Annotated in this window: 49 protein-coding genes, 1 tRNA gene and 1 other RNA gene (1 of these 51 running past the window's edge); 21 read left to right on the top strand and 30 right to left on the bottom strand. The window is 42.4% G+C overall.

Annotation, left to right across the window (positions count from 1 at the left end):
* The 12 genes from IH598_01305 to IH598_01360 all read right to left on the bottom strand — a co-directional run.
* A partial coding sequence (locus tag IH598_01305) for a (2Fe-2S)-binding protein (GenBank protein MBE0637141.1) occupies nt 1–1,693 on the bottom strand: 1,693 nt, incomplete at its 3' end.
* Nucleotides 1,694–1,711: 18 nt separating this feature from the next.
* Nucleotides 1,712–2,878: an NADH-quinone oxidoreductase subunit E gene (locus tag IH598_01310; protein ID MBE0637142.1), complete on the bottom strand. Its 1,167-nt coding sequence runs from the start codon at nt 2,876–2,878 to the stop codon at nt 1,712–1,714.
* A gap of 36 nt (nt 2,879–2,914) precedes the next feature.
* A complete protein-coding gene (locus tag IH598_01315) occupies nt 2,915–3,379 on the bottom strand; it encodes an NAD(P)H-dependent oxidoreductase subunit E (GenBank protein ID MBE0637143.1) in 465 nt (154 codons plus the stop codon).
* A 480-nt stretch (nt 3,380–3,859) separates the two neighbouring features.
* Nucleotides 3,860–4,726, bottom strand: a complete 867-nt coding sequence (locus IH598_01320) for a hypothetical protein (GenBank protein MBE0637144.1) — start codon at nt 4,724–4,726, stop codon at nt 3,860–3,862.
* Nucleotides 4,727–4,737: 11 nt separating this feature from the next.
* On the bottom strand, nt 4,738–5,850 hold the full coding sequence (locus tag IH598_01325; protein ID MBE0637145.1) for a DUF1624 domain-containing protein: 1,113 nt from the start codon (nt 5,848–5,850) through the stop codon (nt 4,738–4,740).
* 75 nt (nt 5,851–5,925) lie between these two features.
* A complete protein-coding gene (locus IH598_01330) occupies nt 5,926–6,951 on the bottom strand; it encodes a hypothetical protein (GenBank protein ID MBE0637146.1) in 1,026 nt (341 codons plus the stop codon).
* A 30-nt stretch (nt 6,952–6,981) separates the two neighbouring features.
* Entirely contained in the window at nt 6,982–8,169 is a 1,188-nt protein-coding gene (locus tag IH598_01335; protein MBE0637147.1) for a hypothetical protein, read from the bottom strand.
* Between the two features lie 38 nt (nt 8,170–8,207).
* The gene (locus tag IH598_01340; protein MBE0637148.1) at nt 8,208–9,119 is read right to left on the bottom strand and encodes a hypothetical protein; all 912 of its coding nucleotides are present in this window, start codon (nt 9,117–9,119) and stop codon (nt 8,208–8,210) included.
* A 39-nt stretch (nt 9,120–9,158) separates the two neighbouring features.
* Entirely contained in the window at nt 9,159–10,310 is a 1,152-nt protein-coding gene (gene pgsW, locus IH598_01345; GenBank protein MBE0637149.1) for a poly-gamma-glutamate system protein, read from the bottom strand.
* 19 nt (nt 10,311–10,329) lie between these two features.
* Complete coding sequence (pgsC, locus tag IH598_01350) at nt 10,330–10,779, bottom strand: poly-gamma-glutamate biosynthesis protein PgsC (GenBank protein ID MBE0637150.1); 450 nt, start codon at nt 10,777–10,779, stop codon at nt 10,330–10,332.
* Nucleotides 10,780–10,782: 3 nt separating this feature from the next.
* Nucleotides 10,783–11,961, bottom strand: a complete 1,179-nt coding sequence (pgsB, locus tag IH598_01355; GenBank protein ID MBE0637151.1) for a poly-gamma-glutamate synthase PgsB — start codon at nt 11,959–11,961, stop codon at nt 10,783–10,785.
* A gap of 19 nt (nt 11,962–11,980) precedes the next feature.
* A complete protein-coding gene (locus tag IH598_01360) occupies nt 11,981–15,742 on the bottom strand; it encodes a T9SS type A sorting domain-containing protein (GenBank protein MBE0637152.1) in 3,762 nt (1,253 codons plus the stop codon).
* Nucleotides 15,743–16,018: 276 nt separating this feature from the next.
* Here IH598_01360 and IH598_01365 point away from each other — a divergent pair, with 276 nt between their 5' ends.
* Together IH598_01365 and IH598_01370 are read left to right on the top strand one after the other, a co-directional pair.
* Nucleotides 16,019–16,780 carry an endonuclease/exonuclease/phosphatase family protein gene (locus IH598_01365; GenBank protein MBE0637153.1) on the top strand — a complete coding sequence of 254 codons (762 nt, stop codon included), beginning with the start codon at nt 16,019–16,021 and terminating at the stop codon, nt 16,778–16,780.
* Between the two features lie 141 nt (nt 16,781–16,921).
* The gene (locus IH598_01370) at nt 16,922–17,389 is read left to right on the top strand and encodes a phosphoribosyl-AMP cyclohydrolase (GenBank protein MBE0637154.1); all 468 of its coding nucleotides are present in this window, start codon (nt 16,922–16,924) and stop codon (nt 17,387–17,389) included.
* A gap of 63 nt (nt 17,390–17,452) precedes the next feature.
* Here IH598_01370 and ffs read toward each other — a convergent pair.
* Nucleotides 17,453–17,552, bottom strand: an RNA gene (gene ffs / locus IH598_01375) — signal recognition particle sRNA small type.
* 109 nt (nt 17,553–17,661) lie between these two features.
* On the opposite strand from ffs, the gene IH598_01380 reads away from it, so the two are divergent.
* From IH598_01380 to IH598_01395, 4 genes are read left to right on the top strand one after another with little or no spacing between them, the layout of a single operon-like run.
* Nucleotides 17,662–18,192: a DUF4199 domain-containing protein gene (locus tag IH598_01380; protein ID MBE0637155.1), complete on the top strand. Its 531-nt coding sequence runs from the start codon at nt 17,662–17,664 to the stop codon at nt 18,190–18,192.
* A gap of 12 nt (nt 18,193–18,204) precedes the next feature.
* Nucleotides 18,205–19,164, top strand: a complete 960-nt coding sequence (locus IH598_01385; GenBank protein MBE0637156.1) for a glycosyltransferase family 2 protein — start codon at nt 18,205–18,207, stop codon at nt 19,162–19,164.
* On the top strand, nt 19,157–20,323 hold the full coding sequence (locus IH598_01390) for a glycosyltransferase (protein ID MBE0637157.1): 1,167 nt from the start codon (nt 19,157–19,159) through the stop codon (nt 20,321–20,323). Before IH598_01385 ends, IH598_01390 begins: the two co-directional genes overlap by 8 nt.
* The gene (locus IH598_01395) at nt 20,320–21,342 is read left to right on the top strand and encodes a dehydrogenase (GenBank protein ID MBE0637158.1); all 1,023 of its coding nucleotides are present in this window, start codon (nt 20,320–20,322) and stop codon (nt 21,340–21,342) included. The genes IH598_01390 and IH598_01395 overlap by 4 nt, the downstream gene beginning before the upstream one ends.
* A 116-nt stretch (nt 21,343–21,458) precedes the next feature.
* On the opposite strand, the gene IH598_01400 is transcribed toward IH598_01395, so the two are convergent.
* The 4 genes from IH598_01400 to IH598_01415 all read right to left on the bottom strand — a co-directional run bounded on the left by IH598_01400 (nt 21,459) and on the right by IH598_01415 (nt 25,673).
* The gene (locus IH598_01400) at nt 21,459–22,658 is read right to left on the bottom strand and encodes a pyridoxal phosphate-dependent aminotransferase (protein ID MBE0637159.1); all 1,200 of its coding nucleotides are present in this window, start codon (nt 22,656–22,658) and stop codon (nt 21,459–21,461) included.
* A gap of 87 nt (nt 22,659–22,745) precedes the next feature.
* Nucleotides 22,746–23,204, bottom strand: coding sequence for a DUF1573 domain-containing protein (locus IH598_01405; GenBank protein MBE0637160.1), 459 nt, complete (start codon nt 23,202–23,204; stop codon nt 22,746–22,748).
* Nucleotides 23,205–23,463: 259 nt separating this feature from the next.
* On the bottom strand, nt 23,464–25,047 hold the full coding sequence (locus tag IH598_01410; GenBank protein ID MBE0637161.1) for a hypothetical protein: 1,584 nt from the start codon (nt 25,045–25,047) through the stop codon (nt 23,464–23,466).
* Between the two features lie 167 nt (nt 25,048–25,214).
* A complete protein-coding gene (locus IH598_01415; protein ID MBE0637162.1) occupies nt 25,215–25,673 on the bottom strand; it encodes a hypothetical protein in 459 nt (152 codons plus the stop codon).
* A gap of 147 nt (nt 25,674–25,820) precedes the next feature.
* Between IH598_01415 and IH598_01420 the strand changes: the two genes are divergently transcribed.
* The 3 genes from IH598_01420 to IH598_01430 all read left to right on the top strand — a co-directional run bounded on the left by IH598_01420 (nt 25,821) and on the right by IH598_01430 (nt 28,794).
* A complete protein-coding gene (locus IH598_01420) occupies nt 25,821–26,354 on the top strand; it encodes a hypothetical protein (protein MBE0637163.1) in 534 nt (177 codons plus the stop codon).
* A 29-nt stretch (nt 26,355–26,383) separates the two neighbouring features.
* On the top strand, nt 26,384–27,757 hold the full coding sequence (locus IH598_01425; protein MBE0637164.1) for a BamA/TamA family outer membrane protein: 1,374 nt from the start codon (nt 26,384–26,386) through the stop codon (nt 27,755–27,757).
* Between the two features lie 161 nt (nt 27,758–27,918).
* The gene (locus IH598_01430; protein ID MBE0637165.1) at nt 27,919–28,794 is read left to right on the top strand and encodes an MBL fold metallo-hydrolase; all 876 of its coding nucleotides are present in this window, start codon (nt 27,919–27,921) and stop codon (nt 28,792–28,794) included.
* Between the two features lie 59 nt (nt 28,795–28,853).
* On the opposite strand, the gene IH598_01435 is transcribed toward IH598_01430, so the two are convergent.
* On the bottom strand, nt 28,854–29,873 hold the full coding sequence (locus tag IH598_01435; GenBank protein ID MBE0637166.1) for a branched-chain amino acid aminotransferase: 1,020 nt from the start codon (nt 29,871–29,873) through the stop codon (nt 28,854–28,856).
* Nucleotides 29,874–30,159: 286 nt separating this feature from the next.
* Between IH598_01435 and IH598_01440 the strand changes: the two genes are divergently transcribed.
* Together IH598_01440 and IH598_01445 are read left to right on the top strand one after the other, a co-directional pair.
* Entirely contained in the window at nt 30,160–30,504 is a 345-nt protein-coding gene (locus IH598_01440) for a hypothetical protein (protein MBE0637167.1), read from the top strand.
* Nucleotides 30,505–30,509: 5 nt separating this feature from the next.
* Nucleotides 30,510–30,926, top strand: a complete 417-nt coding sequence (locus tag IH598_01445) for an anti-sigma regulatory factor (protein MBE0637168.1) — start codon at nt 30,510–30,512, stop codon at nt 30,924–30,926.
* A gap of 93 nt (nt 30,927–31,019) precedes the next feature.
* Here IH598_01445 and ftcD read toward each other — a convergent pair whose 3' ends face one another.
* Nucleotides 31,020–32,717: a glutamate formimidoyltransferase gene (gene ftcD, locus IH598_01450; protein MBE0637169.1), complete on the bottom strand. Its 1,698-nt coding sequence runs from the start codon at nt 32,715–32,717 to the stop codon at nt 31,020–31,022.
* Nucleotides 32,718–32,977: 260 nt separating this feature from the next.
* Nucleotides 32,978–34,234: an imidazolonepropionase gene (locus tag IH598_01455; protein ID MBE0637170.1), complete on the bottom strand. Its 1,257-nt coding sequence runs from the start codon at nt 34,232–34,234 to the stop codon at nt 32,978–32,980.
* A gap of 270 nt (nt 34,235–34,504) precedes the next feature.
* On the opposite strand from IH598_01455, the gene IH598_01460 reads away from it, so the two are divergent.
* From IH598_01460 to IH598_01470, 3 genes are all read left to right on the top strand, one after another.
* Nucleotides 34,505–36,625 (top strand): C10 family peptidase, encoded by a 2,121-nt coding sequence (locus IH598_01460; GenBank protein MBE0637171.1) that lies wholly within the window; start codon nt 34,505–34,507, stop codon nt 36,623–36,625.
* Between the two features lie 132 nt (nt 36,626–36,757).
* The gene (locus IH598_01465) at nt 36,758–38,887 is read left to right on the top strand and encodes a C10 family peptidase (protein ID MBE0637172.1); all 2,130 of its coding nucleotides are present in this window, start codon (nt 36,758–36,760) and stop codon (nt 38,885–38,887) included.
* Nucleotides 38,888–38,997: 110 nt separating this feature from the next.
* A tRNA-Glu gene (locus IH598_01470) sits at nt 38,998–39,069 on the top strand.
* Between the two features lie 76 nt (nt 39,070–39,145).
* On the opposite strand, the gene IH598_01475 is transcribed toward IH598_01470, so the two are convergent.
* The 8 genes from IH598_01475 to IH598_01510 form a co-directional block, all read right to left on the bottom strand.
* The gene (locus IH598_01475) at nt 39,146–39,841 is read right to left on the bottom strand and encodes a YjbH domain-containing protein (GenBank protein ID MBE0637173.1); all 696 of its coding nucleotides are present in this window, start codon (nt 39,839–39,841) and stop codon (nt 39,146–39,148) included.
* Nucleotides 39,842–39,947: 106 nt separating this feature from the next.
* Nucleotides 39,948–41,486 (bottom strand): sugar transferase, encoded by a 1,539-nt coding sequence (locus IH598_01480; protein MBE0637174.1) that lies wholly within the window; start codon nt 41,484–41,486, stop codon nt 39,948–39,950.
* Between the two features lie 58 nt (nt 41,487–41,544).
* Complete coding sequence (locus IH598_01485; protein MBE0637175.1) at nt 41,545–42,621, bottom strand: GNAT family N-acetyltransferase; 1,077 nt, start codon at nt 42,619–42,621, stop codon at nt 41,545–41,547.
* Nucleotides 42,622–42,845: 224 nt separating this feature from the next.
* Nucleotides 42,846–43,871 (bottom strand): recombinase RecA, encoded by a 1,026-nt coding sequence (recA, locus tag IH598_01490; GenBank protein MBE0637176.1) that lies wholly within the window; start codon nt 43,869–43,871, stop codon nt 42,846–42,848.
* A 24-nt stretch (nt 43,872–43,895) separates the two neighbouring features.
* Nucleotides 43,896–44,360, bottom strand: coding sequence for a thioredoxin-dependent thiol peroxidase (gene bcp, locus IH598_01495; protein ID MBE0637177.1), 465 nt, complete (start codon nt 44,358–44,360; stop codon nt 43,896–43,898).
* A gap of 62 nt (nt 44,361–44,422) precedes the next feature.
* Nucleotides 44,423–45,091, bottom strand: a complete 669-nt coding sequence (nth, locus tag IH598_01500) for an endonuclease III (GenBank protein MBE0637178.1) — start codon at nt 45,089–45,091, stop codon at nt 44,423–44,425.
* A gap of 86 nt (nt 45,092–45,177) precedes the next feature.
* The gene (locus IH598_01505) at nt 45,178–45,444 is read right to left on the bottom strand and encodes a hypothetical protein (protein ID MBE0637179.1); all 267 of its coding nucleotides are present in this window, start codon (nt 45,442–45,444) and stop codon (nt 45,178–45,180) included.
* 90 nt (nt 45,445–45,534) lie between these two features.
* On the bottom strand, nt 45,535–46,122 hold the full coding sequence (locus IH598_01510; GenBank protein ID MBE0637180.1) for a sigma-70 family RNA polymerase sigma factor: 588 nt from the start codon (nt 46,120–46,122) through the stop codon (nt 45,535–45,537).
* Between the two features lie 217 nt (nt 46,123–46,339).
* Between IH598_01510 and uvrA the strand changes: the two genes are divergently transcribed.
* Entirely contained in the window at nt 46,340–49,171 is a 2,832-nt protein-coding gene (uvrA, locus tag IH598_01515; GenBank protein MBE0637181.1) for an excinuclease ABC subunit UvrA, read from the top strand.
* Nucleotides 49,172–49,232: 61 nt separating this feature from the next.
* On the opposite strand, the gene IH598_01520 is transcribed toward uvrA, so the two are convergent.
* Entirely contained in the window at nt 49,233–50,528 is a 1,296-nt protein-coding gene (locus IH598_01520; GenBank protein ID MBE0637182.1) for a DUF5103 domain-containing protein, read from the bottom strand.
* Nucleotides 50,529–50,869: 341 nt separating this feature from the next.
* Here IH598_01520 and IH598_01525 point away from each other — a divergent pair, with 341 nt between their 5' ends.
* The 6 genes from IH598_01525 (at nt 50,870) to IH598_01550 (ending at nt 56,881) form a co-directional block, all read left to right on the top strand.
* Complete coding sequence (locus tag IH598_01525) at nt 50,870–52,222, top strand: Na(+)-translocating NADH-quinone reductase subunit A (GenBank protein MBE0637183.1); 1,353 nt, start codon at nt 50,870–50,872, stop codon at nt 52,220–52,222.
* 24 nt (nt 52,223–52,246) lie between these two features.
* A complete protein-coding gene (locus tag IH598_01530; GenBank protein ID MBE0637184.1) occupies nt 52,247–53,419 on the top strand; it encodes an NADH:ubiquinone reductase (Na(+)-transporting) subunit B in 1,173 nt (390 codons plus the stop codon).
* Nucleotides 53,420–53,431: 12 nt separating this feature from the next.
* Entirely contained in the window at nt 53,432–54,199 is a 768-nt protein-coding gene (nqrC, locus tag IH598_01535) for an NADH:ubiquinone reductase (Na(+)-transporting) subunit C (GenBank protein MBE0637185.1), read from the top strand.
* Nucleotides 54,192–54,836 carry an NADH:ubiquinone reductase (Na(+)-transporting) subunit D gene (locus tag IH598_01540; protein MBE0637186.1) on the top strand — a complete coding sequence of 215 codons (645 nt, stop codon included), beginning with the start codon at nt 54,192–54,194 and terminating at the stop codon, nt 54,834–54,836. Before nqrC ends, IH598_01540 begins: the two co-directional genes overlap by 8 nt.
* A gap of 139 nt (nt 54,837–54,975) precedes the next feature.
* Nucleotides 54,976–55,593: an NADH:ubiquinone reductase (Na(+)-transporting) subunit E gene (gene nqrE / locus IH598_01545; GenBank protein ID MBE0637187.1), complete on the top strand. Its 618-nt coding sequence runs from the start codon at nt 54,976–54,978 to the stop codon at nt 55,591–55,593.
* A gap of 28 nt (nt 55,594–55,621) precedes the next feature.
* Nucleotides 55,622–56,881, top strand: coding sequence for an NADH:ubiquinone reductase (Na(+)-transporting) subunit F (locus IH598_01550; protein MBE0637188.1), 1,260 nt, complete (start codon nt 55,622–55,624; stop codon nt 56,879–56,881).
* A gap of 251 nt (nt 56,882–57,132) precedes the next feature.
* On the opposite strand, the gene IH598_01555 is transcribed toward IH598_01550, so the two are convergent.
* Nucleotides 57,133–57,671, bottom strand: partial view of a T9SS type A sorting domain-containing protein gene (locus IH598_01555; protein ID MBE0637189.1) — the 3' portion only. The gene runs 292 nt beyond the window's last position; the window shows 539 of its 831 coding nt (coding positions 293–831); its start codon lies beyond the right edge, outside the window; it ends in the stop codon at nt 57,133–57,135.

Below are 57,671 nucleotides of genomic sequence, written 5' to 3' on the forward strand. Positions count from 1 at the left end.
GATTTTCATGTGATTTTCGCAGGATCATGCTTTCATCTTCTGCATAAATGGCCTGAGCACGTTTCTCGCGAATTGCAGGCGAGGTGGGTATTGGTTGACCACCACCTCCAAGGCATCCGCCCGGACATCCCATGACTTCAATGAAATGATACTCAGCCTGCCCTTTCTCTACTTTTTCCATCAGCTCTTTTGCATTTGCAAGGCCGTGAGCAACCGCAACTTTCAGATTTGCCCCTTCAAGGAAGGACCACTCCGGTTTCACATTGCTGATGGGAATAGTCGCTTCTTTCACCCCTTCCATTCCACGTACAGCTGTAATGTTCAGGTTCTTGAAGGGTACAGGCCTTCCGGTTACAATTTCATAGGCAGTGCGCAATGCCGCTTCCATTACCCCACCGGTGGCGCCAAAGATCACTGCAGCACCGGTTGATTCACCAAGGATACTGTCGTAGTGATCATCTTCCAGTTTCTCAAAATCAATCCCGGCTTGTCTGATCATCATGGCCAGTTCGCGGGTAGTGAGCACATAATCCACATCCTGATAGCCGCTGTCTCTCATTTCTGGACGGGCAGCTTCATATTTTTTGGCAGTACAAGGCATAATGGAGACCACGATCATATCCTGTGCCTTGATGTTAACTTTTTGGGCATAATAAGTTTTTGCCAGTGCACCAAACATCTGCTGCGGCGATTTACAGGTGGAAAGGTTATCGAGCATGTTGGGGAAAATGTGCTCCTGGAACTTGATCCAACCCGGAGAGCAGGAGGTCATCATAGGTAAAACGACTTTTTCATCTTTATCAACCAGCGCCTTTTTCAATCTTGTGAGCAACTCGGTACCCTCTTCGATGATCGTTAAGTCGGCAGTAAAATCGGTGTCAAGCACTTTGTTAAATCCAATTTTTCGCAAAGCTGATACGAGTTTGCCTGTAACCCTCAATCCGGGATCAAAACCCAGGCTTTCGGCAAGGGCTACACGGACTGCAGGGGCAGTTTGAACCACTACAAATTTGTTCGGATCATAGATGTGATCCCAAACCTCTTCTATGTAGTTTCGTTCGGTGAGTGCTCCCGTAGGGCAGCGGTTGATACATTGCCCGCAATTGGTGCAGACTACATCATGCATTGGTTTGTTGAGGAAAGAAGAAATTCGTTGATGTTCTCCCTTGTTAACCACGGCAAGTGCACTGACGGCTTGCAGGTCGGCACAGGTGCGTACACAACGCTGGCAGCGAATGCACTTACTGTTGTCTTTAACAATGGATGGGGAACTGATGTCCGGAATCTTATCTTTTTCTTTCACAAGGTTGAGGAACACATGATCGCCAACACGGTACTCGCTGGCGAGATTTTGCAACTCACAATGACCATTTTTGAAACACTTTGTACAATCAGCATTATGCTCCGAAAGTAAAAGCTCAATGATATGTTTGCGAGAAGTTCTTACTTTCTTGCTGTTGGTGATGATTTCCATTCCTTCGGAAACCGGTGTTGCACAAGCCGCCGATAATAGTCTTGCCCCTTTTACTTCCACCACGCAAACACGGCAATTGCCGGCGACGTGAAGGTCGGGGTGATCGCAAAGGGTCGGAATACGGATATTCACTTTTCGCGCTGCCTGCAATATGGTTGTTCCCTCTTCTACTTGGACAGGTATATTGTTAATCTTAAGATTTACATGATATTTGCTCATTGTATTTTCTTTTTGGTATTAATAAATAATTTCTTCTCTGAAGTTATCCACGATCGAATTGAATGGATTAGAAACCGACTGTCCCAGGCCGCATTTTGCCGCAATTTTCATGGTAGCAGTGAGTTTTTTCAGGTCGTCGAGATAGGCAGGTGGTTTTTCTCCTCTTTTTACTGCTTCTATACCTTTGAGCAATTGCTGGCAGCCGACCCTGCACGGAGTGCATTGTCCGCAGGATTCCTCGGTGAAAAACTCCAGATAATCGTGTAACACATTGTACATCGAGCGGGTGCTGTTGAAGATCATCATTGAACCGCCGGTAGGTATCCCCTCAAATCCGATGATCGTATCAGCGAATTTTTTACGTGGCACACAATTCCCCGATGCTCCACCTACCTGAACGGCCTTGGCGTCGCCATCAGCAAACTCATCAACGAACTGTCCCAACAACATCCCCAGCTCCAGTTCATAAATCCCGGGGATGGGTGTATCGCCCGAAACACTGAAAACCTTTGATCCCCTTGAGTCTTTTGTGCCAAGTTCCTTAAATTTTTCAGGCCCCAATTTTGAGATCATGGTGACATAAACCAGTGTTTCGACATTATTGATAACCGTCGGTTTATTGTTATATCCTGATACAGTGGGATATGGAGGTTTATTTCTTGGTTCTCCACGGTATCCTTCCATGGATTCGAACAAGGCACTCTCTTCACCGCAAACGTAAGCGCCGCTACCAGAACGAAGATAAATTTTGAAATCCATTCCACGCTCTTCGATCGCACGGTTGAATTCATCAATCTTGTGTTGTAGCTTCTTCAATAAAAAATTATATTCACCCCTTAGATAAATGTAGCCTTCTTTAGCGCCTATCGCATGACTGCAGATAGCCATACCAACAAGCACCTTCTCGGGAACCGTGTCGAGAATCTCCCTGTCCTTGAACGTTCCTGGTTCTCCTTCATCGGCATTGCATATCACGTACTTCACGTCATTGTCTTCATTTCGGGTGAATTTCCATTTCAAACCGGTGAGAAACCCTGCGCCACCACGTCCCTTTAACCCTGAATCAATCAGGTCGAGAATAATCTCATCACCCGGACGCGACAATTCATTTTCAAGAATGGCCATTGGGTTGTAATCATCACCATTTTCAAAAATTATATCAACTTTCTTTAGTACTTTTTCCATAACGGATATTCTATTTTTTGGTTAATTGTTTGAAATTTAATGTCTTGAATATTCTTCAATGATTTCAATGGCTTTTTGAGGGGTGAGTTCCGGATAAACTTCATCGTTGACAAGCATTACCGGTCCTTTATGACACCAACCCAGGCAATTGGCCGTAAGCAAAGTAAATTTCCTGTCATGGGTTGTTTCACCTGCCTTGACTTTTAACATGTTTTCCAGTGCCAATAACACTTCGTCTTTTCCTTTCATGTGACATGTAATTGTTTTGCATACCCTGATGATATTTTTCCCACGTGGAATGGTGTCAAGAAAAGTATAGAATGACGCTGTACCATAAACGTCCGCGGCAGAGAGGTCAAACTCGCGTGCCACTGCGATCAGGGCATCTTCTGAAAGAAACCTTTCCTCCTTTACCACACCTTGCAGCACAGCCATCAAACTGTTGCGCTTTTTACCGTGCTGATGAACCAAATCCTTTACTAATAAATCGGTATTTGTCATTTTCTCAAAATTTGATTAATTAATATTTTGATTGATAATAGATTATAATTTTTGTTTGTTAACATGTTAACAGAAGCTGCAAAAATATAATTCTTTTTCAATCCATTAACAAGTTGATTCCAATTATTTTGAATTTTCAAGAAATTTATAATCAGTTTAAATTGTGATAGTTAAACCATAAGCATACTTTTAGTGTATCGTGCCAGACTAAATGATGAATTGTATAAAGAGTAACTGAGAATTATTCGGCTATTGCCGAAAGAAACATATTTCCACCGGTTGACTAACAGCGCTATTAAAGGCGGAAAAATTTATATTCGGTCATGTACATGGACAATTTGGACTGATGCACTCTACTAATTGGAATTTTAAGCTCGTTAAGATGAGAATGAGCTAAAATGCTTTGGATAGCACTGAATGGTAAGGTGAGGAAGGAGGAAAATGGGTTGAGATGTAAAATTAGTTTTGCATCCAATGCATTTATTTCACCAGCTCAAATTGTTTTTGAGTGATTAGTTGGTTGGCCAGGTAAAGCTGTGCTGAGTAAAACCCCGGCTCTCTTTTATCAGGTGAAATGGAAATAGAACTTTGGAGCGTGGCTATGGAATCGGCAGGCACAAAATCAAACCTTTTCTTGAAAAATGCCTGTCCTTTAGGATCAATCCATTCAATCCTGAACTTCAGTTCTTCGTCATCATCCATGGGCAGGTTCTCAAGGTTGGCCAAAACCTGCAGTTTCCCCTTCTTTTTAATTTTGAAAACGGAATCAATATCAACCGGTTCTCCTGTTTCCTTATCAACCCGTTTGCACAAAGTCAACGTTGCAGTCACGTCATCCTCAGAAGGATCTGACATTGTTACCAGGGTAAATTTCTTTTCAGCAATCAACTCCCTGAAATAATAAAGCTTCAACTGGTAATCGCCTGGTTGTCTAACCTCTGGAGCGATGGAAATTGAACTGCTGATAGTTGAAGTCGAATCGCCTGGTGAGAGCGTTACAGGTTTTAAAAACAGTGATTTTCCGTCGGGTTTTATCCAGTCGAAATGGAACATCAAAGCGCGATTACCATGGGTGAAAGCATTCTCCAGGTCAATCACTGCACGGAGGTTTTCCTTCTCCTTAATTTTGAACACCGTCCCTGCTCCCACCGGTTTCCCTGTTTTCTTGCTTATTTTCCTGCAAAGGGTGATCGTTGCTGAAATGTCATCCGGGCTTTTAGGAGGATAGATGATTGTTTGATCTTCATCTGCAAAAGGTACGCTGCTTCTGCTTGAACACCCCGAAATTGCTACCAGGGTAACAAAAAGACCAATTAAAAAAATCGCTGAATAAACTGATTTTTTCATTTTCCCCGGTTTTAGATCATTTGGATGATAAAATTATTACTCCGTCGCTTGACACCATAAAACCACTTGCAAAGCGGAAGCATGATCAGCAGCATGATTGCCAGGCCGATCAGTGCAGTAGTCACCCCACCTTCACGGTAAATCGATGGAAAAATTCGTGTGAATACCCCAAGAATTGCAAGGTGGATACCATAGAAAAACATGGGCACTTTACCCGGGATGCTGAATATTTTAAGGAGGTTTGGAGCTACTTTCCCGATTGCAATAAAAATGGTTACTCCCAGCACTACCAAAGCAAAGAACCATAGGTTCATAAAAAGGCTTGGCGGATATTTCTGATCAATCAAAAAGGAGTAGGAAAAAAAATCGGAGAATGGTTCAATGTTTCCAAACCCGCGCTGCATCCTGATAAATATGGCAAGAGCAAACGATGCTGATGCGATACCCAGTCCCATCGCAATTCTCCTTCCATCGGTTTTCCAGAGTTTCAGCCAGCCATTAGCCATCACGGAACCCAGCAAAGCAAGGGCAAACCAGGGCAGAACAGGGTATTTATTGAAATCGCCTGAAACCACAAATGTTTGCATGAGAGTATTTTCCCAAACTACTTCTGTGTTGTAGGAAATCCCGAGTAAAAACGGATGAGTCAACAATGCAGCAAGTCCTATCATCAGCCTGACATACCACGGTGTATTGATGACAAGCGTAAGTAAGATCATCGAAATTCCAATGCTTGCAATAATTCCGAGGTGCCAGGGCAAAAATCTTTCGAAGCCACCCCAGGAGGAATTGACCCAGGTCATTTGGATCAAAACCAAAAACAGCCCACGCTGTAAAAAGTGCCATCTCGCCGACCAATCCGATGAACCCTTGGCTCTTCGCTGATTATACGACCACCAGACCATAGCCCCGGCCATCATCAGGAAGCCGGGAGCACAGAGGTAACCTGCATAACGAAGCAAAAATTGCGGCAATGAAGGGAACAACGGGTCAAAAGGATCGAGAGACTTCCAGATAGCATTAAAATAATAAGAGGTGTGACCAAGTAACATGAGTACCCCAATAAATCCACGGAACCGGTCAATGAAATCAAAACGCTGCTTTTCTGTGGGTTTGTTGCTCAAAGTATTATGAATTAACTTGTTTTACAGGCACTTGATACACTTTTTTTAAAATTACCTCATTTCATGGTGATCTACCTATTTCCCAACCGGCATTTCAGATGTTATGACAAGCAGTCCTTCCTCCTCATCAGCAATGTAAACATCATACCATTGGTCTCGCTTATGGACATCCAAACCGTAAGCACCCTCAGAGTCAACTTTACCAATTAGTTTTGGCATGGTGACATCAGCCACGTCTATAACCTGAAGCCCACCCTTACGTGCAGCGAGGAATATTTTCTGATCTTTGTAAACTAATGCTTTAGCATACCCACTATGATAGAAACTTCCAACAATATGAATGTTAGTTGTGTCAGAAAAATCAACAATTTGCAATCCAGAATTTCCGCAGGCTAAAAAGGCAATCGAACCAACATCTGACACAGCAACAGCTTCAGCATTTCCGGGTGTGTCGCACCAGCCAACAAGCGGGTACAAACCACCGCCGATGTCGGAGATATCAATAACAGATAATCCCATTTCGCCGCATGCAACCAGCAGATAGGCGCTGTCGGCAGTGTTGGCTGATCCATAGCTATAGCCAATAGTAGTCACACGACCAAGATTGTCGGGTTGTGTTGGAAAGCTGATATCCGAAATCTGAACGCCTAATTCACTTGTTGCCGTTAACAAAAAATCTCCCATAATATGCAGCCCTCTGGCAGGTTTTGTTCCGTAGTTCGAGAAGGAAACTGACGGGAAATAGGGATTGCTGATATCGAGTACGGTAACTCCAAAGGAGCCGGCAGCAAGATAAACAGCGCTGTCTTTCATAGCAATCCTGGTGGAATAACCCCGCACATTGTCGGTTGTGATGGACACAGTTTGAGGACTGTTCGGATTGGCATAGTTTACAATCATCAATCCACCCTCGCCCTGTGCGATAAAAATCAGTGTGTCTTTTTTAATCACATCCTGTGCTGTGCCGGGTGTGGTAAATTTACTTACAATGGAATATCCGCCTGAGATATCAGGAGAAATGATTGATTCAGGGTCGTGTGGTTTTCCGCAACTCATGAACCACAATGAACTGATCACTAAAAGTGCAACTAATTTATTCATTTTCATGTTGTTAATTATTGTCTGTGATTATTATAATTTAATGCTGTATCTGGCTTCCAATCCTACCTGGTTTTGCCTGTAATCTTTCTCATCCGAAATGTACCAGTCGTTTAACCGGGAACTGGAACCGGAGTCTCTGTAGTACCAGTTGTAAAATGCTGATAGTGACCATTTCTTGTTCAATTCGATATCATATGTAAAATAAAAGCGGAGGTTATCATCAACCCTGCCTGCATGCAAAGGGTCTACCTCCACATATTGCTCCGTAAGGTAGTATCTCTTATAGATTACACACTCACCTTTAATGCTGTGGTTTAGTTTTTTTATGCGAGGTAACGTCCAGATTAAGCCGCCGGTAAATCCATCTTCATCAAAGGAAGCATCCGGGTCATCTGAATGATATTTACTCTCATCGGGCTGATCATAACCTTTAGCGTCGGAATGGGTAAACTGATACATCAGCTCAAGTCTGAGTTTCTTGTGCAAAGGCTGAAATAACTTGATGCGATAAAGGGTATTATCGCTGTCATACTCAGTGTAGTGCTCGTTATGATAATAAGTCTGGTAATTAAAGGTGAACATCACCCTTGAATTTTTGAAGAACGTGTTCTGAACATAGAAGCCGTATGTATCCTTCGAAAATGAATAGGGTTGGAAAGTTATGGGAGTGTAGCCGTAGACATCCACCCAGTCGTCGTCGCGAAAATGGCGAATGTAAAAGGTAGGAATGTAACTATAGAACACTTTGATGCTGGCACGTTTGGCAAAATTTTGCCGGAACCCCAAATTGAAATTACTCCAGTTGTTGATATCATTAATTAAATAAAGATTGTAAGTAAATCCGCCATCCACAGTCGATAGCTTTTTCCCAAAAATCCGGAATGGTTTTGCAAAGGTAATGGACGGAGAAACAACTACATCATCATAGGTATCAACATGAAACCTTCCTTCATCCATACCATTCATAAAGCGATTAAGGTATTTTTCGGAATACTTCAGAATGTTGTCATCATACATGGTACCTATCCCGAAGTCCACATCGAGGCCTAAGCCTTTGCTCTTTTTCTCCTGGGAAATCTTTTTTGTAGTGGTTTGCTTTTTCTTTTGGGTTGCAGTCTGCGCAAAAAGTTCACCAGCCTGGAAGCCCAAAAGCAGGATAATTAAAACAATCCAGGGCTTACACCGGAAGTGCGCTATATTAGGTTTTTCATTGTTCATCTTTAAACGTATTAGTTAAATATCAAGCATGAAAACTGCTATTTACCAAGTTTTACATCTTTTTTTGGAATCAGCATTCGGCCCAGCACGGTATTTTTATCTTCATCGAGGGGGTATATTTCATAAACATGTTTACCTTTTGGTACTTCGATTACAAATTCACAAGGTTTACCAGGAATCAGTTTAGAATTGTCCCTGTAAACTGCCTCTTCCGAATGTGTGCTGCTCAGTTGGTAAGTATTCAGAATGGCATCATTGTCCCTGACCTGCAGGCGGTAATGGATTCTGCCTTTCATATTGAAGTGATTTTCGATACGTGTGAGTACACGCAACTCTGTGGGACCGGTGATTTCGACTTTCAGCGGTTTTTGCTTCGAGAAACGATAATATTTCACATTGGTTTCTTTCGAAATCAGCTCAACAGGCTCAGAAGGCGCATTGGGTGAATAGGAAATCCATTCCAGTTTTTGACCTTTGGTTGGGGTAAAGAGGTAACGGGCTTCCACATGGACAGATGCATCCGACAAGAAGAACTCGATTGTGTGGGAACCTCTGCCAAGTGCAATCTCGATTTCTTTACCCTGCGCAGGGACTCCGGAAATATCGCCAGCATAGGAAGCAGCTTCAGCACGAGTAGCGCCGGATATTTTCGAATATTGAGGTATGCCTCCGTTAACAACATACCTGATCTGGTAGGTTGCCTTACTTTCTTTCGTTGGCGACAGTCTGGCCCTGGTTATTATCCGCAGCTTCCCGGGTCCATTCACACTGATCACCGAAGCCTTTTCACTGCTCAGCGAGTAATAATAACTTGTTTTTCCCGAAACCAGAATTGTTACCCTGTTTTTATAATTAGCAGGTTTAATTAGTGTAGATTTTCCGGTGGTCTGAGCCATGGTTCCTGTAAGCCCGATCAACAGAATTAATAATAGTGAGATCGATTTTTTCATTTGCCTGTTTTTTTGGATGATTTTTTATGGATCATTTGATTAAAGATCATACTGACTATCGTCAGATGGCGATTTATCAATGGGATTTATTGTACTCACAATCTCAGTGCCCAGCTGATGCTGCTTCATTTCGCTGATATAAACCAGTATGATTACAATAACCAGAATAGCAGTAGCAATGGCAGTGGTTGTGATATCGTACTTTCGTTGAGTAAAAATTCCACCGTCGCCAGGTTCGGGCAGGGGAACAGGGCTTTCCGGAAGTCCATAATCAGTAAGCAACTTACTAATATTCAACAGGTGGATGATGGGGATTTTTTTTCTTCCCATTTCAATAATCACCCCCTGAGCAGGAAAGTTGCGCATCGGAAGATATTCTGTCAGACCTGCAGGAATCAATTTCCCATTCACCGGGCTACCCAAACTGGCAATTCCACCGCCAACATTGATGAATGCTTTAATGGGTTGTCCACCTGCTTGTTGTTCATAGATTTCAAGTCTTTTGGAAATACTTCCTTCGATATGATTTTCATAAATCAACTCCACATTGTTTCGCCCGATGGCATTTTTGATCAGATCACGTCCTTCGGGACTTAACCCCCTCCCAATATCCGATCCACCACCAATTGAGGCTGCAACAGACCTGGAATGAAAAATACCGGATTCGTAAAGCACAGTTTCCATGTCAAGCCAGGTGAAGTAGGGGTCATTTGCTCCAAAATTGGAAGAGCCAACAGATGTTATAATGACAGGATTCATCCGAAGCGCCTCAAGCGCTGCCATCACAGCAATATTCAGCCCGGGGAAAGAACCGGTGAAGGCTACTGCTACGTGATCATTCTGGCGCAAATCGGCATCTTTGAGGAACTGCACAACAAGCGCTGCAAAGTTAGGATTTGTGGAGGAGAGTTTTGCCTCGATTTCTCCCCGGTCAGTAGTAATTAGCGTAAATTCCTGGCCAATTAAAGCAGTTTGATTGGGATCGTTCACCACATCAATAAAAACCCCTTTTTCGAGCCTAAAATTCTTCAATTGATTCGCAGCCGCCTGGCAAAGTTGGGCTGCTTCAAGTTTTTGGTCATAGTAATCCTGCTTCTGATCAATTTTCCCATTTTCAACAGCAATCAGTGCCAGTAAAGCCAGCAGAAAGAGAAGCCCTAAAACTAAACTTGATTTTGCCCTGAATTTCATTATTTCGTTTTTGTTAAAATTACGGCAACAATGCACCGGCGAAAAACAATATTAAAATTAACCTCACCAACACAGAAGAAACAAAAAGCACGCTTATGGTTTTAAAAATTCCCTGCTTGGCAAACCAGTGTGCAATCAAGCCCGGAATTACCCAGCCTACTGCCTGAAGCTCAAGCGTTGTACTGGCAATATTCAGGGTTAGGAAATAACGAGAAAAATTAGCCAGCAGACAACCAATCAAAAGACTCAGCACCATTTGGCGACGACCATAAAGGAACGTGTAATTACTTAATACTTTGATGATCAAAAAAGTTACCAGGCTCACTCCCAAAATCCCCAGCAAACGATCAGGATGTGAGAGCTGCAGCGCTATGTAGCCTGGAACAACGATGCCACCAGCTGCCAGTCCGAAAACTTCGTAGGAGAGCAAACTCAAAATTAAACCTAAAGTTATGGCTAATTCAATCATTTTTTAATTGCTTCGATGTTTAAAATACTCGACGGTTTCGGCGCCCATTCCTCCCATATTGCCAATGGCAACAATGGATGAGACGTTTTCTGTTAAGGACAAAATGGCTTCAAAAACATTCTCAGGTGTTGTCCAACCGATACTTATCACCTTTTTCTTTTCGACACCATAACTGACTGCCAAAGGTTCCACCACCTCCACCGACTGACCGATAAGCATAAGATAATCCACCTCATTCTTAATTTTTTTACCTACCATTTCGGCCAGTTGCTGTGCCCTGTAAAGTCTGTCCTGACGTGTATTGAGCAATATGATCCGTTTCCCTTCGTAACCAATCTCATCCCGAATTTTCTTCCAAACCAACAAGGTAGAATCCGGATCGTTGGCAGCAAAAGCATTGTAAAAAACCATCTCTTTCTGAAATGCTTTCACCCTGTGTCGGGTTAACACACCGGCATCAGGAATGGCTTCATACATCCCATTCAAGGCGGTTTGCCTGTCGATTCCAAGATGCTGGCAAATAGCCAGGGCGAGGGCAACATTTTCACGATGCTCGATGTAGCTGAAGCCCTTCATTTCGTCGAAGGTAACAGATTGAGCATGTACGAAACGGGTAACTGTATTTCGCCTTTCAGCCATTTTTTTAAGCTTTTCAGGAATTACATTTTCGGTCGAAAACAGTAGTTCATTTTTTGGAATCGTTCGTCCAAGGGTTTCAGCAATTTCGCTGAGCGTATGACCCATAACATCTGTATGGTCTATCCTGATGTTGGTCATCACTGCAATATTGGAATGTATCATTTTATGCTCCGTAATGGTCTGGTACTGCGGCTGCAGTGCCATACATTCCATGACTAAAGCCTGCACCTTGCGCTCTGCAGCAAATCGAACAATGGCCAACTGTTCGATGATATTGGCTGATGCTTTCCTGTGGATGTAGGTTTCAGTACCATCTTCAATGATAAGTCGGGGAAAAGTGCCCGTTACTTTGGTAATATTAGTTATTCCTCCTGATCGTAAGCCGGCCCCGATGAGTCGCGTAACGCTTGACTTTCCTCGTGTGCCGTTTATATGGATACGGATAGGAATGGAATAAATCCGCTTCTGATGCAGGTAATACTCAACAATACCAGCAATGGTAGCGATAACTATTAACCCAAGTAGAACGTAGAAAGTGTACATCCGAAACCAAAGTTAAAGATTACTTGAGCATCAATAACTTTATGGCTTCGATGGTATTTTCGGTTTGCAGGCGGCAGAAATACACCCCGGGAACAACACGATAACCGGCATCATTTGTTCCGTTCCATTCCACAGTAAAGTCACCGGCAGTTTGTATTTCCTTTACAAGCGTCCTGACCAGATCTCCCCTGATGTTGTAAACTTCAAGGTTTACTAAGCCGGCTTCTGACAATGTATAACTTATGTCTGTCTTGTCGCTGAAGGGATTGGGAAGATTTTGCCTGAGACTTGAATTCAGATTATCGCTCAATTCCTGGTCATCTACTGACACTACCATAGATTCAAACGGAGGTTCAGTAGTGAATTTAACTGCGTAATAATTATCCAGGTTTGTTGCGGTTTGAGCATAACTGGCATCGAAAACATATGTCAGTCCAATGTTTTGGGTATGATTTTCGATACCAACAGTAGCTGTTTCGGGCTGATGCAAAAATTTATACTGCATAATTATTTCACCATCTCCAGTTGCAGTGACATAGTAATTGGGGTCATTTAATACTACCTGGAAGACCTCTCTTACCGGTTCGGTTACAAAATTATTATGCGAAATGCTATCCCATTCCACAATGAAACGATGATTGGCGGCATCATGGTGATAGTACATTTTGCCCATGAAAAATTCATCATCGTAAAGGTCATCCCAAAAAACAGCAACCATATTATTCACATTATCGTTATTGGGAAGAGCTGTATTGACCGGTGCGGTTTGTGTTCCGCTGCCGAATGCAATCCATCCGTCAGTACTGATTCGAACCTGGGAATAATCAATACCATAATATCTGAAAGTAAAAGGCAGGTTTACAGTTTGTGTGTAATCGCTTAAACTGGGTAATCCAACCTGGGTGCCGACATCCACCAATTCGAGCCACTCGTACTCGGGTGTTTGATCGTAAAAAGTATCATCGCTGGAATAAGCGTAATAACCGTAGGCATCCGGTCCAGTGTAATCTTGTGGTATAGGGAGGGCTACAGGCATGATGAGGTCGAAAGTGGTTTCGTATGGATAGAGACCATTTTGTGTGGACAATTTCAATTCAAAGTCTGCCATATGTCCGGCAGGACAATTTGCTGCTACACTCACCCCAAAGTGATTGATATAATTTGTTGCATTTCCATTAATGGCCATGTTTCCGAAAGATCCTATTCCGTCAACGATCGTTATGTACGGGTCGCTGCTGGTTAAGAGTCCCATTACGTCGGGTGCGGTATCTTCGCCAATATTTGATACCGAAACCACAACTACTGCAGTTTCGCCTGGATCCAATCTGTAGTTGTTGTTGGCAGTACCACCATCGAACACCACAAAATTATTATAGGAAAGCATGCATCCTTTTACCTCAACATTGTAGATATAGTCCCAGGTGTTATTTGTACTGACCACATGTAACTGCAGTGGAACGATATGACCAATCGGGCAATCTTCGCTTACAAAAAACTGAAAGGGTGATCCTGTAACCTGCGCACCGGGCGCCAAATTTCCGAAAGACACAGGGCTTACGGTAATGATCTGAACCATTGGGTCAGAAGTTAACAGAGTGGCCTGAACGCTGTTGGCCATTGTGCTTCCCCAGTTCTTGAGGGTATAAGTAATGCTGCAGGTTTCATTGGGATTGACAAGCCCGTCGTTGTTGCCATCCAAATCGTCAACTACAGGTGAACCTTCAGGTTCAATTAACTCATCAGGCTGAGTAACCTGCATTGTGCCCTGGAACGGGATCACTCTTCCACCACGGACTGTAACCGTGAGGTTTTCTTCAACAAGTGGCATTAACTCAATGGTAACTTTTCCGGTTCCATCGGTAAATCGGGAAGCAAAGATTTCATCTCCGGTGATGGTGACCTGAGCATTGGATACAGGAAATCCGGTTCCTGCAAAATTAACCTGAAATTCGATGAAATTGTTTCCTACAGGAATAACAGCCGGATAGTCAACAGTTACCTGCTGCGGAACATCTTTCCAGATGTGAATGCTTGGGTCGCCTAAAACACAGAAAACCTTGTAATGATATTCGACATAATACTCATTACCAAAAACATTGTACATATATAACTTACCACGAGTCAATGCCTGTCCGGGAGTATCCATTCCTTCCTGGAACATGCCGACATAAATCCCTTTGTCAATCCGGTTATTGTAGGTCGTGTGCGTATTGGATGTTGGACCAACAAACGCAACACCACCTCTTGGACTGGTCAAAGATCCCAACTGGACCCATTCTTCACCAAAGCAATTGCCACCTGAAGCATCAAACATGGCGACACCACATCCGATGCTGGTCACAAAGGTGAACTTCTGTCCGTTACTCAGGCTTGAAACATCGTCGGTATGGAAATCATAGCAGTTGGCATACCATCCGTAATACCACCCTTCACCGCGGTAATTCAGATAACTGCGACCTTCGTTAATGGCACTTTTAATGTCGTTAATATTATAGGTGCAATTGTAACTCCAATATCCATCGCTCATCATCGTATCCACCGACGTAAAGCCATAATCAAGCATCTGAGCGGCTGCAAAGCGCTTGGTTTCTACCTGCGATTCATATTCATTATTTGAGCAACAGGTCCCTTTTCTAAACCAACTTGGATCCTGAGTATAAGGTTGCTTCTCGTAAAGCATGAATTTGTTAATCATCACCTGCATGCGATAATCTTCCTGGTTGGTAAACCTGCCGATCATCATTTCAGGGAAATAGTCGTTACCATCCACTGTGACGAAATACTCCTCCCATGCAAAAGTGTAACCGGGATAAGAGACCGTCTTTTTCGGGAAAACACCATTATCGCCAACGATTAAAACATAGGTTGGAGGATTCTCCCAGGTAGAATAAGCATCGGCAATATGATTTTTAACAATATCGGGGTTATTGCCGTTGGCTCCGATGTCACTGAATTTGGTGACATGAACATCAGTTCCGCTTTCACGCTTCCAGTCGGCATAAATCTGAAAACTAGCCGTAAAGATATCCGGCATAATACACAACATGACTTCGCGACCATCCTCGCGGCCATTGTAATGCCGCTGCAAGACTTCATCATAGTTAAAAATGAAATTGCGGTAAAGTTGAGCAAATGAAGGTGAAATGGCTTTTTTGGATGTTGTTTTTGGATTTATCACCTCTCCACCATCATAATTAACCCTAACTGTGATTGAAGAATAGACCTGCAATTCCGATTTTCCGGGTAAATAACGTAAAGGATAAATAGCAAGCCGTGAAATCCTGAAATCGCGAAAAACTGAAGCAGCATCCATACTTGCAACTTCACTCGGATAAGCTTCGTCTGACCTGTAAGCATCAGAATTTTCAAGATAAGGAGGTTCGTCATCACCTTCCCACCAACTTGGGCGTGCCGGGGGTAATACAATATTATTATAGGTATATAAAGTACCTGTTTCGAGTATATCGATGGTGACTCCTGCCTGGTCGGGGATCGCCAGAACCTTTGCAATGTAAGGTATTTCAGGGCTGCCTGGCACAGTCGTGTAACTTTCACCCATCAAATCAACCTGCTGATAAGTCTTATCCCTGGTTACCAGTGTTTTTAAATTAAAACCTGAAAGCTCGATTTTGACAACAGTGCTGCTTCCGTCGTCACTTATCAATGTTACTTTTGGCAATGTTTCATTGGTCTTGTTATTGCCCAGCGGCACCCATTCGGCCATCATTTTAAGCGGAACCAAAGCTACGATCAGCAGTACGAGTAAAAGTTTTCTTTCCATCACAGCGAAGTTTAAATTTGTTAGTAAATAATATGCAAATGAACGATAAATAATTGAACCCCTCTTTAAGAATTAAATCAATGTCGGTATTCAGACAACCCAGGCTTTTGCAAGTTGCCCGATCCAAACAAAAAAGTTGATCACTTTTTCGTCAAAAAAAAAGATACATTTGCATTCCATACATTCAATCCTATGAAAATGCTGCCAAAGATCATCGTATTGCTTTTTTGTCAACTCTTTTTATCAGTCATATTAATCGGTCAACCCATCAGGGTAATGACTTTTAACATCAGATTCGACAACCCAAATGATGGGAAAAATATCTGGGAAAACAGAAAAACTGAAGTTCTCGAATTGATAAAATATTATCATCCCGGTTTTTTTGGGCTTCAGGAAGCAATGAATAATCAGCTGGAATTCATCAATGACGGACTAAAAGATTATGCATTCATTGGCGTCGGAAGAGAGGACGGTAAACAGAAGGGTGAATATACTCCCATATTTTTTGACTCAACTTCATTTCAGTTGATCAGTCATCATACCTTTTGGCTTTCCGAAACGGCTGATGAGGTTTCTGTCGGTTGGGATGCTGCATTGGAAAGGATTTGCACCTACGGACTATTCATGGATAAGGAAACCGGAGATTCAATCCATGTTTTCAACACCCATTTCGACCATATGGGAAAGGTCGCTCGACTGATGTCAGCAAAACTGATAGAACAAAAGATCGACGGGGTTGCTTCAGGGAGTTCTTTTATCATCTTGATGGGAGACCTCAACTGTACTCCTGAAAGTGAGCCCTTTCAAGTATTACAGGAGGAATTGGATTACGGTGCTGAGATTTCCCTCAAAGGGCTTTATGGCCCAGATGGCACATTTAACGGTTATGTCGAAGACCTGGTAATGACCGAAAGGATTGACCATATTTTTACCCGGAATTTCAAAGTAAACAGCTACCGTCATATCGATGACAGGATGAAAAACAACGGTTACCTCTCCGATCACCTTCCGGTAATTGCTGAAATTGAGGTTAAATAGTTGAGGTTTTGTAATTTTCAACAAATCATTATGCTGAAAAAATCCAGACTTGATGCTAAATCCTAAACAATCAACATCAGGATAGACAACATTTTAGACATTCTTTTACAACATAATTTTGTCACTTTTAAAATTCAGGAAATGATCACAGAACAAGAAGTATTGGCTGCTCAAAAAAAATGGGCCGAAGGTGTTGTTGCTATTGGCCGTGCTTATCATGAGCATGGAGATTTTAAATCAGCAGCGCTTAACCACCTTGAACAATCCTATGGTTATGAATTGGGACCTGTTTTATTTAAACCGACAATGGCGCATGAACAGCCGTTTCGCACTGACCTTGAAGGCGCTCTTTCCTATTTTATCGGAGGGAACCCAATGTATGCCGAAGATCATGGTTTCGCGCTGAAGAACTGGAAAAAAGTCAGATGGGAAAATGCCGGGATAAAAATCTTTGAAAATATCGCATTGGCAATGGGTAACTATTATTTTACCCCTTCGGTTGGGGGTGAAGAAGTGAAGGTAGAGTATTCTTTTGCCTATTTAAAAAATGAACAGGGAAACCTTCGGATTATCCTGCACGACTCACACTTTCCTTTCAAAACGGGATAAATCATCATTTTTCACAAGAGATCTTTAGCTGATCAACTTTTCGAGGCTGAAAGATCAATAAAAAAAGGGTAAGCTACCTGCATCGCACCGCTACAACCGCCTACCCTTGCTGTCTTCCGACCCTGGGGGAATTCAGCAGGAGCTGGTCGTACAGGACTTACCCGCTGCAAAAATACTATTTTAAGTCTGCATAGGAACATTTTTTACTTTTTTTAGCTGATTTCTCGTTTTCGTGTGTACTTTTGCTCTCGTTAAACTTAAAATTTACCATCATGGAAGAAAACAAACCTTCAAACGTAAAAGTGGCCATCAATCATGGCCTGCTGCTCGGAGTGGCATTAATCCTGTTCTCACTGTTATTGTATGTCATTGGCATACCAATGGATAGCAAATTTCAATGGCTTGGCTACCTGGTAATGGTTGTCGGGGTAGTTTTGGGCATCAAACAATGGCGCGACAAATACAATGACGGATTTTTAACTTATGGGCAGGCATTTTCGAATGGTTTCCTAACGATTCTTTTTGCAGGTATTTTAACCTCAATCTGGTCATTGCTATTTTTCAGCGTGATAGCTCCAGGTGAAATTGATAAAATGATTGAAATTGCCGAGGAAAAAATGTATGAATCGCAGCCCAACTTAACTGATGAGCAGATAGAGATGGCATTAAGTTACAGTAAGATGTTCATGAGCCCGGTATGGTTGGCTGTTTGGGGCTTTATCGGTAATTTGGTTGGCGGAGCAATAATCAGTGCTGTCGTGGCCATTTTTATGAAAAAGGAAAAACCAATTTTCGAGGAATAGAAACTTTTCCGGATGAATTTATCACTTGTCATACCGCTTTACAACGAAGAAGAATCGCTTCCAGAGCTTGCCGCATGGATTGATCGTGTGGTAAAAAAGGAAGGACTAAGCTACGAAATCATATTTGTGGACGATGGCAGCAACGACCGGTCATGGCAGGTAATTGAGGAATTAAGCACCCAACATCCAAGTGTAAAGGGAATCAAGTTCAGGCGTAATTATGGCAAATCCGCAGCACTTAACAGGGGGTTCCTGATGGCTATGGGTGACGTTGTAATTACCATGGATGCCGATCTTCAGGACAGCCCCGACGAAATCCCTGAACTTTTCCGGCTTATAAATAAGGATGGTTTTGACCTGGTTTCGGGTTGGAAAAAAAAGCGGCACGATCCCATCGGCAAGCGATGGCCATCTAAGTTTTTCAACTGGACGGTGCGGAGAATTTCAAAGCTGAACCTGCACGATTTCAATTGCGGGCTGAAGGCTTATAAGCGTGAGGTCATAAAAACCATCGAACTCTACGGAGAAATGCACCGCTATGTTCCGGTAATCGCCAAATGGGCAGGATTCAGAAACATCACCGAAAAGGTGGTAAACCACAGCCCCCGCAAGTATGGTAGTTCCAAGTTCGGGGCCGAGCGCATGATCAAAGGATTCCTCGATCTGATCACCCTGACTTTTGTCGAGCGATTTGGCAAACGACCAATGCACTTCTTCGGTGTGATCGGTACATTGCTCTTTGTGATCGGCTTTATCATTGCCGGTTACCTGGTTTTCGCCAAGTTTTTATGGCAAGGTTACCGGATGACAGAACGCCCCCTTTTCTATTTCGGGCTGCTGGCCATGATCATGGGAATGCAGGTATTTTCAGCAGGATTTGTTGCCGAAATGGTGTCACGCAATTCGGGCAGACGAAATGAGTACCTGATCGAAAAAACCACTGGCTTATTGCAAAATCCTGAAGATGCCTGACAAGCAGCAATCTAAAAGCGTTGTGATCGTAGGCTCCGCTTATCCGCTAAGAGGTGGATTGGCAGCCTACAATGAACGATTGGCAGCAACTTTCCAGGATCAAAGCAATAAAGTTAAGATCATCACCTTTTCACTGCAATACCCTAACTTCCTTTTTCCCGGAAAAACACAGTACTCTGAAGATCCTGCACCAGTGGGCCTCGATATTGAAGTGGCCTTAAATTCGGTCAGCCCGGTCAATTGGTGCAAAGTTGGGAAAAAGATCAGCCGGACGAAACCCGACCTGCTAATCATCAAATACTGGATTCCCTTTATGGCGCCCTGCCTTGGAACCATTGCACGGATTGTTCGTAAAAACAGGAAAACACGGGTTGTTTCCATCCTTGATAATATTATTCCTCACGAAAAACGTCCCGGCGATAAACTTTTATCGGGTTATTTTGCCCGATCTGTTGATGGGTTTGTTGCCATGTCGAAACAAGTGATGAATGATCTGGATTTGTTTGACAAAACAAAACCCCGCGTATTTTGTCCGCATCCGCTATACGATCATTTCGGAAATTTACAGCATAAAAAAGACGCTTTGCTGAAACTTGGACATGATCCTGCCTTTAACTACCTGCTATTTTTTGGGTTTATACGCGACTACAAAGGGCTTGATCTTTTACTCGACGCCATGGCAGATGACCGCATCAAGACCATGAACCTTAAATTGATGGTGGCCGGCGAATTTTATACTGATTCAAAACCCTATTTTGAGCAAATCGAAAAAAATAAGCTCAGCAAAAGTGTGATCATGGCCAACGATTTCATCTCTGATAGCAAGGTAGCCGATTACTTCAATGCCTGCGACCTTGTGGTTCAGCCATACAAAGATGCTACCCAGAGTGGGGTCACACAAATTGCTTATCATTTTGAAAAACCCATGATTACAACCAATGTCGGAGGCCTGGCCGAAATCGTTCCTGACGGAAAAGTGGGTTTTGTAGTTATGCCTGAAGTGAAAGAGATTGCCAATGCCATTGTACGATTTTATACTGAAAAAAAGGAATCGGAGTTTATTGAAAACATAAAGGTTGAAAAACTGAAATACTCATGGGTTAAAATGCTGGAAGCCATTGAAAAGGTTTCTGAAATTGACAAAATAAACACCGAATGATCTATCGAAGTAAATCACCATTAAGGCTTGGACTGGCAGGGGGTGGCACCGATGTGGCTCCCTATTCCGACCTGTACGGAGGCGCTATTCTTAACGCCACGATCAGCATGTATGCTTACGCCACAATAGAACCTTTGCAAGGAAAGAAAATCATCCTGAATTCGCTGGATAAAACCATCGTTGTGGAGTTAGACAGTAAGATGGAACTTGATCTGGATGGTCGTCTCGATCTGCTTAAAGGTGTTTACAACCGTGTGATCAGAGACTTTGTAAAGGAGCCACTGTCATTTAAAATGACCACTTTTGTTGATGCACCCCCCGGATCAGGCCTAGGAACTTCTTCCACTCTGGTTGTAACCATTCTCGGGGCATTTGCAGCATGGCTAAAATTGCCCCTGGGTGAATATGACATGGCTCAACTGGCCTATCAAATCGAGCGGAATGACTTAAAAATGGCAGGAGGGAAACAAGATCAGTATGCAGCAACTTTTGGTGGTGTAAACTTTATGGAGTTTTACAAAGACGACAAAGTGATTGTGAATCCCTTGCGTATACGCAGCAAATACCTGAATGAGCTGGCGCACAATATGGTGCTCTATTTCACCGGGACCAGCCGTCTTTCTTCCAAAATCATCGAGGCGCAGCGACAAAATGTGATGTCGCACAACGAAAAATCTGTTGAAGCAATGCATCAGCTTAAAAAACAGGCCTTAATGATGAAAGAAGCGATTCTGAGAGGCGAACTCGAAAAAATCGGTGAAATACTCGATTATGGCTGGCGCTTTAAAAAACAAATGGCTGAGGGGATCACTAACCCTATGATTGACCAGATATATGATGCTGCAAAAGCTGCGGGAGCTACCGGTGGCAAAATCTCTGGCGCCGGTGGTGGTGGTTTTATGATTTTTTATTGCCCCGAAAACACCCGCTCAGAGGTGGTGAAAGCCATCGAAGCTTTTGGTGGACAGGTCAAAAGGTACGAGTTCACTGACAGGGGACTTACCACATGGTCGATATAACACGGAAAATTTAAATGACTGGTTGCCAATCCCCGGTAACATTGATCAAAAATTAAACCCCGCCTGCTCCTGGCAAACGGGGTTTTTATAGTCAAGTGAATCAGTTTTCCCTTTGGTTAAACAGTTCGCCCCGGGTAAACTTTCAGCGCTTCTTCCAGCACCTTCATTGCATTGGTCAGATCAGTAACATTTAAAACATAACTGATCCTGACCTCGTCTTTGCCACGACCTGGTGTGGAGTAGAATCCAGTTGCCGGCGCCATCATTACAGTTTCGTTCTTATAGTTGAAATCCTCAAGCAGCCATTGACAAAACTTGTCTGAGTTATCAATCGGTAATCTAGCGACTACATAAAATGCCCCTGATGGATTAGGACAAAAAGCGCCCTTAATTTTATTAATCGCATGGTAAACTGTATTACGACGCTTATGATACTCCTCAAGAACTTCTGTAAAATAATCAGTACCTGTGGCAATGGCAGCTTCGGCAGCAACCTGCCCGAAACTCGGCGGGCTCAGACGTGCCTGCGCAAACTTCATAGCTGCTGTCAATACCTCTTTGTTTTTTGTAATCATCACTCCGATCCTTACCCCACACATGCTGTAGCGCTTTGACACAGAATCGATGAGAATTGTATGCTCATCCAGCCCGTCAAGGTGCATCACCGAATGATGCTTTCTGCCATCATAACAAAACTCGCGGTAAACCTCATCGGCAATAAGGAAAAGGTCGTGCTTCAAAGCGATTTGCTTTAAAACTTTAAGTTCTTCTTCTGTATAAAGATAGCCTGTTGGGTTATTCGGGTTACAAACCAAAATCGCTTTTGTCCGGGGGGTAATTGCTTTTTCAAACTCTGAAATGGGGGGTAGTGCAAAACCGGTTTCGATTAATGAATTGATAGGCACCACGTTGATACCGGAGTTGACGGCAAAACCATTGTAGTTCGCATAAAATGGTTCAGGGATTATCACCTCGTCACCCGGATCCATGATTGACTGCATGGCAAACAGCAATGCTTCGGAAGCACCGGCGCCAACAATGATCTGGTCCACTGTAATATGAATGTTATTTTTGGCATAATAGCCCACCAGTTTTTCGCGATAGCTTGCGTTTCCGGCTGAATGGCTGTAAGCCACCAGCTTTTCCGAATAATTCCTAACTGCTTCGATGGCAATCTCCGGAGTTTTAATGTCAGGTTGCCCGATGTTAAGAAAATAAACTTTAATCCCTCTCTTCTTCGCAGCTTCGGCATAAGGAACAAGTTTTCTGATTGGAGAAGCCGGCATCCTTTTCCCTTTTTCTGATACTTTTGGCATTTCAATTTTTTTTGATGTTAAATAAAAAAACCGGCTCCTGAAAGCCGGCAATAATTCTTCATGGTGAAATAAAAATTCATCCAGTCTCTATTTTTCACCGACCGATTTCGGTTTTTCAGGCATAGCTCCCTGTTCCTGGTTCAATACCTGGCCTGAGATTCTCAGTACAACATTGTTATTTGAAGCGTTGGACTGCACTGTAACCGATTTATTGATTGTACCTACCCTATTGGTTTTGTATTCAACGTGAATTACATCGCTTTCGCCGGGAAGGATCGGCTCACGTGGCCATTTAGGAACTGTGCATCCACAAGATGAACGTACATTGGTGAGAATCAAAGGTTCTTTGCCGGTGTTGGTAAAGGTGAAAACACATTTCCCATCACCATTGTAAGGTATGGTTCCATAATCGTGCACCAATTTGTCAAAAGAAATCACAGGTGCGTTTGGATTTTCAGCTGGTTGCTCCTGAGGTGTTGTTTCAACCTGGGCAAACGAAACAAATGCAAACAACACTCCGACTGTAATGAAAAGAATCTTTTTCATGGTTCTTAATTTTTTAAAGTTGAACATTAGTTATTTTTATTGGCACAAAGGTAAAAAACTTCAATAACATGCAAGAAATATTGAAAAAAAATCAATATTTACAAAATGCAGGCCATGCAGTCCTGATTTTTTAATTCTGTCGGCTTGATAATATGACTATTAAATCACTGCAATAGTGCTCGCCAGAAAACAAACTGTATTTGATTTTCAAGATCAGGAGTTTTCAGGCAAGTACTAATTACAGAACTCCTGACCTCCATCAATTTAAATTAGCGGTAATTTTAAAAATCATTTTCAAATCAGTTCCTGGTAAGGTAGTCTCAGTTTGGTTTAGAATCAAAGCAAGTTCATTGGCAGCTATATTAAATCTGTTGGCCGACAATGAATGGAGAGTTACAGTCAAGGTTTTGTTTTTATCATCAGGTGTCAGATCAGCGCTGGATTGAATGATTTGTTTAACGACCATTCTTTTTTCATTGTCTGACTTTGCCAGGTAGGGAGCCATCCATTGAGCCACCGAAGATTCGGCGCGGTAGCAAATCATTTTGATTACATTCATCAATAGTTTACTTTCTGTTTTGAGTTTGTTGTACTGTTTTTGTTCAGGCATTTGCTTGATTTTCAGTCGGGGCATAAGTTGAGAACGTTGAGTTAATAATACTGTTTCCTGGGTTTTATAATTGTCAATTTGGGTTTTATATTCCATTTGTTTATTTGTTATAGCAGGCAACTCGTCCAATGGCTGGTCTATGGCTAATTGTGCTAATGGGAAGAAACGGGCTTGAAGGCGTTGTATCTTTTCCCTCAACTTTTTCAATTGGTGAGTCAGCCTGCGGTATTCGGGATTAACTATTTCTTTTTCGGGGTCAACGGGTTCGGTTCCAAAAGATACCATTTTGTCAAAATCATAATCCTGAATGAGGTATCGGAAGAAGTTTTCCTGGCACCATCGGCCAAACATACGCCCTGCTATGTAGGCGGTTTCTAAGGTAGGGTGTGTGGTAACAATGGACGTTTGATGTTCGTCTTGACCCAGCCGTCTGATTTCGCGGAACCGGTAACCGCCAAGTTCGGTTTGCTGCTCGCATAATTGCATGTTAACATTTTGCTGCAACACTGATACTATGGTACTTTTAAAGCATTCAACAGGCCATTTATCCTTTACATTTTTGCGGTAGGTTATGATGGCTATTTTGTACTTTTCCCATAGCCGTTGAAAGAATGCCGGCTCATAGGCTTCACGGTCAAAAATAAATGTACACACAGGTGTATCTTCGCCCGTAGCCTGCCGGGACAAAAGCGCTGTTTGTTGAAGTTGCGGGATGATTTGATGTTCAATAACGTTCTGTAGTTTTTCTGTCAGCTCTCCCATAACCATCATAACGGGCATTCCTTGTGCATCGTTCACCCAGTATTCTGTAGTAGCGCTCAGACAAAGTTTTTGTCTGGAAACATATTTTGCCGGAAGGTTGGCTTTGTCCCCATAATAAATCCGTACATGTCCATCGATGTACAGAAAATCAGCATCCGGAGATGAATCACCACTGTACCAATAATCAACCAGTATATTGTTCAGGTGTGTTGCCTGATGCTGATGAGTGAGCATAGATAGTTTGCTGCGCAAACATTTTACTTCCGGAATCCGATCCAATCCTATTATCCGTCCGATTTCACCAGGCTTGCATTGTTTGAGTTGTTCAGGATTCTTTATGCGCAAGAGCGCCATGAAAGCCAGTGTGAGAACGATGGATTCCAGACTGTAGTAAAAACGCTTCCCCCAGGTGTAAACATCTTTTGTCTTTAATAATCCCTGTGCCAGTAAAGCCGGTAACAAAAATAACACGCCGGCTCCAGTAAGGGACTGACTGTCCTCAAATTGTACATCGGCTGATGTTCCTTCTCCAAGGGAACAGGAAATGCGATCTTCTAAACGGGTTGTGGCTATGCCAAGAACAGAATCCTGATCCTGACGGTTGCGTTCACTCTGCGTACTCCCTCCCCAGGCAGGTGCTACCGGAATGCCGTTTTTTTTAAATACCCTTGCTTAATACCGTAACGTATGGCCGATTCCACCACACCTTCTTCTTTGGCAATACTGTAAACACTTTGCCCTTTATTGAGCTTTGACTGGATACGCTCACGCCGATCCCCAACTATCTTGTGCACTTTACCATGACGGGCATCTGGCCCAAAAAATCCAGCCTCGCCTTTAGCCAGAAACTTTTTATACGCCCGGCTTACACTGTCTTCGCTAACGCCGAAGGCACGCTCTATATCCACTTTACGGCATAAGCCCTGGTATATAAAATTGCTCGTGATAAACCGAAAGGCATCATTGTCTTCTTTACCATGAGAGTAAACCGGCAAACCATTCACCAGATATTGGATAATACCGTCTCGCTCATAGACTCCTACACTAGGGGTGATGAGTTTAGTCTGAATTGGAAATATGGGTAAAAGTAGTTGCATTTGGCAAAATTACCGCTTTTCCTGTTTGCGGCAGCTTTGCCTGGATTACCTTTTTTTATTAATTGGGGTCAGGAGTTCTGAATTAAGTTGATGAATTTACGGGTATGTCAATTTTTATACTTTTGACCAAATTTAAAATTATCACCAATGATCAGATCATTTACTTTTTTACTCACCGCCGCTTTGATGGGTTTGGTACTTGTGTTTTCATGTGCAACCCAAAAAAATGACAAAAAATCTGAAACCGTGAAACAGGAAATTAAACCATCAGGAGTACCTTCGCCCCCGGCAATTGTTTACAAAACCAAAGAGGATTACCATCAACTGGTACCGGTGATCCTTTCAGCCGATAAGAAGAAAATCGTCTCCTTCCCTGCGCAATCCGATATCCGCATTAATGAAAAATTTCCTTATCCTGATCCTTTGGAAAATGGATACCTGCTCGATAACAGGGGCATAAATCAGCATGCCGCCTTCCTGAAATTTTCCTATGAGGACTATTATAATATGGACAACATACCCACCGCTGAGCGGTTGATGAATTACATACTTGATGATGATCCCTTCATCGAAATGTATGAAGTTGGCCGCCGTAGTCAATTTAAGAATCTGATAGAGGAGATAAATCAGATGATCAAGGAGGGAAAACTTTCTGAGATGAAAAATCTGCTCGATGATTGAGCAGGTAAATGGTAGACCCCCGAACCATCATGACAAAAACCCTAAAGTTCCTGCTCCTCATTATTAGTCTCTTTCAGATTCAGAATCTGACTGCATCAACAGATTCTACTTCTGTTGCAGAAAATGGAGATGAAATTATTAAAAGGGGTTGGAATTTTGGAGTTTTACCGGCAATCTCATATGATAATGACCTGGGATTCCAGTATGGCGGTCTCATTAATTTGTACAATTATGGAAATGGCAGCCGGTATCCTGTTTACGACCACTCCTTCTACCTTGAAATATCAGCCTATACCCGCGGGAGTGGCATTTACCGGTTTGCCTATAATTCAGACCGTTTGATCCCGAAGATTGAGGTTTTCCTCGACATAAGTTACATACCCAATCAGGCCTATAATTTTTTCGGTTGGAATGGGTATGAAGCCGTTTACAACCAGCAATGGGAGGATAACAATCAGCCGGAGGATATTTACAGATCGGGTGTTTTTTACCGGTATGAAAACAAGATGTTCCGGTTTAAAACCGATTTTCAGGGGGAAATCCATAAGGGATTCAGCTGGTTGGCCGGTATGCAATGGTACGACTATGCTGTTGGTTCCGTGGATATTGACAAGTTGAATAAAGGAAGAGATGAGGATGAAAGACTTCCGTCGCTAACAGAACAGCCGGGGTTATTCGATATGTATAAGGAATGGGGGCTGATTCAGGCGGATGAAGCTAATGGAGGTTCAATCACCTTACTAAAGGCGGGATTGCTTTTTGATACGCGCGACAACAAACCAAACCCAATGACCGGAATATGGTCAGAATTGGCTGTGGAGGCTGCTCCGGCATTATTGGGTACATTCAACTCCGGGTATGCAAAACTCAGTCTTATTCATCGCCAGTATTTCACCCTGATTCCTGATGATCTTTCATTTGCAGCACGCCTGGCAGTCCAGGCCAATTTAGCCGGAGACGCACCGTTCTGGATTCAACCTTTGATGATTACTACAATGCTGCGCGGAGCAACTGAAGAGGGTCTTGGCGGGGTGAGGAATCTGCGCGGAATCCCGCGAAACCGTATCGTCGGCGCTGGTGTAGCATATGGAAATGCTGAGTTGCGTTGGAAATTCTTCAGAACCCGACTGTTCAGTCAAAATTTCTATTTCGGTTTGAACTCCTTTTGTGACGCCGGACAGGTGATTCAAAAAATTGATATCGGGGAGAAAGTTAAAGCACTCAACTTACCCGACCAAGCTGATTATTTCAGTTTTGGAAGCGAACAACTGCATATCACTTATGGATTGGGATTACGCGTTGCCATGAACCAGAATTTTATCCTGGCCGTTGACTGGGGAAAAAGCGCTGATGAGCGCGACGGAACAAGCGGCTTCTATGTAGGCTTGAACTATCTATTTTAGTAAAAGCCCTTTTTATTTTTCAATCCAAGCAAACTCCTATAAATTTCTTATTCATTGATTTAACCTGAGGAACATGCAGGATTCCATAAAACGCCGGTTTTAAACAAAAGCCCTCTCTCATGTGTTCTTTTTCCAAAATCTCACCTTTAATAATCAATCTGATGAAGAACTTAATTTTCTTTTTACTGTCAATCCCACTATTTGGTTTCACTCAGCGGGATTATACCAAAATGCAGATCAACCATGCTGAACTCACACCGGGCGTGCATCGTTTGTTCGTTGGAGATGTGGTATCTGTTGTAGCATTTGACGGCCCTGATGGCCTGATGCTTTTTGATGCCGCTTACGAACAAACCGTCTCTCATCTGCGGGATACACTGAAGCGCATGTTTAACAAACCTGTCCGATACCTTGTCAACACCCATCTTCATGGAGACCATACCGGAGGTAATGTTGAATTCGGTAAAGAAGCCGACATCATCGCGCACCATTCGGTTAAAACATGGCTGGCCTCCGACCGTAAGCAAGGTGAACGGGTGCCCGGACCTATGCCTGAGAATGGACGGCCAAATATCACTTTTGAAGGCACGTTGAATATGGAATTCAATGGTCAGGAAATCCAGATGCGCCACCTTGAGGGTGGACATACTGCCGGTGACGTAATTGCTTTTTTACCTCAATCCAATGTACTTGTATTGGGAGATCTTTTATTTGCTGATTACTTTCCTTACATTGATACCGGACAGGGAGGAAACCCGATGACATTTTTAAAACATCTTCAATGGATTTCAGGTTATTACCCGGACGATGCCATCCTTGTTGGAGGCCATGGTCCTGTCTACAACATGTCGCAACTTCGCAATTATATTAACAATCTCAAGGAGACGATCGAAGTTGTTACAGCAGGGAAGGAAAAGGGAATGTCAGTTGAACAGATAAAAGAAGAGAAGATCCTGAATAAATGGGAGTCTTATGGAGCATTTTTTATTACTGCGGACAAGTGGATAGAAACTGTTTATCCTTTCATCGGGCAATAGCAAACATAAATATTTAAAGAAAATTGAAAAGCCGGAAACAAAAATTTCCTTCTTTCCAATTACTCCACAATGGTATTCCATCCATAAATATCCTCTTCGGTTCCTTCCTGGATACCACGCAGTTTGTTATAAAGTTTTGTACTTATCGGTCCCGGGTTTCCGTCTTTACAGTACTCATAAACCTTACCTCCATCTCTGTCCACAATTTTCCCTATGGGTGAAATCACTGCTGCAGTTCCGCAAGCACCAGCTTCGTCAAAATCGCCGAGTTCGTCAATAGCAACATGACGCAGTTCGATGTTCATTCCCATGTCTTTTGCAAGTTGACGCAAACTCATATTGGTTATTGAAGGCAGAACTGATGGTGAATCAGGTGTAATATAGCTGTTTCCTTTTATGGCAAAGAAGTTGGCGGGTCCGGCTTCATCAATGAACCTGCGATCGGCAGAACTTCTGAAAATCACGGAAGCAAAACCCTCCTTTTTACCTCTGTCGAGTGCTTTAAGGCTGGCAGCATAGTTACCACCTACTTTAATATGACCGGTTCCAAACGGTGCTGCCCGGTCATAATCTCCAATTACCTGCAAAGTTACAGGCTTAAATCCCTCCTTGAAATACGGCCCGACCGGACCAACAAACACCATAAGCAAGTACTCTTTGGCAGGTTTTACACCGACTTCAGGGCCGGAACCTATAAGCAACGGCCTCAGGTACAAAGCAGCACCCAGCCCATACGGCGGCACGTACTTCTCATTCAGCCTGATGACTTTGAAAATCATTTCGCCGAACAACTCAACCGGCGGCACCGCCATCATCACCCCCTCGGCAGAGCGCTGCATTCGCTTTGCGTTTTCTGTCCAGCGGAAAATCCGGATTTTCCCATCTTTACCCCTGAAAGCTTTCATCCCCTCGAAGGCTTCCTGGCCATAATGAAGACCAGTGGCAGCCATGTGCAGATTGATGTACTCGGACGAAGAAATTTCCACTTCGCCCCATTCGCCGTTCCGGTTGTAACAACGTACGTTGTAATCGGTTTTGAAGTAGCCAAATGGCAGGCTTTTCCAATCTATATTTATCATCGTATTAGCATTTAATTAAAAATTCAAGGCGCTAAATTATAAAGAATTCTCTGGTAAAAGACCTTACAAAATCAAATTATCAGTAAATTAGAATCAGATTAAATAGCATAAGTTGATTTCTGGTAATAAACTTTCAAATGAAATTCCTGACTGGCAATATTTCATCCATTTAAACGGTGAATGGTTTTCTTGCTTAACATTGCTAATTTTGCAGCCTGCATTTTGGGAGGGGTTTTCCTGCGTTCAACAGATTAATTGAAGAAAACAGTACCAAGAATTTGATTTGATGACTATAAAAGAGCTAATAGAAATAATTGACGGGCAAATGGTTTGCGGCAATCCGGACTCCAGCCATGAAGTGAATGAAGCTTTTGCATCCGACCTGATGAGCGATGTCCTTACACTCGACCATTTAAACCCGCTTCTGATAACCGGACTGAGCAATTTGCAAACCATCCGGACAGCCGAAATGGCAGATATCCGCGTGATTGTGTTAGCGCGGGGGAAAAAAGCAACCGAAGAAATGATCGAACTGGCAACCGAACACGGCATGACCCTGATCGAAACCCCCTTTTCGGTGTTCAGAACCAGCGGAATGCTTTACCAACATGGTATTAAACCAATTTACTAATCATCATGCAGTTTGAATTTGAGGTTGAAGGGGGGAACTTTAGCAAGGCTGGAACTGCTTCCAGCGAAGTTAAAAAGATTCTTAAACAGTTGAGTGTTGATGATAAAATCATTAAAAGGATTGTTGTTGCAATTTATGAAGCGGAAGTCAATATTGTTGCCCATGCTTATAAAGGTTGGATACTGGCGGATATTGATCTCGATCGCATCAAAATCATTCTTGAAGACGAAGGTCCCGGAATCCCCGATATTGAAAAAGCCATGGAAGCAGGTTTTTCAACAGCTTCAGCCAAAGTAAGGGAAATGGGTTTTGGGGCCGGAATGGGACTGCCAAATATCAGAAAAAATGCTGATGAATTCAGGATCGAAAGTGAAGTTGGAAAAGGAACAAAATTGAAGATTGTAGTGTTTTTTAAGGCTTAACTCGCAGGAAGGACTGAGTTGCCGGTTGTGTCAAAAAAAAGCAAATAATCCCTTCAATGGATTTCAATCGTACCAGAATAAATATGGACTGAATTATTTTCCCATTTCTGCAATTTTCCTGTCAACAATCTGAACAATTTCTCTTTCGAATTCTTCAGCTAATTTCTCCATAGCAGCCCCCTGATCAATCAGCTTTTTCACAAACTCATTATCATCAATTCCACCGGCGTTAATCCGGACGTTCATGAAAGCGCCACGGACGGCAGTTCTTGCACAGAGGGCTCCCACACCGGCATCGGATACGGAGTTGGGATTTCCTGACACAGCCATCGCTTTCATGATTTCCATGGATTCGCAAGACCTCTTCATGACGCGAAAGGGGATCTCCATGGCATATTTCGAAGCCTCCTGAATGGCTTGTTTACGTGTTTGCTTCTCCTCATCGGTTCCTTTTGGTAATCCGAATGCATCCATGATCTTGTTGAATGCACGGGTATCTTCATCCACCAGGTAAAGTAGTTCATCCTTGATGGCCTGCCCTTTTTCGGCCCAATCGGAAAATTCCTCCCAACGTTCATCCCAGCCCCGCTTGTGTGATGATAAATTTGCTACCATAGTTCCGAGTGAAACACCAAGTACACCTGCATAAGCTGAAATCGATCCACCACCGGGGGCAGGGGACTCAGATGCTGTTTCATTGGCAAACCCGCGCAGGTTCAAATCAACCAGCTTTTTTTCTTTATCCCCGGCAATCAGGTATTCGATGATTTTTTCTTTGGGATTGAACGGCTTTAGATCGTCCAAACCTAAAGATTTTACCGCAATCTTTATCAGTTCCTCTTCCGATACTCCGACCGATCGCTCTTGTTTACGCAGGAAATATTTCCCTGCATCCAGCATGGCCCTGAGAGGAATTAATCCAACAAGTTCAGAACCGGTGACCCTGATCCCACGCTCCTGGGCCTTTTTGCAAGCCTCTTCAAAAGCAACATGTACAGGAGTAATACTGATATTTGTAAGGTTGAGCGAAATCTGTGCAATACCGTATTCTTCAATAAACCAGCCGATTCCTTTCACCGACTTCAAAGTACCCGGAATATTAACCGGGTTTCCATTTTCGTCCTTTACAATCTTTCCTGTTACCGGGTCGCCTTCCCGCATCACGCGGCCTCGCTCACGAATGTCGAAAGCAATTGAGTTTGCGCGGCGGGTTGACGTGGTGTTCAGGTTAACATTATAGGCTACCAGGAAATCACGCGCACCAACAGCAGTTGCTCCTGATCTTGAATTAAATTTTGCCGGGCCAAAATCGGGTTTCCATTCCGGCTTTGCGAGTCTCTCCTGAAGTCCTTCATATTCACCAGAGCGGCAGGTTGCCAAATTACGGCGCTGATCGGTAAAGGCTGCATTCTCATAACAATAAACCGGTATTTCCAGCTCCTCCCCTATTCGCTGAGCCAGCTTGCGTGCAAAAGCTGCCGTTTCTTCCATCGTTATATTGGCCACAGGCACTAATGGGCAAACGTCTGTCGCTCCCATCCGGGGATGCTCTCCCTTGTGCCTGGACATATCAATTAGCTGGGATGCTTTTTTCACAGCCAGAAATGCCGCTTCGATCACTTCTTCCGGTGTGCCGACAAAAGTCACAACTGTGCGATTTGTAGCTGCACCGGGGTCAACATCAAGCAGTTTCACGCCTTCAACGGTTTCAATCTGATCGGTGATTTGTTTGATTATCCCCATGTCCTTGCCTTCGCTGAAGTTGGGAACACATTCGATTAATTTTTTCATGCGCTGGAATTATTTGATTTTAAATTTTTCTGCAAAAATAATGAACCAAAACGATTGGGTAAGATGATGGGAAGAAAGTTGTAACGATTGTCGCCGAATGTGCGGCATTGTTGGGTTGGCAGGCAATTTTTCAGAACAGTGAAGGTTTAAATGGACTACCAGAAAAGATTGTCAGGTTGAGTTCAACCCATTAATCCAAAGCAACATTTACCTCATGCACTCTGCGTACTTAATGAATTTTCAGTGATACAAGCACTTTTTTACTTTACCTCCCCATTCAGAATTACTGTTTCAACTTTATTGCTGCCATAGTAATAAGGCAAATACTGGTAAGTAGGAATTGGTCTGGTAATAAAAACATTGGCTTTTTTCCCTACTGCAATACTGCCGAGTTCTTCACTCAGATCCATTGCGTACGCTGTGTTTATTGTGGTTGCATTGATCCCTTCCTCGGGTGTCATACGATACAGGATGCTTGCCATCGAAAGGATCAGCTGCATATTTCCCGAAGGAGATGATCCCGGATTAAAATCACTGGCCATTGCAACAGGTAACCCGGCATCAATCATTTTCCGCGCAGGAGCATAAGGCATGTTCAGGAAAAATGCAGCACCCGGAAGAATGGTTGGCATGGTCTCCGAACCAAGCAATGCTTCAATTTCAGCATCGCCGGTATATTCAAGATGATCCACCGATAGCGCATTATATTTTACCCCGACCTGAATTCCACCTGAGAAATCGAGTTCATTTGCGTGAATTTTTGGTCTGAGGCCATATTTCATCCCGGCATTTAGTATCCTGTCTGTATCCTCCACCGTAAAAAATCCACGATCACAAAAAACATCAATATAATCCGCCAACTCCTCAGAAGCTACCACGGGAATCATTTCATTAATGATTAAATCCACATAATCTGACTGTCTGCCCTTATAATCCGAATGAACAGCGTGAGCACCCAGGAAAGTGGATTTTATGGTCAGAGGTGAAAGTTCTTTCAATTTTCTAATCACACGCAACATCTTCAACTCTGATTCTGTAGTTAATCCATAACCGCTTTTAATTTCAACAGCACCGGTGCCAAAAGTGATGATTTCGTTAAGTCTCTCCAAAGCTGATTTCACCAGTTCTTCTTCCGAAATATCCTGCATTCGTCGCGCTGAATTCAGAATTCCGCCTCCCCGCTTAGCAATCTCTTCATAAGACAGCCCTTTGATTTTGTCAATGTATTCGATCTCACGGCTTGCCGGATAAACCAAATGTGTGTGCGAATCACAGAATGAAGGCAAAACCATCTTTCCTGAAGCATCCACCTGCTGTGCCTTTTTGAGCAACCTGGCATTCACTGCAGAGTTCAATGCCTCCATCTTACCAAAGGCTGCAATCAATCCGTCCGAGATAAATAAAAATGCATCCTTTATCGTTTCAATATTGCCCATATCCATACCGGCTACCCATTTTTTTGGTTGATGCTCAATTTGAACAAGTTCCTTAATATTTTTAATTAAAATGCTTTTCATCAGTAGTGTTTTAAAATTCTTGCAAAAATAATCCAACCCGTGGAATTTTTCCCAAAAATCAGATTTTAAGCAGAGTAATGTATTGTTTTCACGAATTTTTCTGGTAATACAACTAAGAAGTTCATTTAGGTTAAAAGTTATCATTAAAAGTTACAATTTAAAAAAAATTGTACTTTTGGCCTTTGATTTCTTGATGAATTATTCCCATTTGCTTACCAAGGATATAAATATCAGACAATTAACTTTAACTAACATCAAATCATTATTCCCATGAAATTCAAAAGTTTACTCCTGATGCTCGTGCTCTTTTTCAGCGTCGCCTTTCTATATGCCGAAAAGGTGGAAGTTGGTGAGGCTCAAAAAGTAGCTACTCGTTTTTATAACGAAAAATTTGCTGTCAATCACCCTGGCAGTGATGTTTCATTTTACATTGTCGAAACACATGTAATCGAAAATGAAGGCATTGACGTCGTTTATGTATTCAATTTCAACAATAACGGTTATGCGGTAGTTCCTGCCGATGACAGGCTTTATCCTGTTGTTGGATTCTCGTTTGTGACTACATTCGATCCCGAAACAGCACCTGACAACTGGAAATATGTGCTCAATAATTTTGGAGCACAGGTAATCCATGTGCGCGAAAATAATGTTGAAGCAGCACCTGAAGCTGCCGCTGCATGGGCAAACCTCAGAGGGGAAGAACCAGAAAACCTCTCATTCCTGGCCAACACGCGTGATATTCCAATAATGATGACAGTTCTCTGGAACCAGGATTATCCCTACAATTACTTATGCCCACCAGATCCGCAAGGTCCTGGCGGTTACGTTTATGCCGGCTGCGTTGCCACAGCCATGTCGATGATCATGTATCACTGGCGGTTCCCATATACTGGAACCGGAAGCAAAACTTACTATGCATCCGGTTATGGATCTTTAACAGCCAACTTTGGCGAAGCCTACTATAATTACGAAGCCATGGTAAACAGTACCGGAAACATTCCTAACTACGATGTAGCTTTACTTCAATACCATTGCGGTGTTTCTGTTAGTATGATGTATGGTCCGGATGGATCAGGCGCCTATAGTGACGATGTTGCTCCGGCAATCAAAAACTACTTCAAATACTCCAATAACGCACAATATATCCAAAGGGGAGGATGGGCAGCCTGGCAAGCGTACCTGAACCAGCAAATGGAACTGCTGCAGCCAGTTTATTACTCAGGACAGGATGCCAGCGGAGGTCATGCTTTTGTGGTTGACGGTATGCAGGAGCAAACCGATGAAACATTCTATCATTTCAACTTTGGTTGGGGTGGTTCAGCCAATGGTTGGTATCTTTGTACAGATGCCGGAGGATTTACGACAAATAATGCCATGGTCAGGAACTTTATTCCGGATCAAACCATCTATCCATACAGCCCGCCTGAAGAATTGGTTGAACTCAACTTTCTGAACGGAACCATTGAAGATTGCAGCGGACCTAAACATAACTATGAGCCAAATGTAAATAGCAGATGGCTGATCTCTCCGCAAAACGAAACCGATTCAGTTTCCTATATCAGAATTACCTTCGACCGTTTTGAAACACAGGAAAATGCAGATTTTGTCAGAATTTACGACGGTGAGGATGAAAGTGCACCTTTGCTGGGAGAATTTTCCGGAGCCACAATCCCCGATGTTGTTAACTCAACAGGCAACAAAGTGTTGATTACTTTTACAACCGATGCTACTGAAGAGGCCAACGGCTGGTTCATTTCCTACAAAGCATTCCAACCCACATGGTGTACTGGTCTCACTGCCCTTACTGATCCAAACGGAACATTTGACGATGGAAGCGGTTCGTTCTATTATAACAACGGATCAACCTGCATGTGGACCATTCAACCACAATATGCAACCAGTACAACGATCATGTTCAATTATTTCGACACTGAAGCCGGAAAAGACTTTTTGAAAGTTTACGACCTTCAATCACAACAACTGCTGGCAAACCTTTCAGGACAAACTATTCCCGATCCGATAACTTCTCCGAGTGGTAAGTTTTATCTGGTATTTTCATCCAATAATGCTAACAGAGGATTGGGATGGGAAGTCTATTACGAAGCTGAAAACGTTGGTATTTCTGAAAATGATGAGATTTTCAACAACCTTTCCATTTATCCAAATCCGGCTCATGAACAGTTGAATATCTCTTTTATTTCAACTCAGAGCAAGCAAGTTGCTATATCATTGGTTAATATGACAGGTATCGCAGTTTATTCGGAAATCATTAATTCTCGCCAGAGTGCATTCATCGAAAGTATTGATATTTCAAACCTGGCAAAAGGTGTTTACATCCTACGCCTGCACTCCGATGAAAAAGAATTGGTAAGAAAAATTGTAATCGAATAAATCACAATGATATAGAAGTTTTTTATTTCATAATCATGACTTTTATTTGGGAGCGGCACATTAACGTGTCGCTCTTTTTTTTTCTGCTAAACCGGTTTTTAGTAAAAAGCTATTTTTGAAAAAAATACTGTCATGAAAAAACTTATTCTATCATTTTTCTCAGGTTTGCTGACCTTGATGTTGATTGCACAATCCAATTCTAAAGTCGATCCTTTAGAAGCACAGCTTGTTGCTGTCAATTTTATTAATGAACGATTTTGGGATCATCAGGTAATTACCAGTGCTCAATTTAAAGTTATTGAGATAGTTCCAAATTACGAACAAGAGATGCTACTTTATTATGCAATAAATTTTGAGAATGGGTTTGTTTTGGTAGCAGGAACAAGGAATGCTTGGCCTGTTTTAGCTTATTCTCCACAGGGCAAATTCAGTCAGCCTGATGAGGAGAAAAATGTCGGAGCTTGGCTTAGACAATACCAGGATCAGATCATTTTCTCACTGAACAATCCTGCAGAAGTAATACCAGAAATTGATCATGCATGGGAAAAGTATTTGTCTCCGGAATTCTCCATCAAAAACATGCATGCATTGAAATCTGTGGAACCCCTGCTCACTTCAAAATGGAACCAGGGAAAGTTTTATAACGAGCTTTGTCCTGTCGACCCCGGTGGACCGGGAGGTCGTTGCTACGCAGGATGTGTGGCCACAGCAATGGGACAAGTGATGTTCTACTTCAGGCATCCTCAAACCGGGATGGGTTCCTATTCCTATTACCTTCCGGAGTATGATACCATTTCTGCAAATTTTGAGAACACAACCTACCGTTGGCAGGAAATGGTGAACCAACTATCGGGAAGTAATCTCGCAGTGGCTGAGTTGCTGTTTCATCTGGGTGTTTCGGTGGACATGGTGTATGGACCTGACGGCTCTGGAATGTATAACCACAAAGCCGCCTACTCGCTGCGCACCTATTTCAAATACGCACCTGAAACGCAGTATGTCTATCGAGACAGCACCAATATGGACTGGGATAGTCTTTTGATCTCGCACCTCGACCGGAACATACCGATGTATTATGCAGGCTGGTCAGAGCCAAACCTCTATGGACACGCTTTTGTAGTAGATGGCTACCAGGACGGGGGTTATTATCATTTCAACTGGGGATGGGGCGGTAGCTATGACGGTTATTTTTACACCAATGAACTCACACCCGGCGGCTCAAATTTCAACCTCGCACAGGAATTGATCATCCATTGTGTCCCTGATACGATTAACCATGTCTATCCCGATTATTGCGAGGGATTCACCGAACTTACAAACCATGAAGGTACTTTCGGTGATGGAAGCGGTCCGATTTATTATTATGCAGCGAATAGCCAGTGCTCATACCTGATCAATCCGCAAAATGAAATGGATTCGATTACCTGCATTACGCTTTCATTCCAGCGATTTCATCTTGAAGAAGACGATTACCTCAGCATTTTTGATGGGCAGGATGACAACGCCCCTCTGATCGGAACGTTTTCAGGTGAAACGATCCCTGACGCTGTCACATCTTCTGGAAATCAATTGTTTCTTCTCTTTTTATCAAATCCCCGCGGTTCGGCCAATGGATTTTTTGCCAGCTATCAGACACAAAAGCCGGTATGGTGTAGCGGCATGACAACATTGACAGCCTCGGAAGGATGGATTTCGGATGGAAGCGGTTCGTTCTATTACAACAACGGCAATACTTGTATGTGGTATATCAACCCGGAAGGTGCATCGGAGGTAACCCTGAATCTTACAATGATTGATACTGAACCGCTTAATGATGTTATCAAAGTCTATGACCCAACCAACAACCAGTTACTGGCGCAATTTTCAGGCTATTTTGAGCCGGGAAATTTACCGGAACCAGTCACGGCATATAACGGAAAGATGTTCATCACTTTTACTACCAACAGTTACGTCAGAGGTAACGGTTGGGAAGCGTATTACACTACTGACCTAACCTTTGTTGACGAAAAACAAACGGCTGATGGCCTTTTTTTGTTCCCTAATCCTGCATCAGAACATGTTATTATCAAATGGAAAACGGATAAAGATAATCCTCAATACCTGGTAATTCTGAACCATTTTGGGGTGGAAGTTAGAAAAATCCCATTAAATACTGACCAGGATATGTTCGAATTGAATACATCAACACTTACACCGGGGTTGTATTTCATTAAGATTGAATACTCAAAAGACCAAATAATCAGTAAGTTGACAATTATTTAACCGTGAACAACCAGAATTTTTTCTACTTTTTGATTTAAAATAGTTGTCAGTTTAAAAAGAACAATTATTTTTGCAGCCGATTTCGAGCAAAAGTTCTAATCATACACAATGGTCCGTTCGTCTAGGGGTTAGGACGTCAGGTTTTCATCCTGGTAACAGGGGTTCGATTCCCCTACGGACTGCAATAAAAAAGTAAACCCGATGATAATCAATTTTTTATCATCGGGTTTTTCGCTGAAGGAATAAAATGTTGTCGGATTATGGAAGTCTGAACCTGTAACTCACTCCCCCGGAGAATGCATCCATCCCTTCCAGGCCGCCAAGCAGGACAATGTGCTTCAGGATAACCAAACGAGCTCCTGCGTTCCATTTGTCACCGTCGTATTCAACCATCACTTCAAGAAACTCCATGTTTTGGGGAGTAATTTTGATACCTCCAAAAAATCCGATAAACTGGTAGTCGGCAGCGGTCATTAATTCGGAACCATAGCCGGCTGTAAGGCCGATATTATCAATTACTTTCGGCAACTTGAAGTTCTTAGTGACCACTAAATAGGTGGAGTTAAAATGGGATGCTCCACCACTGCTCAGCGTAGTAAAAAAATTTTGCAGACCAACCACCACTGAAGGGAGATATTTATTTTCATTCAATACCTGAAACCTGGCCGAGGCCATTCTGTCACCAACTGTTGAACTGTAATCATCAAGGCCGATTACCCGTGTGAACCTGATGGAGATTTCGGCAAAAGGAAGGAAACTGGTGGTCACGAAAAAACTCATTGCGTCATGATCGGGGCTGCCCCATTTTTTGTATTCCTTACTTAGCAGGTTTGAACCGATGAACATCGTCCGATCTTTATGTATTTCTCCTGAAGGTATGTCGAAATATCCGGTTGTTCCGGTCAGCGCCTGTGTAAAACCTTTCCCGAAAGGAATCAGAACTACAAATAACACTATCCAAAGACATTTAGATTGCACGGGATTGCATAAGAGATCAGATCGCCTGCTTGGCAACTTATTTTCTGAATGTTTATAGGTCAACTCTGCTTTTGTCATTCCTTCATTTGCTACGGGCTTTTTTGAAAAGGATGTTTTTCCAGGCAAGAAAGAAATATCTGAAATCAGTCAGGAATGGGCTTTTTTCATAAGCCTCAAGGTATTTCATCTCCGAATCCATGATCTCATCAAGTGTTTCGGGCATATCAGCGTAAAATGGAGGAACAAGTCCGGGCTTGCATTTAATTCGTTTCTGTTTGAGTTCATCGCTGTAAAGTTCAAAATAATGACTGCTCAATGGCCGAACGCCAACAATCTTCATATCTCCTCTCACCACGTTGATAAGCATTGGTAATTCGTCAATCCAGAACTTTCGCATGATTTTACCTAATGTATTCACCCTGAAATCATTTTTGAATTTACCTCCTAATTCCAGGTTATTCTGGCTATAAACATACTCTTGCAGGTATTCTGAAAAGGGGTGCATAGTTCGCATTTTGTAAACGTAAAAAAATTTCCCGTCCTTGCCTATTCTTTTCAACCTGACTATCGGACCGTAGGAAGGGGCTTCGGGATACGTCGGTTCGCCTGTTTTTACCACGACAAAATAAAATTCATCGCCGATGTATTTCTCCTCTAGTATTTCAAAACCGCAGGAGTAGAGCCGGCCAAGTGTTTCAGCCCTCGATATAACCCTGTTCTGGCCGGCGGTTACCCAAAAATAAATCCGCTTCAAAACCGGTAGTTTCGGAAATACCCGCCTGAATAGAAAATCAAAAGCGTAAATCAAATAATTGAATGGAATTGGGTACTTACGTAATATCTTATGCTTCCTGAGGCTGTAGGTCTCTGCTTTACCAATAAAAACCCCGTTATGATTGAGCTTTGCATTTACAGTCTCAAAAAATTTATTAAGCCATCGGATGTCATTGATCCTGTGCAGGTTGATCAGGCAGTTGTATTTATCTTTAACCAGTGAAGCAATGTTAAACCTTGTTGTGGTTGAAACAACCTGAACATTTCCTGTTATATGTCCGGCATATTTTGAAATCAGGTCCTTTACCTCATCCCCAAACTCACTTCCAATCACATGGAGCAATTCAGGCGGAAGCGCTTTTTTTTCTTTGACGAATTTCTTCTGCTTCTCTGCTGAAATAGTTGTTGAATCCTGATCAACCCCCTGAAATGCCTTTGTTGTTGTTACGCGATTTTCGACATCGAGTGCCGGGGAGGTGACGACAATATTGTATAGCCAGGCAAAAAATACTTCCAACACTGTGGCGAGTGCAATAGTGCCAAATAACATGAACCGCGATACGGAGAACAGCTTAAAAGTATAGATCAATATGGTGACTACTGCGAGACTTGAGAAATTGGCCTGAAGAATTATGGTAAGGATCTCCTTTTTAACCTTGAATTTATATGGAAGGTACTTTTTGGTGGTTAATGAAGCAATGACCCAGACCAGCAAAAAAAATACGAATGGTTTGATGTATTGGGGAAGGACAACAGCCTTTGTGCCCGGTTTTAACCAGGCAAAAAACAAAAAAGAAAAAGCTAAAATGAAGATGTCAACTATTACAAAAAGTAACCTTTTATTCATAGGCAAAAAATTACGCTGCGAAATTAGTAAAACGCATTACTTTCAAACTGATTAAATGTTATACTTTTTTCAACCATGTTAACAAATTGTACCCAAACTCAGCAATCGCATACTTTAAATGGCTGTTAATGCGGATGTAACGGCCATAATTTACCTGAAAGCCGCCAAACTTCATCTTAAAATCCCTGACTCCATAAGGCTCATCAGGTTTCCCAACCCCCATAAAGTCAAATAGTTTACAACCCATTTTGCCAGCGAATTCGATGGCTGCAGAGGTAGCCAGCACAGAGGGGTAAATACCTTTTGCCCTGAATTCAGCATCCAGTCCGCAAACATACCACTCGAATACCGATTTTCCGGGCATAAAAGGAGACATAATTCCACCGATTATCCTCTTATCGTATTCAATCAAGAAGTATTTACCAAATTTGGAATCTGCTATCAGGTTAAAAAAGGCTTCAAAAAAACTCCAGTCGGGTAATGGTTTGCGCACCTTATGCCGGTAAAGGTCGTAAAGAATGTCATAAAACGCTCTCACCTGTTCAAGATTTGCGGGCTCGATGATCTTTGCTCCATTTTCAAGCGATTTTCTTATTTGCCGCCGTTTTGTTGATGAAATCTCCTGGACGAATCTCTGCTTGTTGGTTGTATCAACTAAAAGATTCAGGCGTGGTACCCATTTAAAATCAAATTGTTGAAAAATATCTGCATAAGGTGATAAATCATACGAAGCCCGAAACTGAATAAAAATTGCGCTATTCTTAACTTTTTTGATCAGATTCTCGAGAAGCAAAGAGAAGATAAGACGTTTTTCCGGATGCAGCCCGTCGGCTAATGGCCCTCCATAAACTACTAATCGCGACGAGAACAGGCCTTTCAGCGAACTTCGTTCCTTAATTAAAACGCCAAGAAGTACGCCCACCATTCTCCTATTTTCATCAAAGCAACCTATGAAAACAGGCACAAAATGACTCGTGAGATCAAAAAGCTGGTAGGAAAAAGGGGATTGAAGGACAGAGCCATGTGGATGGTCATCAACAAAACGATTCCACTGGCCGATGATCATCTCATCAAGCCGTGTAATTATGATTAGCCCTTTAGCTGAATGGTTTTGGTCTGTCACAGTTTTCGGCAAATGCCCATGTTTTGGGTTGCAAATATACATAACCAGTTGGGGTGCGATGCGTTGTTCTGAATAAAAGATGCCGGAAAAAGTGACGAAGTAATATCGGGAGTATTCAGTAACAGTTTTTTAGCATCTGAAAAAGCGAATTCTAATGATGTTATGTAGTTGTATATCAATAAAAAACCTGGTTTGATGAGAACCAAACCAGGCTTGACAAATTGTTGGAGAATCGATTAAGCCTTTGCCTTCAGATACTCCCTGATTTTCATTTCAAGTTCATCGGCCAGTTCCGGATTGTCGGCCAGCAATTTCTTTACACCGTCCCGACCTTGTCCAAGCTTGGTCTCGCCATAGCTAAACCAGGATCCACTTTTCTTGATGATGTCAAAGTCAACACCCAGATCAACGATTTCACCAAGTTTAGAAATGCCTTCGCCATAGATCAGGTCAAATTCAGCGCTTTTAAAAGGTGGGGCAACTTTGTTTTTCACCACCTTGACCTTCACCCTGTTGCCACTGATACTTTCAGCGTCTTTGATCTGACCCGTTCGACGAATATCAAGTCTCACTGATGCATAAAACTTGAGTGCATTTCCACCTGTTGTAGTTTCAGGGTTTCCAAACATAACACCAATTTTTTCACGTAATTGGTTGATAAAAATGCAAACAGTTCCGGTTTTACTGATGGTTGAGGTTAACTTACGCAATGCCTGCGACATCAGTCTCGCCTGCAGACCCATCTTTGAATCACCCATTTCGCCTTCAATCTCACTTTTTGGCGTAAGTGCTGCAACGGAGTCAATGACGATCACATCAATGGCGCCGGAGCGGATGAGGTTTTCAGTGATTTCAAGTGCCTGCTCTCCGTTGTCAGGCTGTGAAACCAATAAATTCTGGATATCTACACCCAGTTTCTGGGCATAGAACCTGTCGAAGGCGTGCTCGGCATCAATAAAAGCTGCAATGCCACCCAATTTTTGTGCTTCAGCAACAGCGTGAATGGCCAGTGTAGTTTTACCCGATGATTCAGGTCCATAAATTTCGATTACCCTCCCTTTAGGCAGCCCGCCAACTCCCAAAGCTGCATCAAGGCCAATGGAACCGGTGGAAATGGAAGGTAGGTTTTCCACGGGTGAGTCGCCCAGTTTCATTACGGTTCCTTTACCGTAATGCTTTTCGATATTACCTAATGTTCGTTCTAACGCTTGCAATTTTTCGGCTTTCAACTTGTCAGCCGCATCCTGATTTTCTTTTGCCATCACTATTTGGTTTATGTTATTGAGTTAATCGTTCATCGCTTCCAGAACCTGAGCGGCATGGTCTTTTGTCTTAACATTGTCAATCACCCGCTCAATCATTCCTTTTTCATCAATTACAAATGTCATTCTGATAATGCCTTCATAAGCTTTGCCGTACATTTTTTTCTCGCCCCACGCCCCGTAAGCCTTCAGAACCACCTTCTCAGTATCGGCGATCAAAGGGAAAGGCAGATTATATTTTTCGGCAAATTTCTTTTGTTTTTGCACAGGATCTGCACTAACACCAAGAATTTTAAAACCTTTACCCATTAGTTCATCATAATTATCTCTGAGATTACACGATTCAGCAGTACAGCCAGGAGTGTCTGCTTTCGGGTAAAAATATAAAATCACTTTGCTACCTGCAAAATCTTTAAGGCTAATGGTTCTCCCATCCTGATCCAGTGCATTGAAATCCGGAGCTTTGTGTCCAATCTGAAGTTGTGTCATAGTTTTGATTGTGTTTTAAATTAATGCCAAATATACAATTTAAAGGGAAAAGGTTCTTACGATTAAGAATTATTAAGAGCCGGATTTGTGTTCAAAACATTCGATTGATAGTACTTGCAAAAATAGTTGATTTTGCATACATCGCATTTTGGTTTTCGTGCAATACAAACGTATCTGCCATGCAAAATCAGCCAGTGGTGAGCACGTGAAATATACTCCTTCGGAATGAATTTTACCAGTTGCTTTTCCGTGTCCAGCGGATTCTTTGGATTTGTTGTTAACCCAATCCTTTTGGAAACCCTGAAAACATGAGTATCAACAGCCATGGCAGGTTGATTAAAAAATACGGAGGCTATGACATTGGCAGTTTTCCTTCCAACACCGGGTAGTTTTTGCAAATTGTCTATGTCCGAAGGGACAACACCATCAAAATCCTCTATCAGCTTTTGCGCCATTCCAATCAGGTGTTTAGTTTTGTTGTTGGGGTAAGAACAGCTCTTGATCACATTAAAAACCTCTTCAAACTGAGCTGATGCCAGAAATGCCGGGTTTGGAAATTTATTAAAAAAAGATGGAGTCAGCATATTTACCCTTTTATCAGTGCATTGTGCTGATAAAATCACAGCCACCAATAATTGGTAGGGATCTGAGTAAGTCAATTCTGTTTTGACATCAGGCTGATTTACTGAGAAGTATTCGATAAATTGACGATATCTTTCCTTTTTTGTCAAATGTTTAATAATTTGAATTGCAAAAATAAAAAAAGCCGTCCGATAATGAGGACGACTTTTGTATTTTTTCGCGGGAATTTCACAGGTTAGTTCAGTAGCAGGTTAAAATTGCCTGAGGCTCGGGTTTTATTGACCGAAAAAGCCTTCGAAAATCCCATAATGTTTTTAATTACTGATTCGCTTGGACCGATCTGAATCTTGCGGAGGTAATTTTTTACCCTGATGATTGTACTGAACTCCCTGGAAAGCTTTTTGTCGGCTCGTCTAATACGCAGGAATTTCTCAGCATCTGAAAGATCGTTTTCACTACAGGCGAATAGAATTAGATCATTAATTGTGTTAAAATTTTGCATAGGCTGTTTTGTTGTTATACTAATCAATTGACAAAACAGCAAACGCTACAATGAGATCAAATATTTCGTTAAATCAGATTTTGAAACGACTTATTTTGTTAGGATCACATTTTTCTCTTTGATGAGCTTGCGCAGGTTAATCAGCGCGTAGCGCATCCTTCCAAGAGCGGTATTAATGCTTACGTCGGTTTGTTCGGCGATGTCCTTGAAACTCATCTCAGCGTAATGTCGCATAAAGAGCACTTCTTTCTGCTCTTCGGGAAGCAGTTCGATTAGACTTCTGACGTCGTCGTGTATCTGGTCGGTAATGATCTGATCCTCGATGGAGGGATCAGTGAACCTAATGGTGTCAAATATGTCGAACTCACTGTTATCATTATCAATAACAGGAATTCGTTTTGATTTTCTGAAATAGTCGATGATCAGGTTGTGCGCTATCCGCATCACCCATTGAATGAATTTACCTTCCTCTTTGTAAGCACCTGACCTGATGGTTTTAATTACTTTAATAAATGTATCCTGGAATATGTCATCAGCCAGTTGTTTGTCCTTAACAACCATTAAAATGTAAGCAAAGACACGGTTTTGATGACGGTGGATTAACTTTTCGAGGCAGAAATGGTTACCTTCCAGATATTGACTAATCAACTCCTTGTCTGTGGGAATTTGGGCTTTCATACAAGTCTCCTTTTTTGATTTATTTAAACAAAGAGTAGAATTTATTCGATAACCGATCCTCCATAAATTTAATTAGTAAATAACAATTTCTTTCAAAACGATGGTGCAAATGTACACCATAAATTTTTACCACCAAATTTTTTTTACATTTGTCGCCTTCTGTAACCTTTTTAAGGTTCGAAAATCGCAAAAAATATACCACCTTTAGATAAATACTATGCCGGTTGTTAATGTTGATGGGCTTGATCCAAAGAAATTTATACTGATCAAGGGCGCGCGCGTTCATAATTTGAAAAATATTGATGTAGCTATTGCCCGCAACAAGTTGGTGGTAATCACAGGTTTGTCAGGATCGGGCAAATCTTCGCTTGCATTCGACACATTGTATGCTGACGGTCAGCGCCGGTACGTCGAAAGTCTCAGTTCATATGCCCGTCAATTCCTCGGTAGGATGCAAAAACCTGAGGTGGATTATATTAAAGGTATATCCCCAGCAATTGCCATCGAACAAAAAGTGAATGTCCGTAATCCGCGATCTACAGTTGGCACCTCCACAGAAATTTATGAGTACATGAAGTTGCTGTTTGCCAGAATTGGTAAAACTTTTTCACCAGTTTCGGGCAAGCAGGTACAATACCATTCTGTGACTGATGTGGTTACTTTTATCGAAAACCTTCCTGATGAAACTTCTGTATTGATCACCAGCGATTTGAAAGTCAAATCCGGACGAAAATTCGAGGAACAACTTGCTGTTTTGTTGCAACAAGGCTTTACAAGAGTTTTTATAGACTCAAAAATCCTGAAAATAGAAGAATTGACAAAAGATAATCAAGCCTTTTCTCAAATTGAAAACCATGAAAGCATTCAATTGATTGTTGACCGGCTAACGGTCAACCACGACGACAAAGACCAAGGTTCGCGCGTGGCTGATTCAGCGCAGACAGCTTTTTATGAGGGAGAAGGCAAATGTCAGATGCATGTCTTTGATGCCAATGGCTTTGAGACTACCACCTTTTCTAACCGTTTTGAAATGGACGGGATTGAATTTGAAGAGCCAACCGAAAACCTGTTCAGCTTCAATAACCCATACGGCGCCTGTAAACGCTGTGAAGGCTTTGGCAGTGTAATCGGGATTGATGAAGACCTTGTAATTCCAGATAAAAGTTTGTCGGTTTACCAGGGTGCTATTGCTCCATGGAAAGGTGAAAAAATGGGTCAATGGAGGGATTTGTTGGTTTTGGCCTCACGAAAATTTGATTTCCCTATCCATAAGCCGTTTTATGATCTCACTCAAGCGCAAAAAGATTTGCTATGGACTGGAAATGAGCATTTTGATGGACTCAACGAGTTTTTCAGGCAGGTAGAAGAGCAAACGTACAAAATACAATACAGGGTGATGCTATCGCGGTACCGGGGCAAAACGCTATGCCCCGATTGCAGGGGAACCCGTCTTCGCAAAGATGCCAACTACGTGAAAGTTGGTGGAAAATCAATCAGCGACCTGGTGTTGATGCCACTGGATCAGCTGATCACTTTTTTCGATGAGCTTCAACTATCAGAATACGAAACAGAAGTTTCCAGTCGAATTTTAATTGAGATTCGCAGTCGACTTGATTTTCTGTGTGATGTAGGGTTGGGTTATTTGACCCTTAACCGGCTTTCGTCGAGTCTCTCCGGTGGAGAATCGCAGCGCATCAACCTGGCAACATCGCTCGGAAGCAGCCTTGTGGGTTCCATGTACATCCTTGATGAGCCGAGTATCGGGCTGCATCCGCGAGATACAAAGCGACTCATTAGCGTGTTGCAGCGACTTAAAAAGCTGGGCAATACGGTGATCGTAGTTGAGCATGATGAAGACATTATGCGTGCTTCCGATCAGATCATTGACATCGGTCCATTAGCAGGCAATCTTGGCGGCGAAGTTGTTTTCTCAGGTTCGCTGGAAGAGTTGATGAATGACAATAAAAGCTTTACAGCAAAATACCTGAGCAGGGAGTTGAAAATTGAAGTTCCGAAAATCCGGAGAAAATGGAAGGATTTCATCGAATTTCAGGGCTGTCGTGAAAACAATCTGAAAAACCTGAATGTCCGTATTCCGCTGAACATTTTTACCGTGGTTACAGGGGTAAGCGGTTCTGGGAAGTCATCACTGATCAAAGGCATAGTCTTTCCTGCTTTGAAACGCCATTTAGGAGGCTATACTGAAAAAACCGGCAAATACGATAAAATGACCGGCGATCTCAGCCAGATCAGGGCTGTAGAATTTGTTGACCAAAACCCGATCGGTCGCTCTTCCAGGTCAAATCCAGCGACTTATGTAAAAGCCTTTGATGATATCAGGGAGTTGTTTGCCGACCAGCAACTGGCAAAAGTCAGAGGCTATAAACCGGGTTTTTTCTCATTCAACGTACCCGGGGGCAGATGTGAGGAATGCGAGGGAGAAGGCCTGGTAAAGATTGAGATGCAATTTATGGCCGACATCTATTTAACCTGCGAAACCTGTGGAGGAAGACGGTTTAAGGATGAGGTACTGGATGTGAATTACCAGGGAAAAAACATCAGCGACATTCTCGATCTGACAATAGAGGAAGCGATTGCGTTTTTTGAAGAGAAAAAACCAACCGCTACACAAAAAAGAATTATGAACAAATTGAAGCCATTGCAGGATGTAGGATTAGGCTACCTCAAACTGGGACAGGCTTCAAGCACACTTTCCGGTGGAGAAGCTCAGCGCATTAAACTGGCTTCATTTCTTACCAAAGGCTCAGCAGAACAACCCACCTTATTTATCTTTGACGAACCAACTACAGGACTTCATTTTCATGACATCAGCAAATTGCTCGATTCCCTCAATGCCTTGATAGAAAATGGCCATACGATTTTAGTGATCGAACACAACCCCGAAATCATCAAATCGGCCGATTGGGTAATTGACCTCGGGCCCGAGGGCGGCGACAAGGGTGGTGAAATTGTTTTTGAAAACACACCTGAAGAAATGGCAAAATCAGGAATCTCTTATACCGGGAAGTTTTTGAAGGATAAGATGTAATCAGTTATTCAATTTCTCCGGTCATTTGAATTAAAGCCCAAAGATTGTTCTCCCTAAATTTCTAATAATCGAAAGCATACATAGTGGTGACATTCACCAGTTGGTCATACCGACTGCCCTGCGGGCGGAAATAGACATAAAAGGTATATTCGTTGTTGGTTTCAAAAAAGTTACCTTCAGCAAAAGTGAGGTCGCCCACCTTAGAATTATTTGGCAGTAAAATATAATGATAGTTGTAGTACCCTTGTTTAAGAAGCAGCTTTGCTTCAAATCCAAACCGCTCGAAATTAAAAGTAAGTTCTGCCTCACGGAGTAACTGCCAGTTGGTCAATCCACCGAAAATGTAAAGTTTGCCGTCAATCAGGGGTGTAGGATAGGGCAGAAAAAAATTGACAGTACAGTACTCCGACTCGATGGAACTATCGGGCCAGTCCTCAGTCTTGATCAGGAAGCGGCCGTTCATGCTTTCCTGTATTCGCTGATAAACATTTTTATTCTTCACCTCGTCTTCGTGCAAAAAAACCTGGTATCCGTCAAGTGGATCATATTCAATAGCATTCACCCTCATCGAATTGTACCGAAGGCTCTTGATGTCGAAATACCGGTAATCGTTCCCGGCATCGAAGACGCAGGCTCCGGCATTATCGTAGATTAACTCACGACCCGAAACCTGCCTGGGTTTCATGTTTGTAATCGCATTGTCCCAACGACCATTCTGCCTGATGGTGACTTTGATTTCTTTAAAAGGATCAACAACATAAATGTTGGCAGTGTTGATCGAAAATGTGATCTCCTGCTTGAAGTCACGATCTACAACATTTGAAGGCCTGTCAACTACCGCTGAGAGATCTGCTTTTGGATCAATAACATAAAAGCGGCGTGTCAGGATGACTTCATCAGGTTGTTTCTCCAAATAAACTTTAACCAGGTAATTGCCACTTAATTTATAACTGATTACATCGTTCGGGATCATTTTTCGATAATGCACATAAGACTGCATGGTGTTAATTGAATAGTCGTAAGAAGGGATAAAATCGTCAGTAAACGATTCAAGATATTCATTGGGCATTAGGTCCGACGGGTTCCAATCGGCATCACAATGTATGATCGTGTATTCGTATTTGCTGTAATCTGCCGAAAGATCATCAAACGATAACATCAGCTTCTCTTCAGAATGAAGTGCTACAATGGGAGATGACATTTCGAAACCCATTTTATAGAGCAGTACGGAGCGGATATTAGGCTGATAAACAAAATCTTCGTAGCGTAAGTAATCATCACTGAAATAATCGGTTTGCGCAATACCTTGGAGTCCGAAAAAAAATAAAATAATAAAAATCGTGATGTATTTCATCATTGTTTTGGGATTTAGTCTTTTAAAAATCATGCTCAAAAGTATTGAAAGTTTGAAAACTAAAAGAAAAAAATTGAATTGTAGATTCTATCAGCAGATTGTGTTGAATTACCTTTATGCCTCTGAAAAATGAAAATTACCTTTACAAATTCAAAACCATAATCAAATGTTTTGTTAATTTGTCTCAAAAGAATTTGTAATACTCTCAGAAAGAAGATTTTGAGGCAACATCTATTATAAATTTTCAAAAAACTACTGAATCACTTAATTAAAATTTCTAAGTTTGCAGCCTTTTTTACCAGGTTTTTGATACAATTAATCCATCATACATTTCAAACAGAAATATGTCAGAAACTATTACGATCAAACAGGGACTTGACATCAATCTAATGGGAGAAGCCGAAAAGGTGACCAGGCAGGTTGACACCGGGTTGTATGCCATCAAACCAACGGATTTTACCGGTGTTTTCCCAAAAGTTCTTGTACAGGAAGGAGACAGGGTGAAAGCCGGAACTCCACTGTTTTACGATAAATACCGTGAAACAATCAAACTGTGTGCACCTGTTAGTGGAACGATTAAAGAGCTACGCCGCGGTGCAAAGCGTGTGTTGCATGAAATCATCATCGAGCCAGATACGCAGCAGGTTTTTGAAGATTTTGGCAAAGCAGATCCCAACAACCTAACGCGGGAACAAATCACCGAAAAAATGCTTACAAGCGGTGTTTGGCCGGTGATAAGGCAGCGTCCTTACAATGTGATTGCCAATGCGGCTGACCATCCAAAATCAATTTTCATCTCTTGTTTCGACACCAGTCCACTGGCGCCTGATTACAACTACATCATCAATGGACAGGGTGTTACTTTTCAATCAGGACTGGATGCGCTGAAAAAACTGACGAATGGTAAAATTCACCTCAATTTAAAAAGTGGAGTTGCTGCATCAGAAGTTTTTACAAAAGCAAAAAATGTTCAGATCAATTATTTCAACGGCCCACATCCGGCCGGAAACGTAGGTGTTCAGATTAACAAAATAGATCCGATCAACAAGGGGGATATCGTTTGGCATCTTCGTCCACAGGAAGTGCTGACCATTGGCAGATTGTTTACCGAGGGTCGATTTAATTCCGAACGTATTATTGCCATCACCGGCTCTGAAGTTTTAAAACCCCTGTACATAAAGACCAATATCGGGGCAACGATCAGGGAGATTTTAAAAGATAATCTTAATGAAGGTAAACTCAGGTTTATCAGCGGCAACCCACTTACGGGGAAAAAAATTGACAAAAACGGCTTTATTGGTTTTTACGATTCGCAGGTCACCATCCTTCCCGAAGGCGATTATTACGAAATGTTCGGTTGGGTTCTGCCAGGCTTTGGTAAATTCAGCTACTCAAGGACATTTTTTACCTGGCTGCAATCAAAAAACAAAAAATACCGTCTCGATACCAACTTTCATGGCGGTCGCAGGGCGCTGGTAATGACCGGAGAAATGGAAAAAGTATTCCCCTTCGACATTTACCCCATGCAACTGATCAAGGCAATTATGATCGAAGATATAGAAGCGATGGAAAACCTTGGCATCTATGAGGTGGACGAGGAAGATTTTGCTTTGGTTGAATACATCGATACATCCAAAACCGAAATTCAGGAATTGGTGCGCAAGGGACTGGATTTGATGAGAAAAGAAATGAGTTAATTTTAAATAAATCAAGATATCAGCATGAATGCGATAAGAAATTTTGTTGATAAAATCAAACCAAACGTTCAAAAAGGTGGCCGCTTCCACTATTTACACTCTACATTTGAAGCATTCGAAACCTTTTTGTTTGTTCCAAATGACACTACCACCTCCGGAAGCCATATCCGCGATTACATCGACATGAAACGTACGATGAGCGTTGTGGTGATGGCTTTAGTTCCAGTATTATTGTTTGGCATTTGGAACGTTGGATATCAGCACCATCTGTCACACGGCGTGATGGCTTCTTTATGGGACAATATCTTTTTTGGTGCATTAAAAGTTTTACCTATCCTTGTAGTTTCTTATGTGGTTGGGTTGGGAATTGAGTTTGCTTTTGCCCAGATTCGCGGGCACGAAGTAAATGAAGGTTTCCTGGTTTCCGGTTTTTTGATCCCATTGATTGTTCCGCCAGACACACCACTTTGGATGGTAGCGCTTGCAACCGCTTTCGCCGTAGTGATCGGGAAAGAAGTTTTTGGCGGTACAGGAATGAATATTCTTAACCCGGCCCTCACAGCCCGGGCGTTCCTCTTCTTTGCATACCCCCAGGATCTGTCGGGAGACAAAGTATGGATTGCCGAAAAAGCCGATGCCTACTCAGGTGCAACGCCATTGGGACAATTATTGACCAATGAACCGATTTCATCATTACCCAGTGCTTCGGATATGTTCTTCGGGTTTATTCCTGGTTCAATCGGTGAAACCTCAACTTTTCTGATCTTGATTGGTGGGTTGTTCCTCATTTTAACCGGAATCGGAAGCTGGCGCATTATGATTTCAGTGTTTGCTGGAGGGTTCGCCCTGGCATTGCTTTTCAATATTTTGGGTCCGATAGTCGCACCTGACAATGCTTACATGGCTATCCCACCCTATTACCACCTGATCATGGGGGGATTTGCTTTTGGCGCTGTTTATATGGCAACTGATCCTGTAAGTGCTTCTCAAACCAACCGGGGTAAATGGATTTATGGCATCTTAATCGGTGTGATTGCCGTCCTCATCAGGGTATTGAATCCTGCTTATCCCGAAGGTATGATGCTTGCTATCCTCCTGATGAACGTATTTGCCCCTCTTATTGACCACTATGTGGTGGAGGCCAACATCAAGAAAAGGTTGAAAAGATATCAGAAAGCTCAATTAGCAACTACTTAAAAAAACAAGACAATGTTTAGCAACAGGTATATTTTTACATACGCTTCTGTGATGGTCATTGTGGTCGCTGCGGTTCTGTCCATGGCATCACAACTACTTAAGCCCTACCAGGAGATGAACGTTAAAAAGGAGAAATTCCAGGGCATCCTCAGCGCTGCAGAGGTAAAAGTTTCACGTGCTGATGCCAGCGATACTTATTCGCAGTTTATTGTTGAAGAACTGGCCATTGATTCCGAAGGAAATATTGTGAGCCGTTATGCTAAAGGCAAACAGGAACTGGGGGATATCCGGCCATTTGATATCGTCCTGAGGGATGAACTACGGGTAAAACAAGATGCAAAGAACGGTAAGACTTCGAGGTCACCACTTTGGCCACTGTACATCATGGAAAAGGACGGTCAACGTCAGTATATCATTCCATTACACGGTGTTGGTCTATGGGGGCCAATTTGGGGAAACATTGCTTTTAAAAGTGATTTCAACACTGTTTCAGGAACATCTTTCGACCATAAGTCGGAGACTCCCGGACTGGGCGCCGAGATAAATACTGTTTTGTTTCAGGACGAGTTTAAGGACAGGCAAATTTTTGATCAGAATGGTCAGTTTGTCTCAATCAAGGTTGTAAAAGGTGGAGTAGCCAATAGTTCAGTACCTCCCATGCATGGCGTTGATGCCATCTCGGGAGGCACAATTACCAGCAATGGCGTTTCTGAAATGTTGGTAAACTGCCTCGAAAATTATGTTCCATACATTACGAAAAACATCAAGAGCCATGAGTAATACAAAAGAAAATTTGTTTTCACCGAAAAATATCAAACTGCTCACTGCACCGCTTAGTCGCGAAAACCCTATTACAGTTCAGGTGTTGGGTATTTGTTCAGCACTTGCAGTTACCGTGAAACTTCAACCGGCATTTGTTATGGCTATTTCAGTCATGGCAGTAGTTGCAGTGGGCAATGTAGTGATTTCTCTTTTACGTAAAACGATTGCCCCCCGAATCAGGATTATCGTTCAACTGGTAGTGATTGCTGCTTTAGTGATCCTGGTTGACCAGGTGCTGAAAGCCTTTGTTTATGATATAAGCAAGCAACTTTCAGTTTTTGTAGGGTTGATCATCACCAACTGTATCATTATGGGAAGATTCGAAGCATTCGCCATGAGTAACAAAGCATGGCCGTCTTTTCTCGATGGAGTGGGAAATTCTGCCGGTTACGGGATAATATTGATCATAGTGGCCTTCTTCAGGGAGTTGTTGGGTTCAGGCACTGTCTGGGGTTATCATGTTGTCCCACAATTTATGTACGATATCGGTTACAAAAACAATGGTTTAATGATTTTACCCCCGATGGCACTGATCGTTGTGGGAATTATTATCTGGGTACAGAGAACAAAAGACAAAGTGCTGATTGAGAATTAATTAATATCTGGTTGAAGATGTAAGAATTTTGATATCAGACATAAAACAAAAATCTGATTTCGGACATCTGATATGAAGAAATAAATTTCAAATTTTAAAAAATTAAAGGGTAACAGATTAAAATATAAGTAAATACAAAATGGAAAATCTGATAAGCATTTTCGTTCGGTCAATCTTTATTGACAACATGATTTTCGCGTACTTTCTGGGTATGTGTTCTTACCTGGCAGTATCCAAAACGGTAAAAACATCAGTGGGATTGGGGATAGCAGTAGTTTTTGTGCTTGGCATCACTGTTCCGGTGGATTACCTGCTCAACAAATACCTTCTGTCTGCCGGTTCATTATCCTGGATTTCACCTGCCCTTGCCGATGTTGACCTGAATTTTCTCAGTTTTATCATTTTTATCGCTGTAATCGCTTCGATGGTGCAGTTGGTGGAGATGATCATCGAAAAATTTGCTCCGGCACTTTACACTTCACTCGGGATTTTCCTTCCACTGATCGCAGTAAACTGCGCAATTCTGGGGGGGTCGCTCTTTATGCAGGAACGCGAGTATGCCAACATAGCCGAAGCCACATCATTCGGGCTTGGCTCTGGTGTGGGCTGGTTCCTGGCCATTGTGGGAATAGCCGCTATCAGAGAAAAAATCCGCTACAGCCAGGTGCCTGCTCCACTCAGAGGGTTGGGCATTACCTTTATTATTACCGGACTAATGGGCATTGCATTTATGAGTTTCATGGGAATTAAGCTTTAATTGTAAACAATCAAAAATTTAAACAAAGATGGTTTTAGCGACAAGCATCGGAGGAATAATAGGGATTAGCGTTATCATTTTCTTTACCATCATCATCCTGCTGGTATCCTTGCTGCTGTATGCACGCAAAAAGCTGACCCCGCAAGGAAAAGTCAAGATTGTCATCAATGATGAAAAAGAGTTTATTGTTGATCCGGGAAGCACATTACTTTCAACATTAGCTATGCAAAATATTTATCTTCCATCAGCATGCGGTGGCGGCGGCACATGCGCCATGTGTAAGTGCCAGGTGCTTGAAGGAGGAGGATCAATTCTGCCAACTGAAGTAGGCTACTTCACCCGCAAAGAGCAGATGAATCACTGGCGACTGGGCTGCCAGGTAAAGGTGCGGGAAGACTTGAAAATTCATGTTGAACCGGAGATTTTCGGGATTAAAAAATGGGAATGCGAAGTGGTTTCCAATCATAATGTTGCGACTTTTATCAAGGAGTTTGTTGTGAAACTGCCCGAAGGTGAAAATGTGGACTTCAGATCAGGTGGATACATACAGATTGACGTACCACCAGTAGAGGTTGACTTTGGTAAAGATATATTTGTTGAAGAAGAATACCGCGATGAGTGGAATAAATTCAATATGTGGGAGCTGAAAATGAAAAACTCCGAGCCCATCTTCCGCGCTTATTCGATGGCCAACCACCCGGCTGAAGGTAATATTATCATGCTGAATATCCGCATTGCCACCCCTCCATGGGACAGGAAAGCCAACGCCTTTATGAAGGTGAATCCGGGAATTTGTTCATCCTATATATTCTCCCGCAAGCCTGGAGATAAAGTCACCATTTCAGGACCTTACGGCGAATTTTTCATCAAACCAACTGACAGAGAAATGATGTTTATTGGCGGTGGCGCAGGTATGGCTCCAATGCGTTCGCACATCTTTCATCTCTTTCAAACGGAAAAAACAAAGCGTAAAGCCACATTTTGGTATGGTGGTCGCTCGATGAGGGAATTATTCTACATGGAAGACTTTGAAAAGATTCAAAAAGAAAACCCAAACTTCAAATTTCATATTGCCCTTTCCGAACCAAAAGCAGAGGACAACTGGACTGGTTACACCGGTTTTATCCACCAGGTTATTCTTGATAACTATCTTAAAACTCATCCTGAACCTGAGGAAATTGAATACTATATCTGCGGACCACCCATGATGAATTCAGCCATTTTCAAAATGCTTGACGATTATGGTGTGCCAAAAGAGAATATCGCATTCGACGACTTTGGAGGGTAATCTTTAACTTACTCCGTAAAAAACGCCATCAACATGAAACTGAATGAAATATGTTGATGGCGTTTTGCTGTTGTAAGACTCATTATTCAAAGAATTAATCTGAATAGAATTCGCATTCATTTTATAAATCATTGGACAGCATGAGGGAATAACAGATGACTAATCTTGATTTAAGAAATACTTTATAAAATAAAACAGGCTGATGTAAATAATTCACAGCAGCCTGTTCTTAAATTAAGAAGATGTTGTACTTAATTTCTTAGCGTGAGTTTACGTGTTAAGCTGGTTGTACCGTCAGTTAATGTAACAGTATAAAGGCCTGATTCCAAATCCTTGAGATGAATCATTGTTGATTCGGAAATTTTTTGCTCAAGAACCATTGCACCCAGAATATTGGTTAATCTTAATGTATAATCTCCTCTTTGCGTGACTTCTACAAAAAGTTCCCCTTTAGATGGATTGGGATAAATCCGGAAGAATTCAACTGCTGGTACTGACACCCCTGTACATATCGAAACTACAATTGTTTCTTCGGCGAAATCACTACAATCTGTTGCAGGATCTACAAAAGTATAGGTAATGATATGTGATCCGAGACCTGCAATCGCCGGGTAGAAAATGCCATTTTCTACGCCAGTGCCTGAATAAATACCACCTTCGGGCATACCGCCCTCGAGCAGGAATGGATCCCAGTACTCGCATACTTCATCCCATGGCATCAATGTAACCTCGGGTGAAATGTTGACTGTGATGGCATCCGGGCTTTGGGTGCTGCTGTTGTTGCTTCCGC

The sequence above is a fragment of the Bacteroidales bacterium genome (assembly GCA_014860585.1).
GTDB lineage: Bacteria > Bacteroidota > Bacteroidia > Bacteroidales > 4484-276 > RZYY01.

What these genes read in the sequence shown, in the direction of transcription:
- IH598_01310 (MBE0637142.1), bottom strand. Translation starts at nt 2,878, where the DNA reads ATGGAAAAAGTACTAAAGAAAGTTGATATAATTTTTGAAAATGGTGAT.
- IH598_01315 (MBE0637143.1), bottom strand. Translation starts at nt 3,379, where the DNA reads ATGACAAATACCGATTTATTAGTAAAGGATTTGGTTCATCAGCACGGT.
- IH598_01320 (MBE0637144.1), bottom strand. Translation starts at nt 4,726, where the DNA reads ATGAAAAAATCAGTTTATTCAGCGATTTTTTTAATTGGTCTTTTTGTT.
- IH598_01330 (MBE0637146.1), bottom strand. Translation starts at nt 6,951, where the DNA reads ATGAATAAATTAGTTGCACTTTTAGTGATCAGTTCATTGTGGTTCATG.
- IH598_01335 (MBE0637147.1), bottom strand. Translation starts at nt 8,169, where the DNA reads ATGAACAATGAAAAACCTAATATAGCGCACTTCCGGTGTAAGCCCTGG.
- IH598_01340 (MBE0637148.1), bottom strand. Translation starts at nt 9,119, where the DNA reads ATGAAAAAATCGATCTCACTATTATTAATTCTGTTGATCGGGCTTACA.
- pgsW (MBE0637149.1), bottom strand. Translation starts at nt 10,310, where the DNA reads ATGAAATTCAGGGCAAAATCAAGTTTAGTTTTAGGGCTTCTCTTTCTG.
- pgsC (MBE0637150.1), bottom strand. Translation starts at nt 10,779, where the DNA reads ATGATTGAATTAGCCATAACTTTAGGTTTAATTTTGAGTTTGCTCTCC.
- pgsB (MBE0637151.1), bottom strand. Translation starts at nt 11,961, where the DNA reads ATGTACACTTTCTACGTTCTACTTGGGTTAATAGTTATCGCTACCATT.
- IH598_01360 (MBE0637152.1), bottom strand. Translation starts at nt 15,742, where the DNA reads ATGGAAAGAAAACTTTTACTCGTACTGCTGATCGTAGCTTTGGTTCCG.
- IH598_01365 (MBE0637153.1), top strand. Translation starts at nt 16,019, where the DNA reads ATGACTTTTAACATCAGATTCGACAACCCAAATGATGGGAAAAATATC.
- IH598_01370 (MBE0637154.1), top strand. Translation starts at nt 16,922, where the DNA reads ATGATCACAGAACAAGAAGTATTGGCTGCTCAAAAAAAATGGGCCGAA.
- IH598_01380 (MBE0637155.1), top strand. Translation starts at nt 17,662, where the DNA reads ATGGAAGAAAACAAACCTTCAAACGTAAAAGTGGCCATCAATCATGGC.
- IH598_01385 (MBE0637156.1), top strand. Translation starts at nt 18,205, where the DNA reads ATGAATTTATCACTTGTCATACCGCTTTACAACGAAGAAGAATCGCTT.
- IH598_01390 (MBE0637157.1), top strand. Translation starts at nt 19,157, where the DNA reads ATGCCTGACAAGCAGCAATCTAAAAGCGTTGTGATCGTAGGCTCCGCT.
- IH598_01395 (MBE0637158.1), top strand. Translation starts at nt 20,320, where the DNA reads ATGATCTATCGAAGTAAATCACCATTAAGGCTTGGACTGGCAGGGGGT.
- IH598_01400 (MBE0637159.1), bottom strand. Translation starts at nt 22,658, where the DNA reads ATGCCAAAAGTATCAGAAAAAGGGAAAAGGATGCCGGCTTCTCCAATC.
- IH598_01405 (MBE0637160.1), bottom strand. Translation starts at nt 23,204, where the DNA reads ATGAAAAAGATTCTTTTCATTACAGTCGGAGTGTTGTTTGCATTTGTT.
- IH598_01415 (MBE0637162.1), bottom strand. Translation starts at nt 25,673, where the DNA reads ATGCAACTACTTTTACCCATATTTCCAATTCAGACTAAACTCATCACC.
- IH598_01420 (MBE0637163.1), top strand. Translation starts at nt 25,821, where the DNA reads ATGATCAGATCATTTACTTTTTTACTCACCGCCGCTTTGATGGGTTTG.
- IH598_01425 (MBE0637164.1), top strand. Translation starts at nt 26,384, where the DNA reads ATGACAAAAACCCTAAAGTTCCTGCTCCTCATTATTAGTCTCTTTCAG.
- IH598_01430 (MBE0637165.1), top strand. Translation starts at nt 27,919, where the DNA reads ATGAAGAACTTAATTTTCTTTTTACTGTCAATCCCACTATTTGGTTTC.
- IH598_01435 (MBE0637166.1), bottom strand. Translation starts at nt 29,873, where the DNA reads ATGATAAATATAGATTGGAAAAGCCTGCCATTTGGCTACTTCAAAACC.
- IH598_01440 (MBE0637167.1), top strand. Translation starts at nt 30,160, where the DNA reads ATGACTATAAAAGAGCTAATAGAAATAATTGACGGGCAAATGGTTTGC.
- IH598_01445 (MBE0637168.1), top strand. Translation starts at nt 30,510, where the DNA reads ATGCAGTTTGAATTTGAGGTTGAAGGGGGGAACTTTAGCAAGGCTGGA.
- ftcD (MBE0637169.1), bottom strand. Translation starts at nt 32,717, where the DNA reads ATGAAAAAATTAATCGAATGTGTTCCCAACTTCAGCGAAGGCAAGGAC.
- IH598_01455 (MBE0637170.1), bottom strand. Translation starts at nt 34,234, where the DNA reads ATGAAAAGCATTTTAATTAAAAATATTAAGGAACTTGTTCAAATTGAG.
- IH598_01460 (MBE0637171.1), top strand. Translation starts at nt 34,505, where the DNA reads ATGAAATTCAAAAGTTTACTCCTGATGCTCGTGCTCTTTTTCAGCGTC.
- IH598_01465 (MBE0637172.1), top strand. Translation starts at nt 36,758, where the DNA reads ATGAAAAAACTTATTCTATCATTTTTCTCAGGTTTGCTGACCTTGATG.
- IH598_01480 (MBE0637174.1), bottom strand. Translation starts at nt 41,486, where the DNA reads ATGAATAAAAGGTTACTTTTTGTAATAGTTGACATCTTCATTTTAGCT.
- recA (MBE0637176.1), bottom strand. Translation starts at nt 43,871, where the DNA reads ATGGCAAAAGAAAATCAGGATGCGGCTGACAAGTTGAAAGCCGAAAAA.
- bcp (MBE0637177.1), bottom strand. Translation starts at nt 44,360, where the DNA reads ATGACACAACTTCAGATTGGACACAAAGCTCCGGATTTCAATGCACTG.
- IH598_01505 (MBE0637179.1), bottom strand. Translation starts at nt 45,444, where the DNA reads ATGCAAAATTTTAACACAATTAATGATCTAATTCTATTCGCCTGTAGT.
- IH598_01510 (MBE0637180.1), bottom strand. Translation starts at nt 46,122, where the DNA reads ATGAAAGCCCAAATTCCCACAGACAAGGAGTTGATTAGTCAATATCTG.
- uvrA (MBE0637181.1), top strand. Translation starts at nt 46,340, where the DNA reads ATGCCGGTTGTTAATGTTGATGGGCTTGATCCAAAGAAATTTATACTG.
- IH598_01520 (MBE0637182.1), bottom strand. Translation starts at nt 50,528, where the DNA reads ATGATGAAATACATCACGATTTTTATTATTTTATTTTTTTTCGGACTC.
- IH598_01525 (MBE0637183.1), top strand. Translation starts at nt 50,870, where the DNA reads ATGTCAGAAACTATTACGATCAAACAGGGACTTGACATCAATCTAATG.
- IH598_01530 (MBE0637184.1), top strand. Translation starts at nt 52,247, where the DNA reads ATGAATGCGATAAGAAATTTTGTTGATAAAATCAAACCAAACGTTCAA.
- nqrC (MBE0637185.1), top strand. Translation starts at nt 53,432, where the DNA reads ATGTTTAGCAACAGGTATATTTTTACATACGCTTCTGTGATGGTCATT.
- IH598_01540 (MBE0637186.1), top strand. Translation starts at nt 54,192, where the DNA reads ATGAGTAATACAAAAGAAAATTTGTTTTCACCGAAAAATATCAAACTG.
- nqrE (MBE0637187.1), top strand. Translation starts at nt 54,976, where the DNA reads ATGGAAAATCTGATAAGCATTTTCGTTCGGTCAATCTTTATTGACAAC.
- IH598_01550 (MBE0637188.1), top strand. Translation starts at nt 55,622, where the DNA reads ATGGTTTTAGCGACAAGCATCGGAGGAATAATAGGGATTAGCGTTATC.